Annotated in this window: 41 protein-coding genes, 6 tRNA genes, 2 pseudogenes and 1 riboswitch (1 of these 50 running past the window's edge); of the genes and pseudogenes, 18 read left to right on the forward strand and 31 right to left on the reverse strand. The window is 71.1% G+C overall.

Annotation, left to right across the window (positions count from 1 at the left end):
* Positions 1–428: 428 nt before the first annotated feature.
* On the reverse strand, positions 429–977 hold the full coding sequence (locus IG78_RS0128130) for a MarR family winged helix-turn-helix transcriptional regulator (RefSeq protein WP_030568097.1): 549 nt from the start codon (positions 975–977) through the stop codon (positions 429–431).
* A 125-nt stretch (positions 978–1102) separates the two neighbouring features.
* On the opposite strand from IG78_RS0128130, the gene IG78_RS0128135 reads away from it, so the two are divergent.
* The gene (locus tag IG78_RS0128135) at positions 1103–2365 is read left to right on the forward strand and encodes an MFS transporter (protein ID WP_030568099.1); all 1263 of its coding nucleotides are present in this window, start codon (positions 1103–1105) and stop codon (positions 2363–2365) included.
* 8 nt (positions 2366–2373) lie between these two features.
* Here IG78_RS0128135 and IG78_RS0128140 read toward each other — a convergent pair whose 3' ends face one another.
* Positions 2374–4029, reverse strand: coding sequence for an ATP-binding SpoIIE family protein phosphatase (locus tag IG78_RS0128140; protein ID WP_030568101.1), 1656 nt, complete (start codon positions 4027–4029; stop codon positions 2374–2376).
* A 296-nt stretch (positions 4030–4325) separates the two neighbouring features.
* On the reverse strand, positions 4326–5681 hold the full coding sequence (locus IG78_RS0128145; protein ID WP_030568103.1) for an NAD(P)/FAD-dependent oxidoreductase: 1356 nt from the start codon (positions 5679–5681) through the stop codon (positions 4326–4328).
* 373 nt (positions 5682–6054) lie between these two features.
* Here IG78_RS0128145 and IG78_RS0128150 point away from each other — a divergent pair, with 373 nt between their 5' ends.
* Positions 6055–6825, forward strand: a complete 771-nt coding sequence (locus tag IG78_RS0128150; protein WP_030568105.1) for a TetR/AcrR family transcriptional regulator — start codon at positions 6055–6057, stop codon at positions 6823–6825.
* A gap of 221 nt (positions 6826–7046) precedes the next feature.
* A complete protein-coding gene (locus IG78_RS0128155; RefSeq protein WP_030568106.1) occupies positions 7047–9140 on the forward strand; it encodes a sigma-70 family RNA polymerase sigma factor in 2094 nt (697 codons plus the stop codon).
* Here IG78_RS0128155 and IG78_RS42785 read toward each other — a convergent pair.
* The gene (locus IG78_RS42785) at positions 9127–12699 is read right to left on the reverse strand and encodes an AfsR/SARP family transcriptional regulator (RefSeq protein WP_037687596.1); all 3573 of its coding nucleotides are present in this window, start codon (positions 12697–12699) and stop codon (positions 9127–9129) included. The genes IG78_RS0128155 and IG78_RS42785 overlap by 14 nt on opposite strands.
* 515 nt (positions 12700–13214) lie before the next feature.
* Entirely contained in the window at positions 13215–15305 is a 2091-nt protein-coding gene (locus IG78_RS0128170) for an asparagine synthase-related protein (RefSeq protein ID WP_030568109.1), read from the reverse strand.
* 803 nt (positions 15306–16108) lie between these two features.
* Here IG78_RS0128170 and IG78_RS0128175 point away from each other — a divergent pair.
* The 4 genes from IG78_RS0128175 to IG78_RS0128190 all read left to right on the forward strand — a co-directional run bounded on the left by IG78_RS0128175 (position 16109) and on the right by IG78_RS0128190 (position 21483).
* Entirely contained in the window at positions 16109–17554 is a 1446-nt protein-coding gene (locus tag IG78_RS0128175) for an NsdA family TPR-like regulatory protein (RefSeq protein WP_030568111.1), read from the forward strand.
* A 121-nt stretch (positions 17555–17675) separates the two neighbouring features.
* The gene (lhgO, locus tag IG78_RS0128180) at positions 17676–18884 is read left to right on the forward strand and encodes an L-2-hydroxyglutarate oxidase (protein WP_030568113.1); all 1209 of its coding nucleotides are present in this window, start codon (positions 17676–17678) and stop codon (positions 18882–18884) included.
* Between the two features lie 209 nt (positions 18885–19093).
* The gene (gene trmB / locus IG78_RS0128185; protein WP_030568115.1) at positions 19094–19930 is read left to right on the forward strand and encodes a tRNA (guanosine(46)-N7)-methyltransferase TrmB; all 837 of its coding nucleotides are present in this window, start codon (positions 19094–19096) and stop codon (positions 19928–19930) included.
* A 59-nt stretch (positions 19931–19989) separates the two neighbouring features.
* A complete protein-coding gene (locus IG78_RS0128190; protein WP_030568117.1) occupies positions 19990–21483 on the forward strand; it encodes a PrsW family intramembrane metalloprotease in 1494 nt (497 codons plus the stop codon).
* Positions 21484–21499: 16 nt separating this feature from the next.
* On the opposite strand, the gene IG78_RS0128195 is transcribed toward IG78_RS0128190, so the two are convergent.
* From IG78_RS0128195 to IG78_RS0128240, 11 genes and pseudogenes are all read right to left on the reverse strand, one after another.
* Positions 21500–22444 (reverse strand): aldo/keto reductase, encoded by a 945-nt coding sequence (locus IG78_RS0128195; RefSeq protein ID WP_030568119.1) that lies wholly within the window; start codon positions 22442–22444, stop codon positions 21500–21502.
* Between the two features lie 88 nt (positions 22445–22532).
* A complete protein-coding gene (locus IG78_RS0128200) occupies positions 22533–23633 on the reverse strand; it encodes a M23 family metallopeptidase (RefSeq protein ID WP_030568121.1) in 1101 nt (366 codons plus the stop codon).
* 11 nt (positions 23634–23644) lie between these two features.
* Positions 23645–23780: riboswitch (cyclic di-AMP (ydaO/yuaA leader) on the reverse strand.
* A 230-nt stretch (positions 23781–24010) separates the two neighbouring features.
* The gene (locus IG78_RS0128205) at positions 24011–25231 is read right to left on the reverse strand and encodes a PP2C family protein-serine/threonine phosphatase (protein ID WP_404827781.1); all 1221 of its coding nucleotides are present in this window, start codon (positions 25229–25231) and stop codon (positions 24011–24013) included.
* Between the two features lie 421 nt (positions 25232–25652).
* Positions 25653–26921 carry an MFS transporter gene (locus IG78_RS0128210; RefSeq protein ID WP_030568124.1) on the reverse strand — a complete coding sequence of 423 codons (1269 nt, stop codon included), beginning with the start codon at positions 26919–26921 and terminating at the stop codon, positions 25653–25655.
* 23 nt (positions 26922–26944) lie between these two features.
* Positions 26945–28069, reverse strand: a complete 1125-nt coding sequence (locus tag IG78_RS0128215) for a PLP-dependent cysteine synthase family protein (protein ID WP_078965699.1) — start codon at positions 28067–28069, stop codon at positions 26945–26947.
* A 111-nt stretch (positions 28070–28180) separates the two neighbouring features.
* On the reverse strand, positions 28181–28540 hold the full coding sequence (locus tag IG78_RS49465; RefSeq protein ID WP_051853004.1) for a hypothetical protein: 360 nt from the start codon (positions 28538–28540) through the stop codon (positions 28181–28183).
* Between the two features lie 203 nt (positions 28541–28743).
* Positions 28744–28817 (reverse strand) — tRNA-Met (locus IG78_RS0128225).
* Between the two features lie 66 nt (positions 28818–28883).
* Positions 28884–29390: a hypothetical protein gene (locus IG78_RS0128230; RefSeq protein ID WP_037686714.1), complete on the reverse strand. Its 507-nt coding sequence runs from the start codon at positions 29388–29390 to the stop codon at positions 28884–28886.
* 278 nt (positions 29391–29668) lie between these two features.
* Positions 29669–30085, reverse strand: a complete 417-nt coding sequence (locus tag IG78_RS49470; protein WP_157855887.1) for a DUF5955 family protein — start codon at positions 30083–30085, stop codon at positions 29669–29671.
* A gap of 5 nt (positions 30086–30090) precedes the next feature.
* Positions 30091–31716, reverse strand: a complete 1626-nt coding sequence (locus IG78_RS0128235) for a hypothetical protein (RefSeq protein WP_157855888.1) — start codon at positions 31714–31716, stop codon at positions 30091–30093.
* Positions 31717–32187: 471 nt separating this feature from the next.
* Positions 32188–32472 (reverse strand): annotated as a pseudogene (locus IG78_RS0128240) (GNAT family N-acetyltransferase); the annotation flags it as partial.
* Between the two features lie 3 nt (positions 32473–32475).
* Here IG78_RS0128240 and IG78_RS52470 point away from each other — a divergent pair.
* Positions 32476–32904, forward strand: a pseudogene (locus tag IG78_RS52470) (transposase); the annotation flags it as partial.
* 1 nt (position 32905) lies between these two features.
* On the opposite strand, the gene IG78_RS0128250 reads toward IG78_RS52470, so the two are convergent.
* The gene (locus IG78_RS0128250) at positions 32906–33370 is read right to left on the reverse strand and encodes a GNAT family N-acetyltransferase (RefSeq protein ID WP_030568139.1); all 465 of its coding nucleotides are present in this window, start codon (positions 33368–33370) and stop codon (positions 32906–32908) included.
* Between the two features lie 800 nt (positions 33371–34170).
* Here IG78_RS0128250 and IG78_RS0128255 point away from each other — a divergent pair.
* A complete protein-coding gene (locus tag IG78_RS0128255) occupies positions 34171–34551 on the forward strand; it encodes a phytanoyl-CoA dioxygenase family protein (protein ID WP_051853005.1) in 381 nt (126 codons plus the stop codon).
* A 546-nt stretch (positions 34552–35097) separates the two neighbouring features.
* Here IG78_RS0128255 and IG78_RS0128265 read toward each other — a convergent pair.
* The 6 genes from IG78_RS0128265 to IG78_RS0128290 all read right to left on the reverse strand — a co-directional run bounded on the left by IG78_RS0128265 (position 35098) and on the right by IG78_RS0128290 (position 40546).
* A complete protein-coding gene (locus IG78_RS0128265) occupies positions 35098–35328 on the reverse strand; it encodes a hypothetical protein (protein WP_157855889.1) in 231 nt (76 codons plus the stop codon).
* Between the two features lie 178 nt (positions 35329–35506).
* Positions 35507–36472 (reverse strand): NsdA family TPR-like regulatory protein, encoded by a 966-nt coding sequence (locus tag IG78_RS0128270; RefSeq protein ID WP_157855890.1) that lies wholly within the window; start codon positions 36470–36472, stop codon positions 35507–35509.
* A gap of 57 nt (positions 36473–36529) precedes the next feature.
* Positions 36530–36602, reverse strand: a tRNA-Lys gene (locus tag IG78_RS0128275).
* Positions 36603–36784: 182 nt separating this feature from the next.
* A complete protein-coding gene (locus IG78_RS0128280; protein WP_030568147.1) occupies positions 36785–39184 on the reverse strand; it encodes a DEAD/DEAH box helicase in 2400 nt (799 codons plus the stop codon).
* Between the two features lie 245 nt (positions 39185–39429).
* Positions 39430–40008, reverse strand: coding sequence for a hypothetical protein (locus IG78_RS0128285; protein WP_030568149.1), 579 nt, complete (start codon positions 40006–40008; stop codon positions 39430–39432).
* A 187-nt stretch (positions 40009–40195) separates the two neighbouring features.
* Positions 40196–40546 (reverse strand): metallopeptidase family protein, encoded by a 351-nt coding sequence (locus IG78_RS0128290; RefSeq protein WP_058849882.1) that lies wholly within the window; start codon positions 40544–40546, stop codon positions 40196–40198.
* An 81-nt stretch (positions 40547–40627) separates the two neighbouring features.
* On the opposite strand from IG78_RS0128290, the gene IG78_RS0128295 reads away from it, so the two are divergent.
* From IG78_RS0128295 to IG78_RS0128310, 4 genes are all read left to right on the forward strand, one after another.
* Positions 40628–42187, forward strand: a complete 1560-nt coding sequence (locus IG78_RS0128295) for a metallophosphoesterase family protein (RefSeq protein WP_030568153.1) — start codon at positions 40628–40630, stop codon at positions 42185–42187.
* Between the two features lie 81 nt (positions 42188–42268).
* Positions 42269–42341, forward strand: a tRNA-Glu gene (locus IG78_RS0128300).
* Positions 42342–42379: 38 nt separating this feature from the next.
* Positions 42380–42454, forward strand: a tRNA-Asp gene (locus IG78_RS0128305).
* A 28-nt stretch (positions 42455–42482) separates the two neighbouring features.
* Positions 42483–42556: transfer RNA gene (locus IG78_RS0128310), tRNA-Phe, on the forward strand.
* A 404-nt stretch (positions 42557–42960) separates the two neighbouring features.
* On the opposite strand, the gene IG78_RS0128315 is transcribed toward IG78_RS0128310, so the two are convergent.
* From IG78_RS0128315 to IG78_RS49475, 3 genes are all read right to left on the reverse strand, one after another.
* Positions 42961–43794, reverse strand: coding sequence for a cytochrome c biogenesis CcdA family protein (locus IG78_RS0128315; protein ID WP_030568155.1), 834 nt, complete (start codon positions 43792–43794; stop codon positions 42961–42963).
* The gene (locus tag IG78_RS0128320; protein WP_030568157.1) at positions 43791–44624 is read right to left on the reverse strand and encodes a DsbA family protein; all 834 of its coding nucleotides are present in this window, start codon (positions 44622–44624) and stop codon (positions 43791–43793) included. The genes IG78_RS0128315 and IG78_RS0128320 overlap by 4 nt, the downstream gene beginning before the upstream one ends.
* A gap of 69 nt (positions 44625–44693) precedes the next feature.
* Entirely contained in the window at positions 44694–44984 is a 291-nt protein-coding gene (locus tag IG78_RS49475) for a hypothetical protein (RefSeq protein ID WP_157855891.1), read from the reverse strand.
* A gap of 251 nt (positions 44985–45235) precedes the next feature.
* Here IG78_RS49475 and hrpA point away from each other — a divergent pair, with 251 nt between their 5' ends.
* From hrpA to IG78_RS46420, 3 genes are all read left to right on the forward strand, one after another.
* Positions 45236–49189 carry an ATP-dependent RNA helicase HrpA gene (gene hrpA / locus IG78_RS0128325; RefSeq protein WP_030568159.1) on the forward strand — a complete coding sequence of 1318 codons (3954 nt, stop codon included), beginning with the start codon at positions 45236–45238 and terminating at the stop codon, positions 49187–49189.
* Positions 49190–49296: 107 nt separating this feature from the next.
* Positions 49297–49371 (forward strand) — tRNA-Asp (locus tag IG78_RS0128330).
* Between the two features lie 306 nt (positions 49372–49677).
* Entirely contained in the window at positions 49678–49875 is a 198-nt protein-coding gene (locus tag IG78_RS46420) for a DUF6274 family protein (RefSeq protein ID WP_078965701.1), read from the forward strand.
* A gap of 576 nt (positions 49876–50451) precedes the next feature.
* Here IG78_RS46420 and bldC read toward each other — a convergent pair.
* Both bldC and IG78_RS0128340 read right to left on the reverse strand, forming a co-directional pair.
* Positions 50452–50658 carry a developmental transcriptional regulator BldC gene (gene bldC, locus IG78_RS0128335; RefSeq protein ID WP_003949541.1) on the reverse strand — a complete coding sequence of 69 codons (207 nt, stop codon included), beginning with the start codon at positions 50656–50658 and terminating at the stop codon, positions 50452–50454.
* A 478-nt stretch (positions 50659–51136) separates the two neighbouring features.
* The gene (locus tag IG78_RS0128340; RefSeq protein WP_030568162.1) at positions 51137–52036 is read right to left on the reverse strand and encodes a DUF8083 family protein; all 900 of its coding nucleotides are present in this window, start codon (positions 52034–52036) and stop codon (positions 51137–51139) included.
* A 236-nt stretch (positions 52037–52272) separates the two neighbouring features.
* Between IG78_RS0128340 and IG78_RS0128345 the strand changes: the two genes are divergently transcribed.
* Positions 52273–53355: a Leu/Phe/Val dehydrogenase gene (locus IG78_RS0128345; RefSeq protein ID WP_030568164.1), complete on the forward strand. Its 1083-nt coding sequence runs from the start codon at positions 52273–52275 to the stop codon at positions 53353–53355.
* A gap of 311 nt (positions 53356–53666) precedes the next feature.
* Positions 53667–53918: a DUF3073 domain-containing protein gene (locus IG78_RS0128350; RefSeq protein ID WP_030568166.1), complete on the forward strand. Its 252-nt coding sequence runs from the start codon at positions 53667–53669 to the stop codon at positions 53916–53918.
* Between the two features lie 177 nt (positions 53919–54095).
* Here the strand turns inward: IG78_RS0128350 and purM are convergent, their stop codons facing one another.
* The 3 genes from purM to IG78_RS0128365 all read right to left on the reverse strand — a co-directional run.
* Positions 54096–55169: a phosphoribosylformylglycinamidine cyclo-ligase gene (gene purM, locus IG78_RS0128355; RefSeq protein ID WP_030568168.1), complete on the reverse strand. Its 1074-nt coding sequence runs from the start codon at positions 55167–55169 to the stop codon at positions 54096–54098.
* Positions 55170–55205: 36 nt separating this feature from the next.
* Positions 55206–56732 carry an amidophosphoribosyltransferase gene (purF, locus tag IG78_RS0128360; protein ID WP_030568170.1) on the reverse strand — a complete coding sequence of 509 codons (1527 nt, stop codon included), beginning with the start codon at positions 56730–56732 and terminating at the stop codon, positions 55206–55208.
* Positions 56733–56859: 127 nt separating this feature from the next.
* Positions 56860–57671, reverse strand: the 3' portion of a protein-coding gene (locus tag IG78_RS0128365; RefSeq protein ID WP_225882275.1) for an META domain-containing protein. 1 nt of this gene lie beyond the right edge of the window; only the last 812 of its 813 coding nucleotides appear in the window; its start codon straddles the right edge of the window (only 2 of its three bases are visible, at positions 57670–57671); its stop codon occupies positions 56860–56862.

Genomic DNA, 57671 nt, shown 5'->3' on the forward strand with positions numbered 1-57671 from the left:
TTCCCTTCGGTGTTTCTTTTGTTCTTGCGTTTCCGACTCTATCAGATCTTTCCGGCTTCCCGTTCCGATCCGATTTCCTCGGTGCTTTCCGGCCTTTCGACCTTCCGGCGGTGTCGACTCTATCAGATCCTTTCGGGCCTGATTCCCAGTCAACCGGGGTTGTCTTCGCGGCTGTTGGGCCGTTCCGACGTCCCAAACTTTAGCGGATTCTCCTGGCAGTTCCTAATCGGGCCGTTTACCGGTCGCGACAGGATCCGGGGAATGCATTCGGGCGCGCCGAAAGCAGTCCCAGAAGGAGATCGTGCAGGTGGTTTGAGTGGCCGCGTGAGCGGCGGAAGTCGCTGTCGCAGAACCGTTACGGCTCGGCGGCAACCCGAAGAACCTTACGGGTCGATCAGGTGACTGTCAACCTCGGGCCCCGGCGCCGTTCAGTCGAGGTCGCTGAGGCGTCCGCCCGCGTCCGGCTGGGCGTCCTCCACGCGGCGCAGGAGTCGGGTCAGCACCTCGCCGAGGACGCCGCGCTCCTCCGGGGAGAGGTCCTGGAGGAGGTCCTCCTCGAAGACCGTGGCGAGGCGCATCGCCTCCAGCCACTTCTCGCGGCCCTCCGCGGTCAGCTCGACGATGACGCGGACGCGGTTGGTCTCGTCGCGGTCGCGGGTGACCAGGCCCTCGCTGACCATGCGGTCGATGCGGTGGGTCATCGCGGCCGGCGTGAGGCCGAGGCGCTTGGCCAGTTCGCCGGGGCCCAGGCGGTAGGGGGCACCGGACAGGACCAGGGCCTTGAGGACCTCCCACTCCGCGTTGCTGATGTCCAGCGTCGCCGTCTGGCGGCCGTACGCGACGTTCATACGGCGGTTGAGCCGCCCGAGGGCCGAGACGATCTTCTCGACCTGGGGGTCGAGGTCCTGGAACTCCCGCTGATAAGCGGCGATCTGCTCTTCGAGTGTCGGCTCCGAGGGGCCGGGGGTGTCGCCCATGGCGGCAGTATGGCACGGGGCCGCTTGCCGTTGAAGTCCTTCGATGTGTATTGTTTAGATCCTAACTTTAGCTTCGAAGTCTTCACTCCTAAGGCAGGTGAAAAGTGACCACGGCGACGGGCGCGATGCGCCGGATCCACGTGGGCAACGCGCTGAGCGCGTTCGGTCTGGGCTTTACCGTCCCCTTCCTGTACGTGTACGTGGCGCAGGTACGGGACCTGGGCGCGGTGACAGCAGGTCTCGTGCTCGCCGCGTTCGCCGTGGCCGCGCTCATCGTGCTGCCGTTCTCCGGGCGGGCCATCGACCGGCGCGGGCCACTGCCCGTACTCGTGGCGGCGCTGCTCGCCGCCGCCGTGGGCGCGCTCAGTCTGGGCCTGGCCGACAGCGCGCCGCTGGTCCTGGCCTCGGCCGGAGCGCTCGGCGCCGGGCAGGCGGTGATGCAGCCCGCGCTCGCCACGATGATCGTGGAGTGCTCCACCCCCGACACCCGCTCGCGCGCCTTCGCCATGCAGTTCTTCCTGCAGAACCTGGGCCTCGGCGTCGGCGGCCTGATCGGCGGCCAGCTCGTCAAGCACGAGCGGCCGAGCGACTTCACCCTCCTGTTCGCCATCGAGACCGTCATCTTCCTGGTGCTCATCGGCGTCATGCTGACGACCCGCATCCCCCGCTCGCCGCGTATCACGGACGCCACGCCGCAGTCCGGTGCCAGCATGAGGGACGTATTCCGCAACCCCGTGATGCTGCAGCTCTGCGTCCTCGGGTTCGTACTGTTCTTCGCCTGCTACGGCCAGTTCGAGTCGGGTCTCTCGGCGTACGGCGTGGAGGCCGCGGGAATCTCCCCGTCGACGCTCGGCATCGCCCTGGCCGCCAACACCGGCGCCATCGTGATCGCCCAGTTCGCGGTCCTGCGGTTCGTCGAGCGCCGCAAGCGCTCGCAGGTGATCGCCGCCGTCGGCCTCATCTGGGCGGTGGCGTGGATCGCGGCCGGGTACGCGGGCATGGGCCAGGGCAGCCAGGCCATGGCGACCGCCGCGTTCATCTCCACGTACGCGCTCTTCGGGATCGGCGAGACGATGCTCGCGCCGACCGTGGCGCCGCTGGTCGCCGATCTGGCGCCGGAGTCGATGGTCGGCCGGTACAACTCGGCCTTCGCCCTGGTCAAACAGCTCGCCCTGGCGATCGGCCCGGCCGTGGGCGGGCCGATGGGTGCCACGCTGCACGCTCCGTACGTGGTGACGTTCCTGCTCTTCTCGCTGGGCATCACCGTGCTCGCGCTACGCCTCGGACGGCACCTCAGCCCGGCGCAGAACCACCCGTACCAGCAGCAGAGCCGCGTGGTGGCGCAGGGCTCACCGGACGCTCCGGAGACCGTCACCGCGCACTCCTAGGGGGTGGCCTACGCGCGCGGCAGCGCGAACTCGCACCAGACCGCCTTGCCGCCGCCGGGCATGCGCCGCGAGCCCCAGTTCGAGGCGATCGTGGCGACGATGGCGATGCCCCGGCCCGCCTCGTCCGCGGGCTCGGCGCGGCGGCGCCGCGGCAGGTGGTCGTCGCCGTCGGTGACCTCGATGATCAGTCGGCGGTCCGTGCGGCGCAGGCGCAGGCGCATCGGTGGCGTGCCGTGCTGGAGCGAGTTGGCGACGAGTTCGCTTGCCGCGAGGACGCCCAGATCGTGCAGCTCGGGCGGGAAGCGCCAACTGGCGAGGACGCCGGTGGCGAAGGCACGCGCGCGTGGGGCGGCCTCCACGCCGCCGAGCAGCTCCAGGGCGGCGTTGCGGAACAGCTCCGCGTGCACACCCGTACGGGCGGGCTGCTGGAGGACGAGGACCGCCACGTCGTCGTCGTGGTCGGCCGTCACGCCCAGGGCGCGGATGAGGCGGTCGCAGACCACCTGGGGCGTGCCGGTGGCCCCGGCAAGAGCGCGCTCCAGGGCGGCCACGCCCTCGTCGATGTCCTCGCTGCGGCGCTCGACCAGGCCGTCGGTGTAGAGCACGGCGGTGGAGCCGGGGCCGAGCGGCACCGAGCCGGAGGCGTGCAGCCAGCCGCCGGTGCCGAGCGGCGGGCCCGTGGGCTCCTCGGCGCGGTGGATCGTGCCGTTCTCGTCGCGGACGAGGATCGGCAGATGACCGGCCGACGCGTACGTGAGGCTGCCCTCGTTCGGGTCGTGCACCGCGTACACACACGTGGCGATCTGGTTGGCGTCGATCTCGGCCGCGAGGCCGTCCAGGAGCTGCAGGACCTCGTGCGGCGGCAGGTCGAGGCGGGCGTAGGCGCGCACGGCGGTGCGCAACTGGCCCATGACGGCGGCCGCGCGCACGCCGCGCCCCATGACGTCGCCGATGACCAGGGCGGTGCGGCCGCCGCCGAGGGTGATCACGTCGTACCAGTCGCCGCCGACCGCGGCGTCCGTGCCGCCCGGTTGGTATGTGGCGGCGATGCGCAGGTCGTCGGGCTGTTCCAACTCCTGGGGCAGGAGTGAACGTTGCAGGGTGACGGCGGTTTCCCGCTGGCTGCGTTCGCTGGCGCGCAGGCGTTCGGCGGCCTCGGCGTGGTCGGTGACGTCGGCGGCGAAGACCAGGACGCCGCCCGATCCTTCGCCCTCGGCGGCGCCGAGCGGCAGCGCGACCGGGGTGCACGTGAAGGTGTACGAGCGGCCGCCGGGGGCCTTGCGGGACTTGACCGTGCGCGGTCTCGCGCTGCGCAGGACCTGGTCGAGGAGCGGCAGCAGACCGACCGCCTCCAGCTCCGGCAGCGCCTCGCGCGCGGGCACGCCGAGGGGGCGGGCGCCGAACGCGGAGGCGTAGGCGTCGTTGGTGTACGCGACGCGGTGCTCGGGGCCGTGCACGAGCGCGACGAGGGCCGGGATGCGGTCGAGCACCTCGCGGGCCGGCAGTTCGTCGACGCCGGCGGCGGGCGTGTCCGTGAGGCGCTCGGCGCGGGCCGCGGGGACGGAGCTCTCGCCCCGCTGTGCCGGGGATCCGCCGGTCTCGGTGCGCGCCGCGGCGCGGCGCTGTGTTCCGGGGAGCCGGGCGCTCCAGCGCGTGAAGTTCACTGCGGTAGGCCTCGTGGTGTCGCTTCTGGATCGGGCGGGGGTGGGCCGGCCGGGGGTCCGGCCGGTGGCGCGGCTGCTGTCGACGCCGCCTCCCGGGAAGACACTGCATGGCACTGCATAGGACTGCGTGGCACTGCATGGCACTGCGTGGGACTGCACTGCGTGGGACTGCGTGGCGTGGAGCGGATCACCCTCTTGGGGTGTGCCCGCCCATCATGGTCACACGCACAGTCTGGCCGACGGGACTGACATCCGTCAGACGCCGGACCCGCTTGCGGAGTTCCTGTACGGAGTGTTCACGACTCCTTCGGCCGCTCGCCTCCGGCCGCGAGTTCGAACTCCGCACGTGGGTGTTCGAGCGACCCCAGGGAGACGATCTCCCGCTTGAAGAGGCCGGACAGGACCCATTCGGCGAGCACCCGGGACTTGCGGTTGACGGTCGGCACCCGGCTCAGGTGGTAGACGCGGTGCATGAACCACGCGGGATAGCCCTTGAGCTTGCGTCCGTAGACGTGCGCGACGCCCTTGTGCAGCCCGAGGGACGCCACGGAGCCGACGTATTTGTGCGCGTACTCCTGGAGGGGCTTTTTCCGCAGGGAAGCGGCGATGTTCTCGCCGAGGACCTTGGCCTGGCGCACGGCGTGCTGGGCGTTGGGCGCGCACTCCTTGCCGGGTTCGCCGGCGGTGACGTCGGGGACCGCGGCCGCGTCACCGGCTGCCCACGCGTGGGGTGCGCCGTCGACCGCGAGTTCGGCGGTGCACTTCAGGCGGCCCCGTTCGTTGAGGGGCAGATCGGTGGCGGCGAGCAGGGGGTGCGGTTTGACGCCTGCGGTCCACACGACCGTACGGGTGGGGAAGCGGGCGCCGTCGCTGAGCACGGCGACCCGGTCCTCGCAACTGTCGAGGCGCGTCTCCAGGCGTACGTCGATGTTGCGTTTGCGCAACTGGCTGACGGTGTACTTGCCCATCTCCTCGCCCACCTCGGGCAGGATCCGCCCGGAGGCCTCGACGAGGATCCACTTCATGTCCTCGGGCTTGACGTTGTGGTAGTACCGCGCTGCGTAGCGGGCCATGTTCTCCAGCTCGCCGAGCGCCTCCACGCCCGCGTAACCGCCGCCTACGAAGACGAAGGTCAGTGCGGCGTCGCGGACGGCGGGGTCGCGGGTGGAGGAGGCGATGTCCATCTGCTCGATGACGTGGTTGCGCAGGCCGATGGCCTCTTCGACGGTCTTGAAGCCGATGCCGTGGTCGGCGAGGCCGGGGACGGGCAGGGTGCGGGAGATGGAGCCGGGGGCGAGGACCAGTTCGTCGTACGCGATGTCGAGCGGGCCCGTGCCCTCCTCGGCGGTGGCGAGGGTCGTGAAGGACGCCGTGCGCTTGGCGTGGTCGATCGCCCGCACCTCGCCGACGATCACCCGGCAGGCGCCGAGGACGCGGCGCAGCGGTACGACGACATGGCGCGGTGAGATCGATCCTGCCGCCGCTTCGGGCAGGAACGGCTGGTACGTCATATACGGATCGGGTGAGATCACCACGATCTCCACCTCGCCGTGCTTCAGCTCCGGCTTCAGTTTCCGCTGGAGGCACAGCGCGGTGTACATCCCGACGTAGCCACCACCGACAACGAGAATGCGCACAGGTTCCGTCACCATCCCATGACGCACCCGCACTTCGTGTTTGTCCACAGGCTCGACAATTTGTATGACCGGAAGCGAGTGGTGCGACCGTGTTGCCCCGCCGCCGGAGCGAATGGAATGTGTGCAGGTCAGAGCGTGGTGCCGGGGTGGTTGTGCGGGGTGCAATCGGGTGGGAAACGGTGCGTACTCCGATCGGGGGGCGCTGTGTGCGGAACCCACCCCTTCTGAATTGACTCTGGCTCAACTATGTTCGTGTGACGTCGGGGTGTCGGGGGATGCGCTCGTCGGGTCCGGTTTGTCGGACTCGCGTAGAAGCTCGCTCTCGCACGCCGTTCAAGTATGGCGGGGAGAGTCTCCGGGGGGAGACGTCATTACCGGGGGAACGTATATGCACATTCAGGACACTCACTGGACTTCTGCCACAGCGTCGGCTACCGCCGTCGCCCACGGCGGAAACGGCCGCGAGCTCAGCGACGGACCGCGTTCGACACCGCTGCGCGTGGATGCGCAGCGCAATCTCGAACACGTGCTGCGGGCGGCCCGTGAGGTATTCGGAGAGCTGGGGTACGGCGCGCCGATGGAGGACGTGGCACGGCGCGCCCGGGTAGGAGTGGGCACGGTCTACCGCCGCTTCCCCAGCAAGGACGTACTGGTGCGACGGATAGCCGAGGAGGAGACCTCCCGGCTGACGGAACAGGCCCGGGCGGCACTGGGCCAGGAGGACGAGCCGTGGTCGGCGCTCTCGCGCTTCCTGCGGACGTCCGTGGCCTCGGGCGCGGGGCGGCTGCTTCCGCCGCAGGTGCTGCGCGTCGGAGTCGACGACGTGGCCGACAGCGGCGACATGCCCGGAGCCCGGGTGCCGCAGCAGCGGCAGGTGTCCTCGCTGTCGTCGTCGCCGGAGCTGCGCCTCGTGGAGCAGCGGACGGCGCCGGCGGTGGAGCACGACGACGCGGGCGCCTCGGCGCTGCTCGACGTCGTGGGACGCCTGGTGGAGCGGGCACGGGCCGCGGGTGAGCTGCGCGCGGACGTGACCGTGTCGGACGTGCTGCTCGTGATAGCCACGGCGGCACCCTCGCTGCCGGATGCGGCGCAGCAGGCGGCGGCTTCGTCGCGGCTGCTCGACATCCTGCTCGAGGGGCTCCGGTCCCGGCCCTCGTAGCGGAGGCCGGGCCCGCCGTAGCGGAGTATCACCTTCGGGTTGCTCAACTCCCGTTTATATGACGGGAGTTGAGCTTGCCCCGAATGGGTGAACAGTAGCCCCCGATTGCGGGAACTCACCCCGGACGGGTGGTTGCTCGTCGTCGCTATTCGACGGAGCGCGGCCCTGTGGCACTCTTGCCCGGTGTTCGGGTCCGAGTGTGCATGCGGAGGCTTTCCGCGATGAGTGTTGACGGGCGGGACGAGCCCACCCCCGGCGGGGGTGAGCCGGGCGGGTCCTCGCACCGGCAGGTGCCGAACCAGGGCGGTCCCGGCGGCGGCAGCGGCGCCATGGGCCCAGGAGCCGCGAGTTCGGGCCCCGCGGGTTCCGGTTCCGCAGGTTCCGGTTCCGCAGGTTCCGGTCCCGACCCCAGCGTGCCCAGTCAGCGGGAGCGCGGCCCCGAGGACGACGGTCCGGTTCCGGTGCCGGTTCCGCAGGGAGGTCCCCCGGCAGATCCGGCAGGCGGGTCCTCCACAGGTACGGAATCCGGCATTCCGGGTGCTCGGACCGGTTCCGGTGGCGCCCCGCCGCCCGACGCGGACCTGATCGGCCGGATGCGGGCGGGCGACGACTCGGCGTACGAGGAGCTGTACCGCAGGCATGCCGAAGCCGTCCGCCGCTACGCCCGCACCTGCTGCCGCGACGCCCACACCGCGGACGACCTCACGGCCGAGGTCTTCGCACGGATGCTGGCGGCCGTACGGTCCGGGTCCGGGCCCGAGCACGCGGTGCGCGCCTATCTGCTGACCACGGTGCGGCGCGTCGCGGCCAACTGGACGAAGTCGGCGAAGCGCGAGCAACTGGTCGACGACTTCGCTGTCTTCGCCGCGCAGGCCTCACGTGGCTCCGAGACGCTCGACGACGACACGCTGGACCTCGGCGCCGATGTGCGCGCCATGCACGAGGCCGAGCAGTCCCTCGCCATGCAGGCCTTCCGCAGCCTGCCCGAGCGCTGGCAGGCCGTGCTGTGGCACACGGAGGTCGAGGACGAGTCGCCGAGCGAGGTCGCCACGCTCTTCGGCCTGGACGCCAACGGCACCCGGGTGCTCGCGAGCCGCGCCCGCGAGGGCCTCAAGCAGGCCTACCTCCAGGCGCATGTGAGCACCACCCTCACCGAGAACGAGGAGTGCGCCCGCTACGCGGACCGCCTCGGCGCCTACGCCCGCGGCGGGCTGCGCACCCGGGCCGAGCGGGGGCTGCGCAAACATCTGGAGGAGTGCGCCGACTGCCGCCTGGCCGCGGGCCAGATCAAGGAAGTCGCGAACGGCATCCCCGCGGTCGTGCCGATCGCCGTCATCGGCTGGTTCGGCACCGCCGGGTACGCGAAGGTGGCCGCGCTCGTCGGCGGTGGCGCCACGAGCGCGGGTGCGGCGGGCGCCGCCGGGGCCGCGGCGGGCGGCGGCGGTTCGGCCGGGGGCGCGGCCGCGTCCGAGGGGCTCGGCGCGCCCGCCAAGGCCGCCATCGCCGCGGGAGTCGTCGTCGCGGCCGCGGTGGCCGTGGCTCTCGCGCTCGCCGGTGACCCGAAACCGAAGGAGAAGCCCGCGGCCAAACCGCCCGCAGTCGAACCCCGCCTGCCCGGCAATCCACAACCGCCGCCCCCCAGGGCCGAACCGAAGCCGAAGCCCCCCGCCCCGGAAGTGCAGCCCAGGCCCGCACCCGAGCCCGCCCAGCGGCCGAAGCCGAAACCCACCCCTGAGCCCACCCCAGAGCCGACCCCGAAGCCGACCCCGAAACCGAAGCCGCCGCCGGAGAAGCCCCGGCCGAAGCCGCCGCCCCCGCCGAAGCCGACGCCCACCCCGTCCGAGCCCCGGCCGAAGCCGCCGCCCCCGCGGCCGCCCGCGCCGGTCGTCTACCACTGGAACGAGTTGCGGTACGGGATCTTCGGCGACGGCACCAAGCCGGAGATGCGGCTCGGCGAGAGCAGTTGGGTATGGCAGCGCTGGGGCATGAACATCGGCGACAAGCACTACGGCCACGGCGTCACCGTGCACGGCAAGTCCTCGGTCACCATCGACCTCAATCGCACCTGCTCGTCCTACGACGCGTTCGTGGGCGTGGACGACATGACGATGGGGCTCGGCAGGGTGCGTTTCTCCGTGTACGCCGACGGGGTACGGCTGTGGAGCTCCCCGCTGGTCAAGGGCGGCGACCCGGCAGTGCCCGTACGGGTCGGACTGACCGGACGCAAGACGATCCGCCTGGTCGTCGAACCCCACACCGCGTTCGACACGGTGGCCCTTGCGGGCTGGGCCCAGTCACGGCTCAGTTGCGGGTAGGCCCTCCGGGGGCGGTCCGGCGGGCCGCGGTCGTCAGTTCGTCCAGGACCTGCTCCATGGTCAGCGCGCGGCCCGCGGCCGACTCCCGTTCGTAGGCGCTCTCGCCGAGCGCCGCGCCGATCTCCCGCACCGTGCGTTCGACGTCGGCCCGTTCCGGCATGGGGCGTGCGAGGTCGCCGAGCCAGTGGGTCGCGAAGGCGAGGAGCCGGGTCGCGCGCGCGTGGTCGCCGGAACGGGACATGAGCACGGCCGCCGCGTCCACCAGGGTGGCGACGACCGCTTCCGAGCAGCGGCCGCGCAGCGCCTGCGGCAGGACGTCGACAAGGACGGCGAGCCCGGCCCCGGGCCCGGACTCGGCGGCCGTGATCCGTGCCCGCACCGCGCCGAGGCCGGCGGCGAACTGCGGCGGCGGGGTCCCGCGCCCCGCCTCGTCGCGGGCCGCGTCGCACAGGGCTCGCGCCCGCTCCACATCGCCGTCGCGCAGCGCCATGTCGGCGCTCATCAGGCAGATGAAGGCGCGGGATTCCAGCACGCCGTACCGGTCGGCCGCCGCGGCGGCGGCCTCCAGGCCCTTCTCGGCGAGGTCACGGTCGCCCGCCCGGTAGGCGATCTCCGCGAGCCTGGCGATCAGGAAGGGGCCCTCGGCGTAGGCGCCCACCTCGTACGCGAGCCGCAGGGCCTCCTCGTACTGCAGTCGTGCCTCCTCGTGCAGGCTGCGTGCCATCGCCGCCTCACCGGCCGCGCCGCACACCTGCGCGCGCAGCCAGCGGTCACCCACCCGCCGGCTCAGCTCCCGCAGCTCCGCCAGGTCCCTGTCCACCTCGAAGAGGTTGCCCTGCTGGTCAACGGCGGTGTGCACCCGGAACATCAGGGTGATCGCGACCTCCCAGTCGCCGCCGAAGCGGCGGCAGTTGGCGGTGGCCCGGTCCAGATACGCCAGTACCTCGTTGGCCTCCTCAACGAAGTACAGCGTGAACGGCCACACCAGTCCCGGGAACCGGCCGCTCGCGGGCACCGGCCGGGTGAACACGTCGCGCACCCGCAGGATGTACACCTTGTCCGGTTCGCTGCCCAGCACCTCCGCGGGCCTCGACTCCATCGTCAGGAACACATGCAGCAGCCGCAGGCTCATGCGCGGCCAGAACCGCGGGGCGTCCTCGTCCGCGCGGTAGGCGTCCAGGTCAGCGTCGAGCCCGGCGGCTCCCGCGGCGAACGGTGACGTACTGGATGGGCCCGCCCCGCTCTCCCCGTCGCTCACGTCCCGCCCGGCCCCGGTCGCCTCCGGCGGCACCGTCAGGGCCAGCACCCGCTCGGCCCACTCCGACCCCTCGACGCGGTAGTTGCGCAGCCACCAGAACCAGCCCAGGGCCAGGGTGAGCGCGAGGGCGAGGTCCTCGTCGCGGGACTCCAGGGCGCGCTGCAGCACCGCGCGCAGATTGTCGAGCTCGGTCTCCAGGCGCTGGATCCACGGCAGTTGCTCGCCGGAACGCAGCAGCGGCTCGGCGGTCTCGGCGAGCGCGAGGAAGTACGCGGCGTGACGCCGCTCGGCCCCGGCGCGCAGGGCGGGGGCTTCGGCCGCGCGTTCCACCGCGTACTCGTGGATGGTCTCCAGGAGGCGGTAGCGCATGCCGGTGGCAGGCTGCGGGGGCGGCGCGTGGCCGGTGTCCATGACGGCGGGACGCGCGACGCCGGGGCCGGGCCCACCGGCGTCCGTGACACCGAAGTCTCCGGCTCCGAGGTCCCCGACACCGAGATCCCTGTCACCGAGGCCCGTGGCATCGCGGTACGAGGCATCGCGGTACGAGGGATCTGGGTACGCGGGGTCGTACGGCGTGGCGATGACCAGGGACTTGTCGACGAGGGCGCCGATGAGGTCCGCCGCGGGGCCGGAGCAGACGGCCTCGGCGGCCTCCAGGTCCCAGCCGCCCGCGAAGACGGACACCTCACGCAGCACCGTGCGCTCGGCGTCGTCGAGCAGGTCCCAGGACCAGTCGACGACGGCACGCAGGGTCTGCTGGCGCGGCAAAACCGTGCGGGCGCCGCTGGTGAGCAGGCGGAAGCGGTCGTCGAGGCGGTCGGCGATCTGCCGGGGCGTGAGCAGCCGCAGACGGGCGGCGGCCAGCTCGATGGCCAGTGGCAGGCCGTCGAGACGGCGGCAGATCTCGGCGACGGCCTCGGCCTGGCCGACCGGGTCGAAACCGGGGCGCACGGCCGCTGCCCGCTCGGCGAACAGGCGGTGCGCCGGGTCGGGCGGCAGCGGCTCGACGGGACGCACGCGCTCACCGGGCACGCCAAGGGGTTCGCGGCTGGTCGCGAGAACCGTGAGCCCCGGGCAGCGAGTGAGGAGGGTCTCCACCAACTCGGCGGCGGCACCGATGACATGCTCGCAGTTGTCAAGGATCAGGAGCAGGCTGCGCTGGGCGCAGTACTCGACGAGCTGGGCGACCGGGTCGCCCTGCGGGGCGGTCAGCTCACTGGTCCGCAGCACGACCTCGCGCAGGCCGAGCGCGCTGACGACCGCACCGGGCACCGCCTCCGGCCGGTCGAGCGGGGCGAGCTCGGCCAGCCATGCGCTCGGATGCCCGGCGGCGGCTTCCTCGGCGAGGCGGGTCTTGCCGGAACCGCCAGGTCCGGTGAGCGTGACGAGGCGGGCTCCGCACATGTCCGAACGGATGGCGGCGAGTTCGGGTTCCCGCCCGACGAAGGACGTCAGGCGGGGCCGGAGGTTGCCTTTGCGGTCGGTGGGGGGCTGGGGGGCGGGGGTGCCTGCCGTGTCGCCGGTGGCCGCCGTACCTGCCGCTGCCGTCGCTGCCGTCGCTGCCGTCGGTGCCGTCGGTGCTGTCGGTGCCGCCAGGAGCTCGGCGTGCAGGGCCCGCAGGTCCTTGCCCGGGTCGGTGCCGAGGCCCTCGGCGAGGGTGCGGCGGGCGTCCTCGTACGCGGCGAGCGCGTCGGCGCCGCGGCCCGCGTCGCGCAGGGCGCGGATGAGCTGGGCGCGCAGGGCCTCGTCGTACGGGTGGTCGGCGACGAGTTCCTTCAGCTCCGGCAGTACGTCGGTGCCGTGGCCGAGCAGCAGGTCCGCCGTGACCCGCGCGCGGGTGGCCTCCTGGCGCCGGGCCTCCGGGCGGGTGGCCGCCGTGCGGTCGGGCAGGTCGGCGAGGGCGGGGCCGTGCCACAGGGACAGTGCTTCGCGGAGGACGCGGGCGGCTGTCGCCGGGTCGTCGCGGTCCAGGGCGGCGATGCCCTCGCGGGTGAGGCGTTCGAAGCGGTGCAGGTCGACTTCGTCGGGAGTGGCGGTGAGGCGGTAGCCGCCGGGGGCGGAGGCGATGGCGTGGCTGCCGAGGGCTCGGCGGAGGCGGCCCACCAGGGCCTGGAGGGCGGCGGGGGCGTCTGTGGGGGGACTTTCCGCCCAGATGTCGTCGATGAGGGTGGGTACCGGGACGGTGCGGTTGGGGTGGAGGGCCAGCGCCGCGAGGAGCGCCCGCAGGCGGGGGCCTCCCACGGGCAGGGGTGCCCCTTCGTCGTCGTGCGCCTGCGTGGCGCCCAGGATCTGGTACCGCACGGGGCCATTCTGTCCTGCCCCCGCGGCCCCGGTACGGGTCGCACCCCTCCCCCCACCTCCCGAAGCCACCGGACGGCGGCGGGCACCGTAGGAAACGGGGTTACCCCTCCCCCCACATCGACGTCACCGTAGGCGTGGGCTGTGCCCACCCGTTCCGCCCCTGGCGGACCAGTTGCCCACAGGGAGGGAGCGGGGTTCGGGCCCTGGCCCGCCGGAGGGCCCTGGGCGGGCCCCGGGGGCGGGGGGCGGGCGCCGGGGCGGCGGTAGTGGCACCGGTGGCGGGCGGTGCACGCGTGGCGGGCGGTGCACGCATGGCGGGCGGTGCACGCATGGCTCGCGGTACACGCATGGCGCGCGGTACACGCATGGCTCGCGGTGCACGCGCGTGTGGGTGGGCGGTGGCGTCGCCGTCGGCGTGGAGGCTGCTGTTCCAGTAACGGGTGGGCGGGTGGGGGAAGACCGCCGCGCAGCGGCGAGCCGGAACACCCCGCCCAGCCCCGCGCAGCGGTCAGCGGTCAGCGGCCGGCCCCGAGCGCCCCCCGCTCCGGCACCACAGTCCCCGTAGGCACAGCCCGCTGCCGAGCGGGGGTCCCCGTCCAGCAGGTGCCCCTGCGGGCAAGGAGCCGCCGCAGCCAGATCTCCACGGCGACGAGGTCGGCGAGGCCGTCCAGGGGAACGGGCTCGCCCTCCGCCGCGGCCCGCAACGCCTTGCGGACGACACGGGCCTCGACCAGACCCGCCTGCGCGAGCAGCGGCGTGTCGAAGAGGCCGACGAGGCCTTCCACGGCGACCCGGAGCCCCGTACGGGCGGCCGCCGCGGCGGAGGCGTGCGAGGGGGCGCCCCAGTTGGGCGGGAGTTCGGTGACGCCGGCGCCTTCGAGGACCGTACGGAGAATGGCGGCCCGGGCACCGGGCTGCACCCGCAGGGACTCCGGCAGCGCCCGGCACGCGCGCACCACCTGGTTGTCGAGGAACGGCGCGTGCAGCCGCTGGAAACGGATCTCGGCGGCCTGCTCCAGGACACGCAGATCCGCCGCGTGCCGGAAGAGCGCCGCCCGCGCGCGGAACTCGCCGGGGCGCTGCCCGGGCCCGGGACCGGGCCGGATCGCCGTCTCCTGGAGACGAACCGATACTTCTGCGAGGGCCTCACCGGTGAGCCAGCGCGCGGCGGGACCGGGTCTGGCCCACGCGAGCGCGGCGAGCGAGGCCCCCACGGCCCCGCCGGGCTCGTCGAAGGAGCGGTGCAGGAGACGTTCGGCGAGCGCCTTGACGCCCGCGCGGTGCGTCGTACGGGCGAGCCTGCGCGCGGCCCCGTACACGCGCGCGGGCACCATGACGGAGCCCTCGGCCTTGGCGAGGGCCGTCATGGGCCGCACCAGATGCCGCCGTTTGCGGTCCATCAGGAGGTCGGCGAGGCGGGCCGGGTGGGCGTCGAGTACCTGCCGGGCGCCGTGGCCCGTGAAGTGGTCGGCGCTGCCCGCGGCGAGCCGCAGGCGGTGCCGCTGGGCGGTGACGATGACGCCGCTCGGCTCGTCGGTCAGGGGCCCGTCGAGGTCGGCGTACGGGAGCGCCTCCTCGCCCGCGGCGACGACGACGTGGTGCAGCCGCGGGTTGGCGGCGATGGCGCCCGCCCGCTCCAGCTCGGCCTCGCGGCCACCCGTCACCAGGTCGTTGAAGGTGACGGCGAGCAGCCGCTCCCCGGCCCCCGTGCCGTGCCCGAGGACCGTTCCCGGCATGCCCGGCAGACCGGCGGCAAGGAGGGCGAGGGTTCCCGACGCGGGCCCTCCGGAGAGGTCGGCTCCGATGCCGGGCACCGGCATGCCGCGGGCGGCCCGGCGCTCGGCGGGCCCCATGCCGGGCACGGGCCCGGGGTCGATGTCCGTTCCGGGTACGTGGCGTGGCGCGCGCAGCCGTGCGCGTACCGCGTCGACGAGGGCGTCCCTGACCCCGCCGAGGGCGTCCGTCTCGTTGGCGGCGGGCGCGGCGACGGCGAGCGAGGCGACGGGTTCGTAGCCGGCGATCTCCCGTGCGCCCGCGCGGAGGATGAGCGCATGCCCCGGCGGCACCCGGCGCACGTCCTGGTACGGGGTCGAGTCCTGCAGTGCCTCCGGGACGTCGGGGGCCGCGAGCAGCGCCGCCAGGTGCCCGATGTCCAGGTGGGCCTCGATGAGGTCGGCGAGGGGCAGCGCGGCCGTCGCGTACGCGGTGCCGTCCGCCCAGGGGGTGTGGAACACCGGCCGCGCGCCCGCCAGATCGCCGACGATCATCACGCGGCGGCCGACCTGGACGACGGCCGTGTAGCTGCCGGGCCAGGCCGTCAGGTGCCGCAGGGCGCCGCCGCGGGCCGCGAACAGGCTGACGCGCAGTTCCTCGTCGCTGGCCCCGCAGGTGCCGAGCACGGCGATGCGGGTCTGGTCGTCGGCCTTCACCATGCGCACCTCGTCGGGGCGCCAGTCGCCGACCGCCCACAGGGGGTCGGGGTCGCCCCACAGGAGCTGGGAGCCCACGGGTTGCAGCGTCTCGCCGTCGTCACCGGTGGCGCCCGCCGTGCCGAGGGCGGCTGAAGGCCTCGTGGTGGTACTGCTCCACCCCACCAACCACCGCATCGCCGCCTCCACAGGCTGTGGACGGCCGGTACGCGCAGGAACCGGCCCGCACCTGGTCCGCCCGAATACGGAAACCGGGTGCGGGGACCGTGAATGGCACCAGTGCGCCCGGGAACCGAGGGACCGGGTCCCATGCTGCCACGAAGGAGGCGCACAAGAGGGGCACGGGAGGAGCCCGGACGGCGCTCGCACCGGCGCGAACGCGCCCTGAGTGATCCCTTGTTGATGTGGCAACGGCATCAACAAGGCGACGTAGGACGGCTTGGGCACACTTTCGAGGGGTCGCTTTTCGGCCAATTCAGCCCATGGCCGAACACGCCCCGCCCCGCTGTGGCACCCACGTACAGCCCGGGAGGCGGCATACGCCTCCCGGACCGGTCCGCCGCCCGCGGGGATGGAGGCGGCGGTGTCCCCCAGCCCGCTGACTCCAGCGCAGCGGGCCGACCCACGCCTCACCATGGAATCGCTCCCCATCTGGCCGGAGAAGAGCGCACACACAGGCGCACGGCCACACGGCCGGAGCACACCGCGAAAGCGCCGTACTCCCGTACGGACAACAATCTCGCCATCCGGAACTGCGCCTCTTAACGCTTGGGATCCGCCGAACTACGCTGGGTGTGCTGCTGTTTTCGCGGAGGCATATTCCTGGGGGCTCGGCCAAGTGCTCTTGCGGCCGGGGAACGGGCCGTGGTGCACGACACGCCGCCGGTCCTTGCACCCAGTCGCTGTCCCCGGGAGAACACAGCACGAATGCCGCGCGGTCCAGCCACTGCCCGGCAGCCGTCTGTGTCGAGGGGTGGCGCATGTCCAGGGAGCAACGCGGGCCGAACGAAAAACTCGGCACCGTTCTCGCCCTCGCGGGAATCAGCAACGCGGGACTCGCCCGCCGGGTCAACGACCTCGGCGCCCAGCGCGGGTTGACGCTTCGTTACGACAAGACATCGGTGGCCCGGTGGGTGTCCAAGGGCATGGTGCCGCAGGGCGCCGCCCCGCACCTCATCGCCGCCGCCATCGGACAGAAGCTCGGCCGCCCCGTGCCGCTGCACGAGATCGGTCTCGCCGACGCGGACCCGGCGCCCGAAGTGGGCCTCGCCTTCCCGCGCGACGTCGGCGCCGCGGTGAAGTCGGCCACCGAGCTGTACCGCCTCGACCTGGCGGGCCGCCGCACCGGCGGCGGCATCTGGCAGTCCCTCGCGGGCTCCTTCGCGGTCAGCGCGTACGCCACGCCCGCGTCCCGCTGGCTCATAACCCCGGCCGACAGCTCCGTCGCGCGCGACGCCTCCCAGGACGGGCCACGCGACACGGCCCACCATGACGACGGCGGACCGCCGATGAAGGTCGGCCACAGCGACGTGCTCAAACTGCGGGAGGCCGCCGAGGACGCCCGCCGCTGGGACTCCAAGTACGGCGGCGGCGACTGGCGTTCGTCCATGGTCCCCGAGTGCCTGCGGGTGGAGGCGGCGCCGCTGCTCCTCGGCTCGTACTCCGACGAGGTCGGCCGCGCCCTCTTCGGGGCCAGCGCCGAGCTCACCCGGCTCGCCGGCTGGATGGCCTTCGACACCGGCCAGCAGGAGGCCGCCCAGCGGTACTACATCCAGGCCCTGCGGCTCGCCCGCGCGGCCGCCGACGTGCCCCTGGGGGGATACGTCCTCGCGTCCATGTCGCTCCAGGCGACCTACCGCGGCTTCGGCGACGAGGGCGTGGACCTCGCGCAGGCAGCGCTCGAACGCAACCGAGGGCTCGCCACCGCCCGCACCATGAGCTTCTTCCGCCTGGTCGAGGCACGCGCGCACGCGCGCGCCAACGACGCACCCGCCGCCGGCGCGGCCCTGCGGGCCGCGGAGGGCTGGCTGGAGCGGGCCAGGGAGGGCGACAACGACCCCTCGTGGCTCGGCTTCTACGGCTACGACCGCTTCGCCGCGGACGCCGCCGAGTGCTACCGCGACCTGAAGGCGCCACGGCAGGTGCGGCGCTTCACCGAGCAGGCCCTGTCCCGGCCCACCGAGGAGTTCGTGCGGTCGCACGGGCTGCGGCTCGTGGTGTCCGCGGTGGCCGAGCTGGAGTCCGGGAACCTCGACGCGGCGTGCGAGCAGGGCGTGCGCGCCGTGGAGGTCGCCGGGCGCATCTCCTCCGCGCGCACCACCGAGTACGTGAAGGACCTGCTGCACCGGCTCGAACCGTACGGGGACGAGCCACGGGTGGTGGAGCTGCGCGAGCGGGCACGGCCGCTGCTCGTCGCGCCCGCCTAGCCGCTGGGGGCAGCGGCCCACCGCGGGTGTGCCGCACGCCTCAGTGCCGCCCCTCCCCCGGCAGGTTTGCGGACGTTGTCAGTGGTGCAGGGCAGTATCGGGGGCGGGAGGTGCAAGGGTGATGGGTCGGGGTGCAGCCGTGACGTACGACTGTGACGTGCTCGTGATCGGCGGCGGGATCGTCGGGCTCGCGACGGCGTACGCCCTCACCCGTGCCCGCCCCGGCACCCGCGTCACCGTCCTGGAGAAGGAGGCGGGCCCCGCCCGCCACCAGACGGGGCGCAACAGCGGCGTCATCCACAGCGGGATCTACTACCGCCCCGGTTCCCTGAAGGCCCGGTACGCCGCGCGCGGCGCCGCCGAGATGATCAAGTTCTGCGCGGAGTACGGCATCGCGCACGAGGTCACCGGCAAGCTGATCGTCGCCACCGACCGCGCCGAGCTGCCCCGCCTGCACGCCCTGGTCCAGCGCGGCCGGGAGAACGGCATCCCGGTCCGCGAGCTCGGCCCCGCCCAGATAGCGGCGTACGAGCCGTGCGTGCGCGGCCTCGCCGCCATCCACGTGGGCACCACCGGCATCTGCGACTACGGGGCCGTCGCGGCCCAGCTCGCCCAGGCCTCCGGCGTCGAGGTGCGGTACGGCTCGGAGGCCGTGCGGATCGACCGCCGCGCGGACCTCGGGGTCGCCGTGCGCACCGCCGCGGGTGACGTCGTCAGGGGGCGGGTCCTGGTGAACTGCGCCGGGCTGCACTGCGACCGCGTCGCCCGTATGACCGGCGACGACCCCGGCATGCGGATCGTGCCCTTCCGCGGCGAGTACTTCACCCTCGCCAGGCCCGGGCTCGTCCGCGGCCTGGTCTATCCCGTCCCCGACCCCGCCTTCCCCTTCCTCGGCGTGCACCTCACCCGAGGCATCGACGGCGGGGTGCACGTGGGGCCGAACGCGGTGCCCGCGCTGGCCCGTGAGGGGTACGACTGGTCCGTCGTCCGGCCCCGTGAGCTTGCCGGGACGCTCGGCTGGCCCGGGGCCTGGCAGATCGCCCGGCGGCACTGGCGGTATGGCGCCGGGGAGCTGCGGCGCTCCCTCTCCAAGGGGGCGTTCGCCGAGGCCGTGCGGCGGCTGCTTCCCGCTGTGCGGGGGGAGGATCTGGTGCCCGCGGCGGCCGGGGTGCGGGCGCAGGCCGTCCTGCGGGACGGGACGCTCGTCGACGACTTCCTCTTCCGGGAGTCGGCACGCGCCGTGCACGTCCTGAACGCGCCCTCGCCCGCGGCCACCGCTTCGCTGCCCATCGGCAGGGAGGTTGCCCGGCGGGCGCTGGCCGCGCTGTAGGCCTTGCCGGGGGCTACCCGATCCCGCCCCTTCCCGATCCTGGGGCTCCGCCCCAGACCCCGTTATCGGCCTGCGGCCTCGTCCTCAAACGCCGGACGGGCTGTGATGAGCGTCCTGGTTACGGTGAAGGGGCGCCCGCGCGCGGAGCGCGCTGATGGATACAGCGGGGCGCGCCGCGAGGCCGCCGCCCCGACTAAAATCGACGCACTGTGTCTGAGAACTCCCGCCCGAAGGGCACCCCGCGCTTCCCCGAAGGACCCACCCCCGACCCCACGGGGTCCCAGTTCGAGCGGCGGATCCGCAGCTTCACCCCGCGCCGCAGCCGCGTCACCACCGCCCAGGGTGACGCCCTGCGCCGCCTGTGGCAGGCGTGGGGCCTGGACATCGACGGCAAGGAAGTCCTCGACCTCGCCGCACTCTTCCAGCGGCCGGAGGGCTCACGTCCGGTCGTCCTGGAGATCGGCTTCGGCATGGGCGAAGCCACCGCGCAGATGGCTGCGGCCGACCCGGACACCGACATCCTCGCGGTGGACGTGCACACCCCCGGCCAGGGCAACCTGCTCAACCTCGCGGAGCGCAACGGGCTGAGCAACGTCCGGGTCGCCAACGGCGACGCCGTCATCCTGCTGCGCGAAATGCTCGCCCCGGAGTCCCTGGACGGCGTCCGCGTGTACTTCCCTGACCCCTGGCCCAAGGCCCGGCACAACAAGCGCCGCCTGATCCAGCCGGAGTTCCTCTCCCTGCTCGCCCCCCGCCTGAAGCCAGGCGGACTGCTGCACTGCGCCACGGACTGGGAGCCGTACGCCGAGCACATGCTCCAGGTCCTGACCGCGCACCCGGACTTCGAGAACACCCGGGAGGACGGCGGGTTCGCGCCCCGGCCCGGCTTCCGGCCGCTCACCCGCTTCGAGGGCCAGGGCCTCAGGAAGGGCCATGTCGTCCACGACCTGCTGTTCCGCCGCGCGGCCACCCTCACGGAGCGCCCGGAACCGGACGTTCAGTCCCCTGCGGCCCCGCAGGACCCCAAGGCCCCGGCAGGCGACTGAGACCCAGGGTCCCCGAGGCACCGTCGCGGTCCGCCGCAACCCTCGTTACTGTCGAAGCCGTGGCCACCAGTCCCGCCTACCCGACATACCCGACGCAGCCCGCCGGGCCCGCCGGGTCCGCGGGGAACGCGGGGAACGCGGGGAACGCGGGGAACGCGGGGAACGCGGGGAACGCGGGGAACGCGGGGAACGCGGGAAAGACGAACCGGCATCCGCGCTGGTGGCAGCTCAGAGCGCTCCGGGTGGGCGGGCTCGTCACCCTGCTCGCGCTCTCCGGTCTGGTGATCCTCGCCCTGGTGCGCGAGCAGACCGGCACCGAGGGGTTCCTGGTCGGGCTCGGTCTCGCCACGCTGCCGGTGCCGCTGCTCATCGCCGCGTTCCGGTGGCTGGACCGGGTGGCTCCCGGGCCCCGGCGGAACCTGGTGTTCGCCTTCGCCTGGGGGGCCTGCGCGGCCGCCCTGATAGCGATCGTCGCGAACAGCTTCGCGACCCAGTGGATAGCCACCGCCACCGCCGACCCGACGAGCGCCGACACGCTCGGCGCGACCGTCATAGCCCCGATCGTCGAGGAGACCGCGAAGGCCGCGGCCGTGCTGCTCGTCTTCCTCTTCCGCAGATCCGACTTCACCGGTGTCGTCGACGGCTTCGTCATAGCGGGCGTCACCGCGACCGGCTTCGCGTTCACCGAGAACATCCTCTATCTCGGCAACGCCTTCGGCACCGACCAGCTCAGCGGCGAGAGCGGCCTCGCCTCGGTGACGGCGGCGACCTTCTTCGTCCGCGTCGTCATGTCGCCGTTCGCGCATCCGCTGTTCACCGTGCTCACCGGCATCGGCTTCGGCATCGCCGCCCTCAGCGGCGAGCGGCACACGACGCGCCGGGTGCTCCTGCCGCTCGCGGGACTGCTGCTCGCGATGGGCACGCACGCCTTCTGGAACGGCTCGGCGAGCTTCGGCGAGTACGGCTTCTTCGTCGTCTACGCGACCTTCATGCTGCCGGTGTTCGGGCTGCTCACCTGGCTCGCCGTCTGGCTGCGCCGGCGCGAGCTCGCCCTCGTGCGGGCAGAGCTGCCCGCCTATGTGGTGGCCGGCTGGCTCACCGCGGCCGAGCCGTTCGCGCTCGGCTCGATGCGCGCGCGGACCCTCGCCCGTGACTACGCCGCGCACCACCTGGGCAGACCCGCGGGCCGTGCCGTCGTCGACTACGAGACGTACGCGACCTCCCTCGCCCTGCTGCGGCACCGGGCCCACCGCGGCCGGGCCCGCGCCGACTTCGCCGTACGGGAGCGGGAGCTGCTTGACGCCCTGTGGGAGCGGCGCGAGGTGGCGCGTCCCGCGCTCGCGTACGCGGCCCGGGTGACGGCGCCCGTCGTGCTGCCGCTCCCGTACGCCGCGTACGGGCCCTTCCACACCGCGTACGGGATGCCTCGTACCGCGTACGGGATGCCTCGTACCGCGTACGGAACGCCGCACGCGCCGTACGGGCAACCCCACGTCGCGCACGGCCCCCCGGCGGGCCCCGCCTACCCCTCGTACAACCCCTACCGGACCTGAGGCACGGCGGCCGTGATCACGCCGACGCGGCGGTCAGACGGGCCACTTCTTCCTGCGTCAGCTCCAGGTCGGCCACCGCGAGCAGCGCGGGAAGCTGTTCCACGGAGCGGGCGGAGGCGAGCGGCGCGGCCACCGTCGGCTGGGCGGCGAGCCAGGCGAGGGCCACCGTGGCGTGCTCGGCGCCGCGGTCCGCGGCTATCTCGTCGAGGGCCGCGAGGACGCGCTGTCCGCGCTCGGTCTCCAGGTGCTGCGCCGCTCCCCCGGCCCGGGCGCTGTCGACCTGGGTGCCCGGGCGGTACTTGCCGGTCAGGAAGCCGGCGGCGAGCGCGTAGTAGGGCACGGCCGCGAGACCCGAGCGGGACGCGACCTCCTGGAGCGGGCCCTCGTAGGTGTCGCGCGAGACGAGGTTGTAGTGCGGCTGGAGCGCCACGTACCGCACGAGGCCCTCGCGGTCGGAGAAGTCGAGGGATTCCTGGAGGCGTTCGGCGGTGATGTTGGAGGCGGCGATCGCCCGTACCTTGCCGGACCGCACCAGTTCGTCGAGGGCGGTCAGGAACTCCTCGACAGGCACGGACGGATCGTCGTAGTGCGTGTAGTACAGGTCGATGTAGTCGGTGCCGAGGCGGCGCAGCGACTCCTCGGCGGCGGACTTGATGGTGCTCGCCGAGAGGCCCTTGTAGTCGGGGTGACCGCCGACCTTGGTGGCGATGAGGACGTCGGAGCGGTTGCCGCGCGCGGCGAGCCAGCGGCCGATGACGGTCTCGGACACGCCGCCGTCGTTGCCGGGCGCCCACGCCGAGTACACGTCGGCGGTGTCCACGAAGTTGCCGCCCGCCGCGGTGTAGGCGTCGAGGACCGCGAAGGACTGCTGCTCGTCGGCGGTCCAGCCGAAGACGTTGCCGCCGAGGGCGAGGGGGAAGACTTCGAGGTCGGAGGAGCCCAGTGGGCGAAGAGTGGTCATGGGGGGATCAACGCACACGCGGAGTCGGTAATTCCGGCGGCCCTGGCGTCGGGGGGGGGTGTCGCCAGGGCCGCCGGGGCCTCGGGTGTTACGGGTTGAGACCCTTGCCCTGGAGCCAGCCGAGCGGGTCGATGTTGGCGCCGCCGCTCGTGTGGACCTCCATGTGGAGGTGCGGGCCCGTGACGTTGCCGGTGGCGCCGACGCGGCCGATGACGTCGCCGGTGGTGACCTTCTGGCCGGCGCTGACGCTCAGCGAGGACTGGTGGCAGTACCAGATCTCGGTGCCGTCTTCGAGTTCGAGGATGGTGCGGTAGCCGTACGCCCCCGCCCATCCCGCCTCTTTGACGGTGCCGGAGTGCACGGCCTTGAGCGGGGTACCCGTAGGGGCAGCGAAGTCGAGACCGGTGTGCTGACCGGAGGACCACATGGAGCCGGAGTCACCGAAGTGCGAGGTGAGGGTGTACGAGGAGGTGGGCAGTGAATAGCTCTTGGCGAGCTTGGCGAGACGCTCCGCCTCGGCCTTCTTGCGCGCGGCCGCTGCCTTCTCGCGCTTCTCCTCGGCCGCCTTGGCCTTGGCCTCGGCCTGCGCCTTGGACTGCTGGGCCTTCGCCTGCTCGGCGGCCTTCCGCACGGCCGCGTCCTCGGCCGCCCTGCGCATGGCGTCGTCCGCCTGGCTCTGCTGACTCTCGGCCTGCTGCATGATGCGGGCCCGCAGTGCCTCACCGGCGCCGGTGGTGCCCTGCTCGGCGTCGGCGGCGCTCACGCCCGCGGAGCTGAGGGGTGCGGCGGCCGCGACGGTGGTGGGCGCCTCCGGCGCTTCGTCCGACATCAGGGCGCCCACGCCCGGCAGGGACCCCGCGTCGGGCAGCGAGTCCGTGACCGCCGACATGTCCGGCATGGCTATGGAGACGGGCGGCTTGCCGCCCTGCGCGGTGGCCATGCCGCCCGCGCCCACGGCCGCGATGACGCCGACGCCGAGGACGGTGGAGCTGCGCGCGAGGCCGCCGCCGCCCTTCTTGTGGACCCGGTGCCGGCCGCGCACGGGGCGGACGGACTCGGCGGTGGGGTTCCACTCCTCCCACGGCTCCTGGGGGGCGTACCCGCCGAATCCCGCAGGGCCTTGCGGGCCTTCGCCGGAGTCGTCGTTCGGTACGTAGAGCGCTTCGGGGGCAGGCCGGTTGGACGCCACTGGGGCGTACTCCTTTCCTTCCTTCTCGCCTACCGGGTTAGCTGACGGGTTCGGAGCAGGAAGGTCTCCTACGGGCACGGATCATGCCCGATTCACCCCAATGTGGTGGTTCCCCGGCTCCCTTGCGGGATTAGGCGTGTGCGCACGGAGCCGACTTGAGTGTCGACTGGGACGACCGCGCTGCGTTATCGAACGTTAATAGACAGCGGGTCGGTATTCCAAGCTGTTCCGACTGATCGTTAACGCTTACGCCACTAACACAAGGGACATCTGCGTTGTGAGTGGGGCGAGTTGAACGGCGCCCATGACGCACCGCAGCGAGGTGGACCTTGGGGGCTGGCTGATGCCGCGTCAGCTACTGTGCGGAGGGACGCCGTTCAGTCACCGGTTGTGACGGGTCGTCGTACGGCGAGCAGGGCCATGTCGTCCGTGGCGCCGTCCACGGTGTGTTCGCGGACGTCGTCCACGAGGGCGGCCAGGAGCGCGTCGGGGCCGCCGGGGCCGGGGAAGACGCGGCCGCCGAGCCGGACGGCGGGGTCGAAGAACTCCCCGTCCGCGTTCCTGGCCTCCGAGAGCCCGTCGGTGTAGAGCAGCAGTGTGGCCCCGGGCGGGAAGTCGACGTAGTCGGCGCGGTCCGGCCAGGTGCCGAGGTCGCCCATGCCGAGCGGCAGCGCGGGCTCGGCCGGGGTGAGCACGCATAGCCGCCCGTCACCGCGCAGGACCAGCGGCTCCGGGTGCCCCCGGTTGATGATCCGTACGATGCCCTCGCCGCCCCGCGGGATCTCCGCGAGTACGGCCGTGGTGAACCCCTCGAAGGCGTCGAGGCCGTCCCGCCGCATCCCCTCCCTGGCGAGTGCCCGCTCCAGGCGCTGTGCCACCGCCTCCAGGGTCGACTCCTGCTCGGCGGCCTCCCGGAAGGCCCCGATCACCACGGCGACGGCGGCCACGGCGCCCATGCCCTTGCCGCGTACGTCACCGACGATGACCCGTACGCCGTGCGGGGTGTCCTGCACCGCGTACAGGTCCCCGCCGATGAAGGCGTCGGCCTGCGCGGCCTCGTAGCGCGCGGCGATGTCGAGGCCGCCGATGCGCGGGTCGGGCTGGGGGAGCACCGCGCGCTGGGCGGTCTCGGCGATGGAGCGGGCGGAGGCGAGGCGGGCGTCGCCGCGGCGCACGACGCGGTTGATGACGACGGCCAGGATGCCGACGGTCAGCATGGTCAGGAACTCGGTGACCACCTCGACGGCGGCGCCGGCGCTGCCCCCGCGAAGGCGCAGGCCGAGCACGGCCGCGCAGGACACCGCGGCGACCGCCACGGTGGTGCGCAGCCGGAAGAACGGGGCGGTGATCAGCGGGGCGGCGGCGAACAGCGGGGACGCGGTGAACTCGGGGGGGGTGAGCGCGTCGAAGCAGATGCCGACGACGAGGAGCAGCGGGGGCAGCCCCCGGACGAGGGCACGCTCCCGCGGCAGATCCCGCGATCCCCCCGACCCACGCCCGGCCCCCGTGCCCCGCACACCACCGAGCCCACGCCCGCCACCCGCGCTCCGCCCACCGCCGGGCACACGCCCGGCACCCGAGCCCCGCTGGCCACGCACACCACCAGGCTCACGCCCACCACCCGAACCCCGCTCGTCACGCACACCACCAGGCTCACGCCCACCACCCGAACCCCGCTCGTCACGCACACCTCCCGGCCCGCCTCCGGCATCCGAACCCCGCTGGCCCCGCACACCACTCCACTCACCCCCGGCACCCGAACCCTGCCCGCCGCGCGCATCACTCGGCCCCCCACCACGCACAGCAATCACCACCGCTCCGCTCTCACCGCAACCCGCGCCGCCTCGGCCTACCCAGGCTTCCCGTAGCGGGGCCGGGAAGCGACCTGATGTGGGCCGAGTGGGTTAGGGGGCTACCGGCGGTGGAAGGCGCCCGGGGGCGCGGGCCGAGCGGGCGGGCTCGGCGCGCGCCCCGGGCGCGTACGGGGCGGGCACGGTCACCTCCGAGCGCCGGTAGGGGTCAGGCGGGGTCACCTCCGAGCGCCGGTACGGGTGCCGTGAGCCGACCCGACCGCCCGAGCGAGCGCAGCGCGAGCGCGCAGCCCGCGCCGAGTACGGCGAGCACCAGCCACGGCACCGCGGGCAGCCCCCGGCTCCGGCCCAGGTCGAGCAGGACGCCCATGGCGAGGTTCCCCACCGTGATCCCGATGCCGCACACCGTGTTGTAGAGGCCGTAGTGCGTGGCAACCCACCGCTCGCGGGCGAGCGAGACGACGGTGTCCATCTCGAACGGGTAGAGCACGGCGTTCGCGGCGGCAAGCCCCGCCGCGCACAGCAGCAGCGCGGTGACGCCCGCGTACCCGGGCCCGCCGAGCGCGGGCGGCAGGAACGCCACGCCCATCAGGCCGAGCCCGGCGACCAGGCACTGCTCCCGCGTCCACGTCCGCTTGCACCAGTCGGTGATCCGCAGTTGGCCGACGAGCGCGACGAGCCCGGACACGACGAACAGCGCGCTGGTCGCGACGGTCGTCGCGGTCCCCGCACCGAGCAGCCGCTCCACCTCCAGGGGCAACGCCAGGTACACCTGGAACGACAGGACGTACGACCCGGTCATGGCGAGCGAGAACAGCCAGAACGGCCGGTTGCCGAACACGACACGCCACTGCCCACCCCCGGCACCGGCACCGGCGTCGGAGGAGGCCGCCTCCCCCCGCCGCACCGGAAGCCGCAGCACCTGCACCACCGAGAGCACGGCGAAAAGCACCGCCGCCACCGCGCAGGTCAGCTTGAAGTCCACGCCGGTCAGGGCGAGCCCGACGAGTGGGCCGAGCAGGATACCGGTCTGGTAGAAGACGTTGAACAGCGCGAACGCCTCCACGCGCCGCTCCGGCGTGCCCGCCTCGGCGGCGACGTACGCCCGTACCGCAGGATTGAACAGCGCCCCCGCGAGCCCGGTCGCCGCCGAGGCCGCGATGAGCACCGGCAGCGTCTGCGCGAAGGCGAGGGCGGTGAAGCCCCCGGTGCGCAGGGCGCAGCCGGCCACGATCATCGGCTTGTACCCGAGCCGGTCGGCGAGCGCCCCGCCGACCAGGAACATCCCCTGCTGGGAGAGGTTGCGCACGCCGAGCACCAGGCCCACCGCCCAGGCGGCGAGGCCGAGGTCGCCGGAGAGATGAGCGGCGAGGTACGGCATCAACATGTAGAACCCGAGGTTGATGCTGAACTGATTGACGAAGAGCAACTGCACGGCGGGCTCGAAGGCACGCACACGAGCCCGGACCCCGCCCACGGAACCGACTCGGCTGCCGGGGCTCACTGGGCACCTGCCCCGGCCGGAACCCCGGCCTGCCCGCTCGCCGCCCCCGCTTCCCCGCAGGTCCCGGCCCGCGCGCGCCGCTCGGCCCGCCACCGGCTCCACTCCACGATCCCCTCGCCCGGCCCGGCGACTTCCCGCGGCTCGTCCGGGACGGAGCCCGCACCACCGAGCAGCCCCCGCTCATGGCAGTACTCATCGTTGAAAACGGTGTCGAAGTACCGCTGCGGCCCGTCGGGGAATACCGCGGCGACGCGCGTCCCGCGAGGCCGCGTACGTGCCAGCCAGCCCGCGACGAGCGCGACCGCACCGACACTCCAGCCCCCCGTGGCGAACTGCCGCCCGGCGAGCAGCCGGGCACTGCGCACGGCCTCGGCCGGGCCCACCCAGTGGACCTCGTCGAAGGCGGCGTGGTCGACGTTGCGCGGATGGATCGACGAGCCGAGCCCCCGCATGAGCCGGGGCCCCGCGGGCAGCCCGAAGATGGTCGAGGCGACGCTGTCCACGCCGACGAGTTCGAGCCCGGGCAGGGAGGCGGCACGCAGCGTGCGCGCGATCCCGGCGGAGTGCCCGCCGGTACCGACAGCGCACACCAGCACGTCGAACTGCCCGATCTGCCGCACGAGTTCGGCGGCAAGGCCTCGATAGGCTTCCGGATTGTCGGGATTGTGATATTGGTTCGGGCACCAGGCACCCGCGAACTCGGGCCGTTCGAGCAGCGCCTCGACCCGATCGACCCGGGCCTGCTGCCAGCCGCCGACGGCACCGGGTTCGCGTACGAGGTGGACGCGGGCGCCGTGCGCGACCAGCATCCGCTCCACGATGGGTTCGAGGCCGGGGTCGGTGACGATGTGCACGGGGTGGCCGTAGTGCACGCCGGCGAGGGCGAGCCCGAGCCCGAGGGTGCCGGACGTCGACTCGACGACGGGCGCGCCGGGCCGTAGTTCGCCGCGGGCGCGGGCGCGCTCGACCAGGTGCAGGGCGGCGCGGTCCTTGATGCCGCCGAAGTTGAAGCCTTCGAGCTTGGCCCAGTAGCCGCGGCCGCCGTCGGGGGCGGGTTCCTCGATCCAGAGCACGGGCGTGTTGCCCACGGCCGCCGCCGCGGGCTGAAGCTTTCCGATCATGGGGGGTGCGTCCTTCGGTGCTTCGGTACGTGGATGGGGGGGTGGCTCGGGGGTCCGCGCGGCCAGGGCGTTACGAGGTACGCGCCGGCGCCCGCGGGACCGCGGGGCCACTCAGTTCCGATCCACTCCGATGGCGACGAGGAGTCGCTGGCCGAAGGCGGGGCACGGGGGCCCGTCCCGGGACATGGCCATGGCTCCCGGGACCGGGGCGGGGGGCGCGAGGTCGTCGGCGCCACGCTCACCGCCCCTGCCGCCGCCCGCGCCTTCGGGCCGCTCCCGGTCGGCGGGCTGGGCGGCGAGGGCGGCGCCGTGCGCGGAACCGGCGTGCTCGCCGTGCGCGGGTCCGGGGCAGACGTGGTGGGCGGGGGCGGCGGCGGCCGGGCTCGTGGCGGCGAGCCCGTGCGGCCCGTGGCACACACCGGCGAACAGCGCGCAGATGGTCAGCAGCACCACTGACAGCACGTACCGCACCCGACTCATGGTGACCACAAAGCTACGCACGGCACACGAGTCAACGCAAAGCCCGCTGCGGACAACGGCGCGAAACGGCGCCACGGACAGCCGAAAGCCGCCGGAGCGGGCCACCGGAGCCAGCCACCGAAGCGGGCCACCGGAATAAGCCACACATGCCGAAGGCCCGGAATCGATGAACGATTCCGGGCCTTCGGTTTCAGTAGCGGGGACAGGATTTGAACCTGCGACCTCTGGGTTATGAGCCCAGCGAGCTACCGAGCTGCTCCACCCCGCGTCGGTGAACCCAACACTACGCCATACGGGACGCAGATAGCGAATCGGTTCCCTGTGGCCCCACACCTCACTCGGCCGTACGGCACCGGCGCCGGTAGTAGCCGTACGTCAGGGCGAGGATCAGCGGCCCCCACAGCGCCATCAGGCCGCTGACCACGGCAGCCAGCAGTTGCCACCACACGCTGGTGTACGCGACGTCGGAGAAGCCCGCGAGATGGAACGTACAGAGCACCCACTGGACAAGCAGCGCGGTGAAGAGCAGCCCCATGAGGGCGGCGGGCACGATCACCGCGAACGGGGGTATGCGCCTGCCACCCAGCACCGGCACCCACCGCGGCACCACCTCGCCCCACGGCCGCACAAGACCGCGGCAGAGCAGCGCGAACACCTCGGACAGCAGGCTGAGCGTGACGACGTAGGACACGTTGGCCCACCGGGACCACGACATCGTGGCGGCGTCCGCCCCCATCAGAAAGTCGAACCCGATGGGCAGCCGCCACAGGCACACCGGCAGGGCGAGCAACGGCAGAACCCGGGCGATACGTTCCGCCCACTCCGGGCCTGTTGAACCCACCGTGGCCGTCGGAACCGTAGCCGTAGCCGGAGCTGTCGAAGTCGGGCCCGTGGAAGTCGAAGTCGAAGTCGTAACCGTCGAAGTCGTAACCGTCGAAGTCGGAGTCGTCGCGCTGATCGCCATGCGTCCACTCTGGACGGCCGTGGGCACACGGAAATCACGCGCACGCAGGAACCGACTCCCCCCTGCGGCGGAGGCGCCACGCCCTGAAGTAGCCCTGGTGCGCGGTAGCGGGGGCGGAGGGTCAACGCAAGGCGAGCAGCATCACGTCGTGAAGCTCAGCGCCCTCCCAGGGCAGGGAACCAATCACCGACAGCCTGACGCAGTTCGGCGAGCAGGGTTGCGAGCCCTGTCACCCCGGCCAGTGCACCCGCCAGGGCGTGCACTGCTCCCCACAACCGCCCAGGCTCTGGTTCGAGATCGGACGCCTCGTCAACCGCATCGGTGATCGCTTGATCAGCGGTCTGTCGGCTGTATCCGTCGAGTTGGGTGTCCTGCAGTTGATCACGCATCTGCCCCAGCAGGCTCACCACTCGCTCCGCTTCAGCGGACACTGTCTCGGCAGCCACTGGCGCCTGGTTGTGCTGCGTGGCCCGAGCTTGGCGCCCGGCGGCGACCGGGCCAGAGACCCTGGCTCCGCCGGAAATCTGCACTCCCTGATTGCCCCGCTGTCCGTCGCTGGGCAGTTCTGGCATGGGCGTCACCGCGGTTGCCTCCTAGCGCCTGACCTTGCCTGGTTCAAGGGGGAGCGCGACTGTTGGGCCCTCGCCCTGCTTCCGGCGGCGATCGGGCCGGAGACCGTTCCGCCGCTAATTTGGATGCCGTTGTTGATCTGGATATCTTGCCGGGTTTCATATTCGCCCAGCGTGTACCCGCCGGCGCGCAGACAGTTGAGCAACGCCGTATGTACGCGCCGCTCGACCATCGCGGTCAGTCGCGCGACATCCATTTCTTGGAATGGATGTGAGAAAACTTTGGAGGCCGCCGCTTCTCGTACTGAGAAACGAGGGCCGTGGTCGACAGGGCGGCCCTGATCACGCATCATGCTCTGCCACTTCTCGTTACGGCGCACCTGCCAGGCAGTTCCCATCATCCGCCATGGCTCCGATATGGATTGACCGAGCGTGCGGTTCATGTTGGTGAAGGCATACCAGGCAGCGACCAGCTTTTCCTCCAGGCGGTCCGGCGGCACGAGAGTGTCGACAACATGGAATCGGCTGTCAATGGGCAGCAGCACGAACCCTACACTCTCCACCTGAAGCTGTTCACCTTTGACGAACACGCGAAAGAACAGGCTAATTACCACCTCTTCCTCCCAGCAGCCAATACGCACTGCCACAAAGTGGCGCAACCGTTCGTTTGCGGCTAGGTCCACCTCGTTCGACCAGCCTGTGATGCTGTCATCTTGGCCTGCTCCGGAGAAGCGTTGCCAACCACTTGAATGGGCAGTCCTCGAATCCCAACGGAGTCCAGGCTTGAATATGAAGTCCTTCACTTCGATCTCATTTAGGCGGTCACCCGGGTAGTCCGGGCCTGCACCTAACGCGCGAAGTTCCGCCTTCACCGCAGCGTGCAGCTCGGGAACACTGAGAGGCTTCACCTCCTGCCCTTCAGTAAGTGATTCCGAGGGAACCAACTCGATCGCGAAGGACCAGTCGGAGATCAGCACTCCCGCACCCACAAAGGGACCGAAAGCTGCGTAGACAATGTCTCGCCGATCATCCAGCAACCCGAGGTCCTTGCAGCGATCAGCCCCCGCCTGGGATAGGTTTGTCTCGTGGTTTTGCCGTGTAGTCAGAGCACGCAGAGTCCATAGCCGCTGCACATAGCCGGTGAGAGCGAGTGTCCCGAGCACCAGCAGGGCCGCCCCGAGCACCTCCCCTGTGAGGGCACTGCCGAACAAGACAGCCAGGCCGACTCCGATCAGAAGGACGACCGCTGCAACCGTCTGAAGCGGGACAAGGGCGGACCGGCTGCTGCGCTGGCCACCACCCCAACCGAGCCGACTGCTCGGGCTGAGCAACTGCACAAAGGTGCTGATGACGAATGCGACCAGCATGCCACTGGGCGAAAGGACGCCAGCCACAACGATTGCTGGTACGACGAACCAGGCTTGGAGTGCGATTGTTTGTCGTACGGCGAAGCATTCTCGCAGCACCTGACTAAGGTCGAAACCGAATGAAGGCGGCGGCACACGGTGCCGGTGTACTGCGAGTTCCTTGATCGTGCGCGAGCGAAATATCTGATCAAGATGGGCAGCCGCACGCAGGTACGCGGTGGCGTTCCCACTCTGCGGGCCTGCCTCCACATCGATCAGTTGCCTCACACCATCGGGAGTCAACCGTGGTGGCGTTGGCAGAGGTGGCACCGGCGGTACTGATGGGGGCTTCGGAATATCTCGCCCCCACTCATTGGATGGCCCTTGATATCCGGACCCTTGCCCAGCGTACGGATTTCCCATGCCAGTCCCCCTGGTGCATCCATCCCGTTCTCCACGCCCCTGCTGCCAGCAGCATGGCAGGAGATTCTCCGGATAGAACCGGGGGCATCGATGGCCGACAGGGCGTAAAGGCGCCATTACCCGGCGCACAGCCATAACGCGCACGCCCCCCAAATGGGGTGCCAGTAGACAGAAGTTCCGGGTGAACAGGAAGTTCCAAACAGACGGGTAATGAGATCGCCGTCCTCGCCGAGGCAGGACTTGTGTACGCGGTACCGGGGCGCGGCACGTACGTGGCTGTGCAGGCACCGGAGGGTCCCGCCAAAGGCGAGGTATGACGCTCCAGCGGGCAAGGGGTCAACGCAAGGCGAGCAGCATCACGTCGTGAAGGTCAGCGCCCTCCCAGGGGCGTGCCTCGCCGACCTTTCGGTATCCCCATGCTCGGTAGGAGGCCACCGCTGCCTTGCTCTCCGAATGGACATTCAGCAGCACCCGTTCCGCCTCGACACCGTCGAGCAGAGCGCCATGCAGCCGCCGGGCGATACCGAGCCCCCGCCAGTCCACACATACGGCAAGCTCCATGAGCCCGAAGGTCCGGCGCCCGTCCTCGCGCCGCATGTCGTCGTCCACAGGCGTGGTGAGTGCGGAGTGCGGCACCTTTTCGCTGCACTGGACCTGGCAAAGGACAAGCTCTACGGCCACATCAAGCCGGTCAAGAGGCGGACACAGTTCCTGGAGTTCTGCCGCTACTTACGCACCCTCTACCCGTGAGAGGTCCGGATCGCGATCGTCAGTGACAACTTCTCCCCGCACCTGAGCACGAAGAAGTGCCAGCGTGTCGGCACCTGGGCTACGGCGAATAACGTCGAGATGGCCTACACCCCGACCAACTCCTCCTGGCTGAACCGCATCGAGGCCCAGCTCACGGCCCTGCGCTACTTCACCCTCGACGGCACCGACCGCGCCGACCACAAGGAACAGGGCAGCATGATCCGCCGCTACATCATCTGACGGAACCGCCACGCTGACGACCAGCACCTGCGAGCCGTGGTCGCCCGGGCCAACATCGCATGAATCAGGTGACGGCCCGGCGATAGACCTGCCGGGAACCGCCTTCCGGTCCCGGACCGGCAGCCTCGGCAGGGGCGAAGCCCAGACGCTCGTAGAAGACACGCGCGCCGCTGACGACAGCACCGGGGTGTTCGGCCCCGAAAGTGACCACCTCAATGGTGCCCGGGCCCTGCACCCACCTGCGCATCGCGTCCGACATCAGTGCACGACCGACGCCCATCCCCCGTGCCTGCTCCGAGACGACAAGCCAGTGGACGTGGTAGGTCGACGCCTCCGCCCCGAACAGCATCCCGCCGAGGAGTTCCGGCCCCGAGGAAACAGCGACGAGCGCCCTGGACCGACGCACGTGCTTGCGCACAGCGTCATGGAAACCGACGTCCTCGACCATCGGGCCGAACCAGTGCTCAACCTGGGCCGCCAGGCCAAGGAAGCCGGGAAAGTCTTCATCTTCCGCGAGTCTGACGATCATCCAGGCAGTCTGGCATGAACGCGGCGAACGTTGTCTGATACGGCACTAGCTTCACGCGATACGAGGCACTGTTGCGGGCCAGGTCGCCACCGATCCCGCGCACGGCAGCCCGCAGGAACGGCACGGCTCGCTTCGGTTGCTCCACACGTACGTACATGTCGGCCGTGGCGTAATCGACCTCGAAGGGGCCGACGAACTGCGTAAGAGGCGGCACCGAGGGCTCCCGTGATCTCCCCCTCGATGCGGTGCGCCTTCTTCATCGCCGGGACGCTGCCCGCCGTGTGGTCCGTCTGATAGAGGGCGTCCAGTCGAACACGCAGTCGACCGATGTCAGCCGTGCCGATGCGCGGCCCCACCCGGGCTGGAACGAGTGCCGCCGCAGCGAGGGCGCCCGTGTCGGCAACGAACGTTCTCCGCTTCACATCTCCAGAGTCGCCGATCGGTGCCGCAACCGACGAACGATGGGCAGGGACTACGAATCCCATCTCCGCGAGGGGCACACCGAAGACGGCTTCCAGTACGACCTGTTGGCTCGGATGCGGAAGCGGGGGTGGCGTCTCACATTCCCACCTGCGTAGTTGCCGGACGCTCAGGGAGGCGTCGAGGCCCAGGCGCGCGGCCTCCCGCAGGAACATCTCTACGAACGATGCCTGCGTGTGCCCCTCGGCCCGCCGCAATCGGGCTAGGCCGCTCGTGACCTCGCCTTTCATGCGCTACCCCTCGCGACCGCGCGTCGTCTGCCCACGGTAGTGACTTGGCCCACGGGTCGCAGGTGAAAACGTCCGCCTACCAATCCGCGCGTGCAGCTCGACCCCGAACTCTCCGTCTCCGCGTGGCTGGCCGTGACCGACGCGACCACCGTCAACGGCTGCTTGCAAGTGGTCCCCGGCTCGCATGCCGCCGGATACCTCGACTACGGCCGCGAGGAGAGTGACGCACGGCGCGGCAAGGCGCTCGGCGTACAGGGGATGCCCAACGGCCCGCACGAGCGGGGCGTATGGCTGCCGCTCGACGCCGGACAAGCCTGCCTGATGGACGTCCGACTGGTCCACCGCTCGGACAGCAACATGACCATCGGCGCCCGCGTCGGCCTGAACATCCGCTACGTCGCTCCCGGCGCGATCCGCCCGAGCGGCCCCCACAGCCCCAGCCTGTACCCGCTCACCGGGGCGGACTGGTGACCCAAAAGGCACCACCGAGTTCGAGAGGAGCACCAACCGTGACCATCCTCGACACCGTCGCCCCACCGATCACCCGCATCCGCGTCCTCACCGGAGAGGACGCCGACCCGGCTCGCCGGGGCAGTAAGAAGGTCATCGCGTTCAGCGACTGCCGCTACTACTGCCCTGCCGCCGCCACTGTCGAGCGGTGCATCGAGCACCTGCGAGCCAGCAACCGACGGCGCGGCAGGCCCGCCCGGATCACAGGGCGAGCCCGGGCCCGCAGGCCCGGCGGGCGAGCAAGGTCCGCGCGGCGAGCAGGGCCCCGCGGGCGAGCCCGGCCGGGACGGGCAGACCTGCCCCGACGGGTACACCCTCCAAGCCCCGGCCAGCGATCCTCATGCGCTCGTGTGCCGCCGCGACGGCGCTCCCGACCCTGGGGCAAGCGAGCCTCCGCCGCAATCTGCGGCACTCGATCCGGCACGACGCCAGTACTGACGACGACCCCGCCCTCCTTCGGGAGGACGGGGCCGCTTCGTCATGTCCGGGGTCAGGTCACGCGCGGCTTCATTCTGTGAAGACGGTGTGCACGCCCAGGCAGGTCGGGGCCCCGCACATGACCTGAACGCCCAGGCCCTGGACGGCGCTGATCGTCGCGCCCTCTTCGCTACCGCAGGTCCGGCACGCCAGGTCCCCCATGCGTCGCAGCACGGCGGCCATGTTCGCGCTGTTGTTGGTCTGCGCGGCACGGCGCAGTTGTGCGATGTCCGCCATGGTCGTGGTTCGTCGATTGGTCATCCGGAACCTTCCGTGATCACTTCGTCCACGCCGCGCCGCACTTGCACATGCAGAGGAATGTGCCGTCTTCCTGCGGGTACACCTCGATGTCGCCGCCGCCGCACACTGGGCATTGCATGACGCCACGGTATGGCCCGAGCACCGGCCGGCGCAGGCGGCTGGCAGAAAATGGCTAGGTCTAGCTAGCCGCTATGTCGCCAGCCGTACCGGCCAGCCAGGCCGGGCCGTTCCGGTCGATGGCGCGCAGCACCTTCCGCAGCCGCTTCCTGTTGCGGGACGACGCCACGTTGCGCAGGATCGGGCCCAGGCGTGTCAGCGGTTCCTCGACCTCCTGCCAGGCGCCGAGCCGTACAAGGGCATCGAGCTCGGCAGTGGCGTAGTACAGAGCGCCCCGCCCGGTGGGATTGATCGCGTCGACCAGGGTGCGGGTCCGCTCGAAGCGTGGCACCGCGCGGACAGGCTCCGCCAGGAGAAGCGCCACTTCCGCCTCGTGACCGGTCACCTCCAGGTCGTTGACCCACCATGACCACTCGGGGTCGCGAGGGTGCAGAGAGTCTTCCGGTCTGCTGCGCGCCCTGCTGAGTGCCTGCTGCGCTCGTGCGCGATCACCGACAGCGGCCAGGGCGCGGCTTCGCCGCAACTCTGTGAGCAGCGCTACGCGCGGCGGCACTCCACGGCCGGTGATCTCATCGCACAGTGTCAGTGCCTCGCCCGCACGCCCGCTCTCCACGGCCTCCATGGCTAACAGGTCCATGGCAAACCACTGCATGGGCCGGTCCCCGGCAGCGCGGGCGAAGTGCAGGGACTCCACCCATACAGCGCGGGCTGCTTCGGGGCGTGCTGCATCGAACAGCAACCATCCTGCGATCTCCGCGAGTTCGGCAACGATGCTCAGTTGTGCCTTGTCCTCGCCAGTGATCTTCGCGCGCTCTGAGCGCCACACCTGGTTCGCCGCGTCCGCTACGTGGTCGCCGCCGTGAGCGTTGTCGTGGGCAAGGAGCCAACCCGCTCGCTCCTGCACGACGGCGTGCGGGCGGCTGTCCTGCGGCTCATCCGCCTCACCCCTCGCCTCCGAGGCCGCCCGCTCCAAGTCCCCGACCGGCACGTCCAGCACAGAGGCGAGAGCGGAGCTACCGATCTTCAAGGGTCCTGAACACGGCGCAGGCCCAGGTCGCGTATTCGCTGACCTGGGCCTGAGTCGTAGACCGTGTGGGACTCGAACCCACAACCAATGGATTAAAAGTCCACTGCTCTGCCAATTGAGCTAACGGTCCTCGCCGACGGGACGTCGGCGCACCCATGAGCATAGCCGGACGGGCCTCGGCTTCCGATCGGGTATCGCCGACTGGGTGTCCACGCGTTCTCCGCGGGCGCTGCGGGAGGTACGGGGAAGGCCCGTACGACGCGTGCGTCGTACGGGCCTTCCCTCGCTGCTGCTCGCTACCGCGGGCCCGCGTCAGCCGTTGCGCTTCCAGCGCGGCTTGTCGTCGCGGCGGCCGAAGGAGCCGGTGCCGGTGCCGGTGCCGGAGCCGCGGTTGTAGGACGGGCGGTCGTGGCCGCCGGCGCGGTGGCCGCCGGCGGGGCGGTCGTCGCGGCGGTCACGGTTGAACGGGCGGTCGCTGCCCCGGTGACCGGACGGGCGGTCGTCACGGCGGAAGCCACCGCGGTCGTCACGGCGCTCGAACGGGCGGCCGCCACGCTCGTCACGACGCTCGCCGCCGCGGAAACCACCACGGTCGCCGCCACGGTCACCGCGGTCGTCGCGGCGGTCGCGGTTGAAGCCGGAGCCGCCACGGTCGTCACGGCGCTCGAAGGGGCGGCCGCCACGGTCGTCGCGGCGGAACCCGCCACGGTCGCCGCCACGCTCGCCACCGCGGTCGTCACGGCGGTCGTCACGGCGGAAGCCGCCACGGTCGCCGCCACGGTCACCGCGGTCGTCACGGTTGAAGCCGCCACGGTCGTCACGACGGTCGTCGCGACGGAAGCCGCCGCGGTCGTCACGGCGCTCGAAGGAACGGCCACCGCGGTCGTCGCGGCGGTCGTCACGGCGGAAGCCGCCACGGTCACCACCGCGGTCACCGCCGCGGTCGTCACGGTTGGAGGGACGGCGCTCGTAGTTGCCGCGCTCGTCACGGGCCGGACGGCGCTGCTCGTACGACGAACGGTCCTCGCGGGCCGCCGGGCGCTCGGTGCGCTCCGGCGCCGACTGCTCGGGCACCGAGGCCACGGCGGGCTCGGCCACGGCCCCGGCGGGGGCCTCGGCAGCGGCGGCAGCGGCCTCGGCGACTGCGACCGCCGGGTCCTCGCCGCGCTCGCGGGCGGCACGGGCGGTCAGCCGGTCGGCCTCCTCGCGCAGCTCGGCGGCGCGGCGCTGGGCGCGCTCAAGCTCCTTGGTGAGGTCGCGGACCTCACGCTCGGCCTGGGTCGCGGCGTTGCCCGCGGAGTCGGCCTGCACCTCGGTCATGGAGCGGGCGCCGGTGATCTCGGCGACCTCCGGGTCGAAGGTGCCGCCGCCGTTGATGATGTGGCGCGTGGCGTCGACGCCCGCGTCCTCCATCAGGCGGAAGATCTGGCGGCGCTGGTGCGGCAGGGAGAGGGAGACCACGGTGCCGCTGCGGCCGGCGCGGGCCGTACGACCCGAGCGGTGCAGATAGTCCTTGTGGTCGCCGGCCGGGTCCACGTTCAGGACCAGGTCGATGCCGTCGACGTGGATGCCGCGGGCGGCGACGTCGGTGGCGACGAGGGCGTTGACGTAGCCCTTCTTGAAGTCCTCCAGGACACGCGTACGAGCGCCCTGCGTCATGCCGCCGTGCAGCGCGTCGGCCTTCACACCGGAGTCGCAGAGCTGCTCGGCGATGCGGTCGGCGCCCAACTGGGTGCGGACGAAGATGATCGTGCGGCCCTTGCGCGCGGCGATGGCGGCCGTGACGGGCGCCTTGTCGCGGGGCTTCACGATGAGGATGTGGTGCGTCATGGTCGTGACGTTGCCCTGGGCGCTGTCGACCTCGTGCGTCACCGGGTTGGTCAGGTAGCGCTTGACCAGCGTGGAGATCTCGTTCTCCATCGTGGCCGAGAACAGCATGCGCTGGCCGCCGGACGGGACCTGGTCGAGCAGCTCGGTGACCTCGGGCAGGAAGCCCAGGTCGGACATCTGGTCGGCCTCGTCGAGCACCGCGATCTGGGTGTTCTCAAGGGAGCAGGCGCCGCGGCTGATGATGTCGCGCAGACGGCCCGGGGTGGCGACGAGGATGTCGACGCCGCGCTCGAGGGCGTAGATCTGGTTGCCCATGGACGTACCGCCGCAGACGACCTTCATCTTCAGGCCGAGCACGTCGCCGTAGGGCTGGAGGGCGTCCGCGACCTGCATCGCGAGCTCGCGGGTCGGGGTGAGGATGACGCCGCGGGGCTTCTTCTTCTCGGTGCGGCCGCCCTCGGCGAGGGTCGCCAGCATCGGCAGGCCGAAGGAGAGGGTCTTGCCGGAGCCGGTGCGGCCACGGCCGAGGATGTCCTTGCCGGCCAGGGCGTCCGGGATGGTCGCGGCCTGGATCGGGAAGGGGGAGGTCACGCCGTTCTGCGCGAGCTTGCGGACGATGCCCTCGGGCAGACCGAGGTCGCCGAAGGTGAGACCGGCCTCGGCGTCGCCCTCGGTGGCGTCGGCGGCGGCCACGGCCTCGTCGGCGGGGGCCTCGGAGACGTCGGCAGCCACGGCCTGGACCTCTACGGCCTCGACGGACGCTACGGCCTCCACGGCCGACACGGTCTCGACGGCCGCTACGGCCTCGACGGACTCGGTGATCTGGTTCTCGTCCTGGACCTGGACCTGGACAGCCTGAACGTCAAAACTGGAAATGGACATGCGAAATGCGAAACCTTCCGGAGTCTCGGCACGCGCCCACAACTCCGTGATTTCGCAATGGACCGCCTCTATGCGGTCAGCCACGGCAAGGGAGAGTACGCGCCACGCGGCGCTCTCTTTGGCGGCGCCGGGCAAATGGGATCAAACGATCTACCACCATACGCACCCCCCACCCCATATGGCAAACGCCCACCATATCGGGGCTTCACACCCCCCACCAGCCTTCCGCGAACCCCCGCATCCCGCTAGGCGGGACCGGCCTGCGGCGAGGGCTCCCCCCGCCCCGCCGGCTCCCCCACCCCGCCGTGCGCGGACGAGGAGGGCTCGGGCGATGTGGGCGCCTGCGTGGGGGTGGGAGTGGGGGACGAGGGCTCGGGCGGGGGCGTGCTGCGGGTCGGGGCGGGGCCCGGGCGGGTGCGGGAGGGGGTGGGGCGGCCGCCGCCGCTGGTGGGGGTCACGCTCGAACCGCCGCGGTTCCCGCCGCGCGAGGGCTCGCCGTCCACAACGGCGCCTTTACCGTGCCCGGCGGTGGCCTTCTTGCCGTCGCCGCCACCGCCACGGTCCCCCCGCCCCTTCTTCCCGTCCTTGCCACCCTTGCCGCCCTTGCCGTCGCCGTCCTTGCGGTCGCCATCGGCCCCGGGCCCGCGCGCTCCTCCGGGTGACACGGACCCCCCGTCGGGGACGGCGTCGCCGCTTCGCTCACCGGCGGACCGTGCGGGGGCGGGGGTGCCGCTCCCGTCGTCGCCGATGCTCATACAGCCCGTGGTCGCCGCGACGGCCACCGCGGCCGCGGCCCACCTGACGGTTACGTACAACTGGCGCACGGCCGAGCACCTCCGAAGGCGCTGGGGAAAGGGACGCCCTGCCCAACTCCCGCGCCCCGCGGGAGGACACGGACGCGTACGGCTCCGCCGTGGAGCCGTGACCCGGCCCCGGCCACCGCGTCACCGGAACCCGGGACCGTGGGTGTGCCCACACGGGAGGCGGGCGGCAGCCGGAAACCGAACGGGCTCAGCCGTAGCCCAGGGCATGGAGGCGGTCGTCATCGATCCCGAAATGATGGGCGACCTCGTGGACGACGGTGATCTCGGTCTCGGCGACGACGTCCTCGCGGGACTCGCACATCCGCAGGGTGGGCCCCCGGTAGATGGTGATGCGGTCGGGCAGGACACCCGCGTACCACTCGCCGCGATCGGTCAGCGGAGTCCCCTCGTAAAGACCAAGGAGCTCGGGGTCGTCGCTGGGCGGTTCGTCCTCGACGAACACCGCCACGTTGTCCATGAGCCGCGTCAGCTCAGGGGGGATCCGGTCGAGCGCCTCGGCCACCAGTTCCTCGAACTCCTCGCGCGTCATCTCCAGCACCCGCCCATTGTCGGCCACACCCGGCGACTACCACCTCCCCGGAAGGGCATGGTGACCGCCGGGTACGGGCATACGGGCCCAATGGGGCGCGAAGTGCCGGTCGTTCTACGCAAACTGAGCAGCCTGCGCGGGGCGCCGACAGCTCTGGTACGCCGCTACCGCGCAGGTCGCCCACCGCCGACGGCGGACCTCACCCGCACCCCGCACCCGTTCGGCCGTGCGCTCGGCCTGGTGGCGGTGGTGGTGCTCGGGGCCTGGCTGGGCCTTCTGGTGGTGGGCAGTGTCCGCACCTCGGTGGGGCCGATGGACACCCGGATGCAGTTGCGCCCGTCCCTGACCGGCGGAACGAAGATCGACGTCTCCCCCCTCGGCGCCCTCGAACTGAACTCGCACGTGGCGCCGATCCGCCTGGACGTGGAGGTGGACCGCCTCGACCCGGTGCGGTCGGAGGCGCTTGTGGACCACCCGGAGCGGATCTCGGGGATGCAGGAGGAGGTGGCGGGGGACGTCGCGCACGGGACGCTCGACCTGGCGGTACGGTCCTGCGCCGCCGTGGTCGCGGGCGCGACGGCACTGGGCCTCGCGGTGTACCGCAGGCCGCGCAGGGCGCTGGCGGCGGGCGGCCTCGCGCTGACGCTCCTGGCGGCGTCGGGAGGGGTGGCGTACGCGACGTGGAACCCGAAGTCGGTCCTGGAGCCGAAGTTCTCCGGGCTGCTCAGCAGCGCCCCCTCCGTCGTCGGCAACGCCCGCAACATCGTGAGCGAGTTCGACGTCTACCAGCGGGAGTTGGCGCGCCTGGTGACGAACGTGACCAAGCTGTACGACGTCACGTCGACGCTGCCCGCGTACGAACCGGACCCGTCGACGATCCGCGTGCTGCACGTGTCGGACATCCACCTCAACCCGGCGAGCTGGAAGATCATCTCTTCCCTGGTGGAGCAGTACGAGATCGACGTCATCGTGGACTCCGGGGACACGATGGACCACGGGACGGCGGCGGAGAACGCGTTCCTGGACCCGATCGAGGACCTCGGGGCGCCATACGTATGGGTACGGGGCAACCACGACTCCCTCGCCACCCAGAAGTACCTCAAGAAGCTCAAGAACACCCACGTCCTGGACGGCGGGAAGGCGGTGGACGTCGCGGGCCTGCGGTTCGCGGGCATCGGGGACCCCCAGTTCACGCCGGACCGCTCGGAGAAGCAGGAGGGCGACGCGGTGGAGGAGATGGCGGGCATCAACCTCGCCACGTCCCTGTTCGAGGAGGCGGCGAAGAGCAGGCCGGTGGACGTGGCGGTGGCGCACAACCCGACGGCCGCGAGGAAGACGGACGGGGCGGTGCCGCTGGTGCTCGCGGGGCATGTGCACCACCAGGAGATGGAGGTCATGGAGAGGGGCACACGGCTGCGGATCGAGGGCTCCACGGGCGGCAGCGGCCTGCGGGCGGTCGAGGGGGAGCACCCCGACCCGGTCGAGACGTCCGTCCTCTACCTGGACCGCGCGACCAAGCGCCTCCAGGCCTGGGACGAGATCAAACTGGGCGGCCTGGGCCTCACGAAGGCCGAGGTCAGCCGCCACCTCCCCAAGGAGAACCAGCCCGGCGCCGACCCCTCGACACCCCCGCCGGCGCCACCGTCGTAAACCGTTTTGGCGATCCCTCCCCCCATCCCATATGCTTCTCACGTCCCCGACGCGCTGCAAAGCGCCCACGGCGGGCCCTTAGCCCTCATCGTCTAGTGGCCCAGGACGCCGCCCTTTCAAGGCGGTAGCACGGGTTCGAATCCCGTTGGGGGCACGCAACACCTGTGCGAGACTAGTGCTCGCACAAAGCTTGGTCCTGTGGAGCAGTTTGGAGTGCTCGCCACCCTGTCAAGGTGGAGGCCGCGGGTTCAAATCCCGTCAGGACCGCTTGCGATTTCCGCTCGCGGGGTCGCGTGGCTGGGTAGCTCAGTTGGTACGAGCGATCGCCTGAAAAGCGATAGGTCGCCGGTTCGATCCCGGCCCCAGCCACCTTTCCCCGAAGGCCCCGTCCACCTGGACGGGGCCTTCGGCGTACCCCCCCCCGGGGTCGGCCTGGGCTACGCCCCACCCCCTAAAGAACGGGCACCCGGCAGGTGGGCTGTGCCCACCCGTTCCGCCCCTGGCGGACCAGTTGCCCACAGCGAGGGCGGACCAGTTGCCCACAGCGAGGGCGGGGTAGTTGGCCGCGGCGGGAGCCACAGACGAGCCGGGAGTCGCCATCGAACCGGAGGGGTCGTGGCGGTATGACCGAGCGCAGCGTGCCAAGCAACACACTTACGGTGCGGGGAAGCCAGGGAGTGTCCACTACGCGAGCACGGCCATACCGCCACGACCCCGCCACCCCCACAACCGGAAAGGCGAAAACGACCGTCGCCGCAGACGAGGCCCAGATCTCAGGCGTCCGACTCGGACTCGACGGAACGCCGCCGAACAAGCACCACCAACCCCACCACCACCACGACCCCCACCAGCAGCACCCAGTCAGGCACCGCGTCCCCGAACCGCGAAGCCCACTCCTGCACGGCGAACGAGTCGTCCACATCCAGCAGCCCCGGCAGCGCGGCAGCCCCGTCGTACGCCAGGAACAACCCCCCGAGCAGCACGAAGAACAGCCCCGAGAGCACCGACGTCGTATGCAGCTCGAACCGCCCGACCCGGAACACCCGCCCCCGAAGCCACCCCCGCCGCCCCAGCTCGAACCGCTCCCACAACACGGCAAGCACGAACAGCGGCACAGCCATCCCGAGGGCGTACACGGCAAGGAGCGCGCCCCCGTACACGGGAGAGCCACTCACGGCCGCCACGGTCAGCACGCTCCCGAGGATCGGCCCGGCACAGAACCCGGCAAGCCCGTACACCGCCCCGAGCGCGTACACGGACAGAGCCGTGGTCGGCCGGATCCGCCCGGACAGCTCAACCATGCGCCGCGAGGCGAATCCAAGCCCCACCACCTGCGCGACACCCAGCGCGATGATCAGCCACCCGGCCCAGAAGACCAACTGCTCCCGGTGCCCGAAGAAGAACCGCCCGGCCACGGACCCGGCGGCCCCCAGGGGCACCAGCGTCGTGGCGAGCCCGGCGTAGAAGATCCCGGTACGGGCGAGCAGCCGCGAAGTGGAATCGATCGAGTAGGCGAAGAAGGCGGGCAGCAACAGAGCGCTGCACGGACTGACCAACGCGAGCAACCCCGCCAGAAAGGCAGCGAAGTACCCCACATCGGAGGTCACTTGCCGCTCCCCTCACCGGAGGAGGGGGAGGAAGGGGAGTCGGGAGAGGAAGGAGAGGCGGCAGCCGCAGCCTCGATGGCCCGCTCGAACACGGCGTCAGGCTGCGCCCCGGCAATAGGCTGCCCGTTGACGAGGAAGGACGGCGTGGAGGCGGCGCCGAGCTTGTACCCCTCTTCCTGGTCCTTCTTCACGGCGTCCCGAGCAGCCCCACTGTCCGCGTCCTCGGCGAACCGCTCCACGTCCTTGACCCCGGCCGCACGGGCGAGCTCCTTCAGGCGCCCCTCCCCGAAACCCTTGTCCTTGGCGCCGTCCGCGTACGCGGCTTCGTGGAACTGCCAGAACCGCCCCTGCCGCCCGGCGGCCCAGGCGCCACGGGCGGCCCGCTCGGAGTCCTCACCGAAGATGGGGAAGTTCCGCCACTCGATGCGCAGGGTCCCGTCCTCCACGTATTTTTTCACCAGGTCGGGCTCGGTGTCGCGGGCGAACTTCCCGCAGAAGCCGCACTTGAAGTCGGCGTACTCGATCATGACGACGGGGGCATCGGCCTTGCCCTGGGCGAGCGGGTCCTCGGCGTCGCGCCGGGCGAGGGCTTCGAGCTCGGGGTAGGCACCCTTGCGGGGGGCGGCGGAGGAACCCCCGGAGGACCCGGAGGACCCGGAAGACGCAGCCGAGTCCCCCTTCTCGGCGGTGGCGACGGACGGCTCTTCCGGCTTGGTGGCGGTGTACGAGGCGAACCCGAGCAGACCGGCGGCGAGGGCCACGCCGACGACGACGGCGATGTTCTTCTTCTTACGGGCGGAAGGCGACGTTTTGCGGGCGGAAGACGACATGGGGCTGCACTTCTCCTGTTACTGCATGTATGCGTGACAAATGGGACTTCCAGGACATATGGCGATGTCCTACACGCGCAGAACGGAGAGATCTATCGGCGAGGGCGGCACAAGGCCGGGCGGGGCCCGCCCAGGCATGAGGCACAGCACGGCCTGGTCGGCGCCCCAGGCGGAAGAAGTGGCGGCACGGTTGTCGTAGAGGGCGGGAAGCAACTCGTAGGAGGAGGGGAACCGCGGCGGAGCGGCGGGCCGCTGCCCGTCGTCCTTCGGGCTTCGCCCGCAGCCGGGCACATCGCGCTGATCCCCGGCCCCGGCACGGATCGTGTCACCGCCCCCAGCCCGCACATCAGCAGAGCTCAAAGCCGAAACGGAACGCAGAGCCCCGGCGGAGCCCAGACCCCCGGCACCCGGACCGGAAGCCCCAGCGGAACCCGGAGCCCCGACAGAACCGCACAACACCCCCACCCCGAGCACAACGACCAGCACCCCCACCAGGGAGCACCACGCAAGCCGCGCTCGGGACCACATGCCCGGAATCGTACGTGCTCTCCCGTGCCCCACGGGAAATCAGTTGGCCGTTCCCGAGCCGCGGGTGAGATCCTGGACTGCGTATGTCTACGCAGCCCGCCCTCACCCTCGACGCCCTCGCCCCCCGCCTGACGGAGCTCTCGCTGCGCGACGAGCACCGCATCGGCCGGCGGCTCGAAGGCGCGCGCCGCATCCGCAAGCCCGAGGCCCGTGCCGCCGTCCTCGCGGAGGTCGCGCAGGACGTGGAGAAGGCGGCGGCCAGGATGGCGGGCCGTGCCTCGGGCGTGCCCGCGATCACGTACCCCGAGCAGCTCCCGGTCAGCCAGAAGAAGGACGACATCCTTCAGGCGATCCGCGACCATCAGGTCGTGATCGTCGCGGGCGAGACCGGTTCGGGCAAGACCACGCAGATCCCCAAGATCTGCCTTGAGCTCGGCCGCGGCGTACGCGGCCTGATCGGCCACACGCAGCCGCGCCGCCTCGCGGCCCGCACGGTGGCGGAGCGGGTGGCGGAGGAGCTGAGAACGCCGCTGGGCGAGGCGGTCGGCTGGAAGGTCCGCTTCACCGACCAGGTGAATCAGGACAGCACGTACGTGAAGCTGATGACGGACGGCATCCTGCTGGCCGAGATCCAGACGGACCGCGAGCTGCGCGCGTACGACACGATCATCATCGACGAGGCCCATGAGCGCAGTCTCAACATCGACTTCCTGCTCGGCTACCTCGCCCAGTTGCTGCCGAAGCGCCCGGACCTGAAGGTCGTGATCACCTCCGCGACCATCGACCCGGAGCGTTTCTCGCGCCACTTCGGGGACGCCCCGATCGTGGAGGTGAGCGGACGGACGTACCCGGTGGAGGTCCGCTACCGCCCGCTCCTGGAGGAGGAGGGCGACGACCCGGACCGCGACCAGATCACGGCGATCACGGACGCGGTGGAGGAGCTCCAGGCGGAGGGCAAGGGCGACATCCTGGTCTTCCTGTCCGGCGAACGCGAGATCAGGGACACGGCGGACGCGCTGAACAAGAAGAACTACAAGTTCACGGAAGTCCTCCCCCTCTACGCCCGCCTGTCCCACGCCGAGCAGCACCGCGTGTTCCAGCGGCCCGGCGCGGGAACAGCCCGAAGAATCGTCCTTGCGACGAACGTCGCCGAGACGTCCCTGACGGTTCCTGGCATCAAGTACGTGATCGACCCGGGTACGGCCCGCATCTCGCGCTACAGCCACCGCACGAAGGTGCAGCGCCTGCCGATCGAGCCGGTCTCGCAGGCCAGCGCCAACCAGCGCAAGGGCCGCTGCGGCCGCACGTCGGACGGCATCTGCGTCCGGCTGTACTCCGAGGAGGACTTCGAGGCCCGCCCGGAGTTCACGGACGCGGAGATCCTCCGTACGAATCTGGCGTCCGTCATCCTCCAGATGACCGCGGCCGGCCTCGGCGACATCGAGAAGTTCCCGTTCATCGACCCGCCGGACCACCGCAACATCCGGGACGGCGTGCAGCTCCTTCAAGAGCTCGGTGCGCTCGACCCCACCCAGAAGGACCCGAAGAAGCGGCTGACGCAGCAGGGCCGCAAGCTCGCCCAGCTCCCCGTGGACCCCCGGCTCGCCCGGATGGTCCTGGAGGCCGACAAGAACGGCTGTGTGCGCGAGGTCATGGTGATCGCCGCGGCGCTGTCCATCCAGGACCCGCGGGAGCGCCCGGCCGACAAGCAGACACAGGCCGACCAGCAGCACGCCCGCTTCAAGGACGAGACGTCCGACTTCCTGGCGTATCTGAACCTGTGGCGGTACGTGCGCGAGCAGCAGAAGGAGCTCGGCTCGTCCGCGTTCCGCCGCATGTGCAAACGCGAGTATCTGAACTTCCTGCGCATCCGCGAGTGGCAGGACATCTACTCCCAGTTGCGTACGGTGGCCAAGCAGATGGGCATCCATCTGAACGACGAGGACGCCGCCGACCAGCGCGTGCACGTCTCGCTCCTCGCGGGCCTGCTGTCCCACGTGGGCATGAAGGACGTGAAGGAGGGCGCGAAGAACGACTACTTGGGCGCCCGTAGCGCGAAATTCGCGATCTTCCCGGGCTCCGCCCTCTTCAAGAAGCCCCCGCGCTTCATCATGTCGGCCGAGCTGGTGGAGACGTCCCGGCTGTGGGCCCGCGTCAACGCGAAGATCGAACCGGAGTGGATCGAGCCGCTCGCGCAGCACCTGCTCAAGCGCACCTACAGCGAGCCGCACTGGGAGAAGGACCAGGCGGCCGTGATGGCGTACGAGAAGGTCACGCTGTACGGCGTCCCGATCGTCACCGACCGCAAGGTGAACTACGGCCGCATCGACCCTGAGACGAGCCGCGACCTTTTCATCCGCAACGCACTCGTCGAGGGCGACTGGCGTACGCACCACAAGTTCTTCGCCGCCAACCGCAAGCTGCTCACCGAGGTCGAGGAGCTGGAGCACCGCGCGCGGCGCCGCGACATCCTCGTCGACGACGAGACGCTGTTCGACTTCTACGACCAGCGGGTGCCCGCACATGTGGTGTCGGGGGCGCACTTCGACTCCTGGTGGAAGAAGAAGATCCACGAGGAACCGGAGCTGCTCGACTTCGAGCGGTCGATGCTCATCAACGAGCGCGCCGGTGATGTGTCGAAGAACGACTATCCGGACACCTGGCGGCAGGGGCCGCTGAAGTTCCGGGTCACGTACCAGTTCGAGCCGGGCGCGGACGCGGACGGCGTGACCGTGCACGTACCGCTCCAGGTGCTCAACCAGGTCGCGCCCGACGGCTTCGACTGGCAGATCCCGGGCCTGCGCGAGGACGTCGTGACGGAGCTGATCCGCTCCCTGCCGAAGCCGATCCGCCGCCACTACGTCCCGGCGCCCAACTACGCCAGGGAGTTCCTGCAGCGGGCCACGCCCTTGCAGGAGCCCCTGCACGTCACGCTGGCGCGTGAGCTGCAGAGGATGGTCGGGGTGCCGGTGCACGGCGACGACTTCGACCTGACCCGCGTACCGGACCATCTGAAGATCACCTTCCGGATCACCGACGAGCGGCGCCGCAAGCTGGCCGAGGACAAGGACCTGGAGGTCCTGAAGCTCCGCTTGCAGCCGAAGGCCCGCAAGGCCCTGTCACAGGCGGCGGCCGCGACGGCCGAGCGCTCGGGCGGAGAGTCCGTGGAGCGCGCCGGCCTCACGGACTGGACGATCGGCACGCTCTCGCGCGTCTTCGAGGCCCGCCGGGCGGGACAGCCGGTGAAGGCCTATCCGGCCCTGGTCGACGACGGTGACACCGTCTCCGTACGCCTCTTCGACACCGAGGCGGAGCAGGCGCGAGCGATGTGGCGCGGCACCCGCCGCCTCATCCTGCGCAACATTCCGGTGAACCCGGGCAAGTTCGCCCAGGACAAGCTCACCAACCAGCAGAAGCTCGCCCTGTCGGCGAACCCGCACGGCTCCATGCAGGCGCTCTTCGACGACTGCGCGCGGGCGGCGGCGGACAAGCTCATGGGGGACTTCGGCGGGCCCGCGTGGGACGAGGAGTCGTACCGCAAGCTGTACGAGAAGGTGCGCGCCGAGATCGTCGACGCGACCGTGCACACGGTCACGCAGGTCCAGCAGGTCCTCGCCGCCTGGCAGGCCTGTGAGCGGCGCCTGAAGTCCACGAAGAGCCAGGCGCTGCTTCCCAACCTCGCGGACGTGCGCGGGCAGCTCGACGCCCTCGTCAAGCCCGGCTTCGTCACGGAGACGGGTGTGCGCCGGATGCCCGACCTGATGCGCTACATGGTCGCCGCCGACCGTCGGCTCCAGCAGATGCCGACGAACGTCCAGCGCGACACCACGCGCATGGAGAAGGTCCGCGAGATGCAGGACGAGTACGCCTGGCTGCTCGAACAACTGCCGCAGGGGCGGCCGGTGCCGCGGGAGGTCCTGGACATCCGTTGGATGATCGAGGAGTTGCGGGTCAGCTACTTCGCGCACGCGCTCGGCACGGCGTACCCCGTCTCCGACAAGCGCATCGTGAAGGCGATCGACGCCGCCGCACCGTAGCCACGGAGCCGTGACCGTCCACTCACACAGAGCGAGTTCGACCAGGGACCCGAGCTGCTGTACAGTCTTTTTCGCAGCCCAGAGAGGCAATCGGAGCTGCGAAACCTGGTCCTGTGGAGCAGTTTGGAGTGCTCGCCACCCTGTCAAGGTGGAGGCCGCGGGTTCAAATCCCGTCAGGACCGCAGTAATGAAGTGGGCCGTACCCTCCGGGGTACGGCCCACTTCGGCGTCCAGCCCGAGCACGCCACACAGCCCGGCCCCTCGCCACCCTGCCAAGGTGGAGGCCGCGCCCGCGGCGCAGCCGCAATCGACACAGCAAATCCCGTCAGGACCGCAAGAACCAAGCGAGCCACACCCTCCGGGGCGCGGCCCACTTCGGCGTTTGCCTGCGATGCGCGCCCCGCGAGGGAACGGCAGGCTTGACGGCGTCACATTCCGCCGGTACCCCGGAGAGGGGAGCGAGCCGCGCGCTCCCGAGGAGGTGGCGCATGTCCGCAACCGCCCGGCACGAGACCCGTGCCCTGCTGCGCGCTCATCTCGCAGCGGCCACCCGCTATCGCCATCTGACCCGGCACTGTCCCATCTGCCACCGACTCCTGCGCCTCGCCATGGAGCCCTCCAGTGAGGCCACAGAGGCTCCTGAGGCGGATGTGGCATGTGAGGACGAAAGACCCCCCAAGGCATGACCAAAGGCGCCACGCGGACCGCCTGCCGGGTGGGAAGCTGAGCGGGTGAGCGGGCGGCCCCACCGGGCGCCGACGCCCCGCGCCGACCCGCGCCGGCCGGCACCGAACGCACCGCCGACCCCAATAGCGCACCGGCAGCGGGGCCAACAAGCTGCGGCCCGTGTGACGGTAGTCACCGAACGAGTTTCAAGAACCCCGGAACTTACCCCCGCCCTACACCACGTCAATCAAATATGTGCCATTGCACCTGCCGCCGCGCCGCCTTGACGACGCGCCGACAGGGCCGCCCAGGGATCAACAGGACGGCCCACAGAGGCCCCCAACAGCGCGCACAGGCGTCCACGGGGACTCCTGCCCAGGGGGTGCGGGCACAAAAAAAGATCGCGCTGGACCCGGCGGAGTCCAGCGCGATCGACGACTCACCCAAGCGGTTCGGGCGTGGGGCCCGTTGGGGCGGGTCCCGTGTCGCGTAGAGCCATATGTCGGACGTTACGGCCAGGTTGGGGGACCCGGCAGCGGTGGAACCTGTCGTCCCATGTGTACTGCTTACTACTGCTTACTGCACAAACGCCCTGCTCAGGCCTCGCTGCGCTGCTGCGGGATGCCCGCAAGCAGAGCGCGGACCTCAGCCTCGCGGTAACGACGGTGCCCGCCGAGCGTACGAATCGACGTGAGCTTGCCAGCCTTGGCCCAGCGCGTGACCGTCTTCGGGTCGACGCGGAACATCGTGGCAACCTCAGCCGGGGTCAGCAGCGGCTCGGCATCAGGGGTGCGAGCGGTCATGAGCGGCCTCCTCGGGAGAACCGAACCTTCTCGGTTCATTCCTCTAAATTCTGCACCTTGACCCGCGTTGCCCGAAATGGCGGACGCGGGTCGAGTCGGTTATAGGACGAACGGCTTGTCCTCGGCACTACAACTACACCATCCGTCCAGCCACGTCGGCCAAACCGATGGAATTGCCCTCCCAGGTGTCCATCCGCGACGGAAGCCGATGGACCATGCCATAGCGGACAGTCACGTCACAGTGACGATCAGTCACAGAGCGATCAGGAGTCAACAGACCCCCCATAGCGCGCAATGCCAAGTATTCCGCCCTTAGTTGGACGGAAGGAACCCTGTCCGGACTCCTTGTCCTATTTTGGCATGAGGAGGGGCGATCAGCGCAAGAGCGAGTTAAGTGCGGTCCATCACCCTTGAGGCAAAGGCCCGGATCGGGACCTACGTCCCGTTGCCGGGACACGGCCGTCCGGAGCCGGGCTCATCAGTTCGAGAACTGTCGCTCCCGGACCGCCCGCCAGCGCTCCACGAGCCTCGCATACGCCTCGCCGGCCCCCACCCCGTCGCCGGCCCGCAGCGCCTCGATCCCGGCGGCCACATCCCCCGCCGAGTGGTCGTCGGCCAGCATGTCGTCCGGCAGCGCGTGCACCAGACCGCCGTAGTCGAGCTCCACGAGGGAGCGCGGGTGGAACTCCTCCAGCCAGCGCCCCACGTCCACGAGGCCGTCGATGAGCGCCCCCTCGTCCATGGCGTCGCGCAGCGCCTTCAGGCCGCGCGCCACCCGGCGCCGCGCCTGCACCATCGGCGTGCGGTACCGCAGCACCGGCGCCCCGCTCCCGGGGGGCTCGGCGGCGTGCGCGGGCTCCGCGGCGTCCGCGTCCCCGGTGGCGGCCTTGGGGAAGGGCTCGTAACAGCGCTCCTCGTCCGTGACGAGCACGAACCACGGCATCGGCACATGCCAGGTCGCCGAGCGGATCCAGGGGCGTGCGTCGGGGTTCTCCGCCAGCCACTGCTCGTAGTCCGCGGCGGCCTGCCGGCGCACCACCGGCGGCAGGACCGCGTCGAGGACCGGCGTCGGCAGTTGCCCGCCGAGGTCGCCAAGGGCCTGCCAGCCCCGCAGCCGGGTGCGCCAGGGGCAGACGCACACCACCCCGTCGAGCTCCACCACGAACGCGTCGCTGCTCTCGTGCACCGGCACGGGAACGGGCGGCGTGGGCACCAAGTCGGCCAGTGAGCGGCGGAGTTCGTCCTGGTACGAGGGGCGGTCCGGGCGCCGGGCGTAGCGCGCCCAGTGGCTGCGTTCGGGCTCGGGGAAGGCAGCGAGTGGCTCATACACACGCAAGTACGACGCGTACGGGACGATCACCGAGGACACCTTGGGCACGGCTCCTCACCTCCCCCGCGGACCAACTGGAAAACACTGCAAATCGTGCCATGGCCGAACAGCGCCGCACTCCGTCCCGCAGCCCGCGCGCGTGAGGGCGGTGGCGGCCGGACAGAGTGATGCCGACCGCCGTGCGGCGGACGGGTCCCCTCAGGCTCTACTCTCTTGGCACACGGCGCCCGCCACCCGCACGGGCCACCCGTCCAACCGCCGCTATGTAACCGGGAGTCACCACCGTGACCGATGTAACCGACGGCGTCCTGCACACCTTGTTCCACTCGGATCAAGGGGGTCATGAGCAGGTCGTGCTGTGCCAGGACCGCGCCAGCGGACTCAAGGCCGTCATCGCCATCCACTCCACCGCCCTGGGCCCCGCCCTCGGCGGCACGCGCTTCTACCCCTACGCCACCGAGGAAGCGGCCGTCGCCGACGCGCTCAACCTCGCGCGCGGGATGTCGTACAAGAACGCCATGGCCGGACTCGACCACGGCGGTGGCAAGGCGGTCATCATCGGTGACCCCGACAAGATCAAGAGCGAAGAGCTGCTGCTCGCCTACGGCCGCTTCGTGGCCTCACTCGGCGGCCGGTACGTGACGGCCTGCGACGTCGGCACCTATGTCGCGGACATGGACGTGATCGCGCGCGAGTCCCGCTGGACCACCGGGCGCTCCCCGGAGCACGGCGGCGCCGGGGACTCCTCGGTGCTCACCGCCTTCGGTGTCTTCCAGGGCATGCGGGCCTCCGCCCAGCACCTGTGGGGCGAGGCGTCGCTGCGCGGCCGCAAGGTCGGGGTCGCGGGCGTCGGCAAGGTCGGCCACATCCTCGTGGAGCACCTGCTCAAGGACGGCGCCGAGGTCGTGATCACCGACGTCCGCGAGGACTCGCTGCTGCGCATCACCAGCAAGCACCCCGAGGTCACCGCGGTCGCCGACACCGAGACGCTGATCCGCACCGAGGGACTCGACGTGTACGCCCCGTGTGCGCTCGGCGGCGCGCTCAACGACGACACCGTGCCGGTGCTCACCGCCAAGGTGGTCTGCGGCGCCGCCAACAACCAGCTCGCGCACCCAGGCGTCGAGAAGGACCTCGCGGACCGCGGGATCCTCTACGCGCCCGACTACGTGGTGAACGCGGGCGGTGTCATCCAGGTCGCCGACGAGCTGCACGGCTTCGACTTCGACCGGTGCAAGGCGAAGGCCTCGAAGATCTTCGACACCACGCTCGCCATATTCGCACGTGCGAAGCAGGATGGGATTCCGCCCGCCGCGGCGGCCGACAGGATCGCCGAGCAGCGGATCGCGGAGGCCCGCGGCCGCTGACCCGTCCGGCGCCCGGAGCACGCCCGGCGCCCCTCGGTTCCAGGCCCGCCGACGCCCTCGGGAGACAAGACTCACCCCCGTCGGCGGGTCGCCTGCCAAGAAGAGGTTAAAATCGCTGCTGACCAGCGAGGGAAGGGCACCTTGCCGGTCGTGCGCCCAGGCGCGTCCTGCGGGCGACGTACCGTACGGCCGCAGGAGCAGGTACCGTGGGAGCCCTACGGACCGGTCTCTCCATGGAGAGTCCGTTCTAGATCATGAACGCGTGTCAAGACTCTGGGGCCATGAAGCCCCGATACCGAGGGGGTCGAGCCATGGGGCGCGGCCGGGCCAAGGCCAAGCAGACAAAGGTCGCCCGCCAGCTGAAGTACAACAGCGGCGGGACTGACCTGTCGCGTCTGGCCAATGAGCTGGGCGCTTCGACTTCGCAACAGCCGCCGAATGGCGAGCCGTTCGAAGACGAGGACGAGGAAGACGACCCGTACGCGCAGTACGCGGATCTGTACAACGACGTCGAGGACGAGGACGAAGAGTCCGGCCCCTCGTCGCAGCGCCGCGGCGCTTGACCTCGCGGTTCTCGTACGTCACAGACATTCGCAGCTCGCGCATTCACCTGTAGCGACTGCACTTCACCCGGTCCGGGGTGGCAACACCGCCGGACCGGGTTTTGTGCTGTCCACGGCTGTGTACGTGAGCGGGTACGCGGGGTGCGGTGCGTGCCGCACCCCTGCGGTCCGCGGTGGCTACTTCGCGTAGTCACCCGTGAGCTCGGCGCCCGTCGCGTGGTCGCCGCGCTCGGTGATCTCGCCCGCGATCCAGGCGTCCACGCCGCGGTCGGCCAGGGTCGTCAGGGCCACGTCGGCCGACTCCTGCGGGACGACGGCGATCATGCCGACGCCCATGTTCAGGGTCTTCTCCAGCTCCAGGCGCTCGACCCGGCCCGCCGTGCCGACGACGTCGAAGACCGCGCCGGGCGCCCAGGTGGAGCGGTCCACGGTGGCGTGCAGGGCGTCCGGGATCACCCGGGCGAGGTTCGCCGCGAGACCGCCGCCGGTGATGTGGCTGAAGGCGTGCACCCGCGCCGTGCGCGTCAGCGCCAGACAGTCCAGGGAGTAGATCTTCGTGGGCTCCAGGAGTTCCTCGCCGAGGGTGCGGCCGAACTCGGGGACCTCGCGGTCCAGGGACCAGCCCGCGCGGTCGAAGACCACATGCCGGACCAGTGAGTACCCGTTGGAGTGAAGACCCGACGACGCCATGGCGATCACCGCGTCACCCTTACGGATGCGATCGGAGCCGAGCACCTGGTCCGCCTCCACGACGCCCGTGCCCGCACCCGCGACATCGAAGTCGTCGGGACCGAGCAGACCGGGGTGCTCCGCGGTCTCGCCGCCGACGAGCGCGCAGCCCGCGAGGACGCAGCCCTCCGCGATGCCCTTCACGATGGCGGCCACGCGCTCCGGGTGGACCTTGCCGACGCAGATGTAGTCCGTCATGAACAGCGGTTCGGCGCCGCACACCACGATGTCGTCCATGACCATGGCGACCAGGTCGTGGCCGATCGTGTCGTACACACCGAGCTGCCTCGCGAGGTCGACCTTCGTGCCGACGCCGTCCGTGGCGGAGGCGAGCAGCGGGCGGTCGAAGCGCTTGAGGGCGGAGGCGTCGAAGAGGCCGGCGAAGCCGCCGAGGCCGCCGAGGCCCGCGACCTCCGGGCGCTGGGTCTTCTTGACCCACTCCTTCATCAGCTCGACGGCGCGGTCGCCCGCCTCGATGTCGACGCCCGCGCTTGCGTAGCTGGCACCAGTGGTCTCAGACATGACGATGAGAACTTTCGTGTCGTACTGCGTGGGGTCTTACGGGCGGCGGATCGCGTCCGCCGCGGCGGTGGCCGCCGGGCCCGCTGCCAGCTCGGTCTCCAGGAGCTGCTTGCCGAGGAGCTCCGGGTCCGGCAGGTCCATCGGGTACTCGCCGTCGAAGCAGGCACGGCACAGGTTCGGCTTGTCGATGGTGGTGGCTTCGATCATGCCGTCGATGGAGATGTACGAGAGCGAGTCGGCGCCGAGCGACGTGCCGATCTCTTCGATGCTCATGCCGTTGGCGATGAGCTCGGCGCGGGTGGCGAAGTCGATGCCGAAGAAGCACGGCCACTTCACGGGCGGCGAGGAGATCCGGATGTGGACCTCGGCGGCGCCCGCCTCGCGGAGCATCTTGACCAGGGCGCGCTGGGTGTTGCCGCGGACGATCGAGTCGTCGACGACCACCAGGCGCTTGCCCCTGATGACTTCCTTCAGGGGGTTCAGCTTCAGCCGGATGCCGAGCTGGCGAATGGTCTGCGAGGGCTGGATGAAGGTCCGGCCGACATAGGCGTTCTTGACCAGGCCCGCGCCGAAGGGGATGCCGGACGCCTCCGCGTACCCGATCGCGGCGGGGGTGCCTGACTCCGGGGTCGCTATGACGAGGTCGGCGTCGACCGGGGCCTCGGCCGCGAGCTTGCGGCCCATCTCGACCCGCGAGAGGTAGACGTTGCGGCCCGCGATGTCGGTGTCGGGGCGCGCCAGGTACACGTACTCGAAGACACAGCCCTTGGGCTTCGCTTCTGCGAATCGGGAGGTGCGCAGGCCGTTCTCGTCGATGGCGACGAACTCGCCGGGCTCGATCTCGCGCACATAGCTGGCGCCGCAGATGTCGAGGGCCGCGCTCTCGGAGGCGACCACCCAGCCGCGCTCCAGGCGGCCGAGCACCAGCGGGCGGATGCCCTGCGGGTCGCGGCCCGCGTACAGCGTGTGCTCGTCCATGAAGACCAGGCTGAAGGCGCCCTGGACCTGGGGAAGCACCACGCCCGCGGCTTCCTCGACGGTCAGCGGCTTGCCGTCGGCGTCGGTCTGCGCGGCGAGCAGGGCCGTGAGCAGGTCCGTGTCGTTGGTGGCCGCCACGCGCGTGGTGCGGCCCTCCTGCTTGGGCAGCTCGGCGACCATCTCGGCGAGCTGCGCCGTGTTGACGAGGTTGCCGTTGTGGCCGAGGGCGATGGAGCCGTGGGCCGTCGCGCGGAAGGTGGGCTGGGCGTTCTCCCAGACGGAGGCTCCAGTGGTGGAGTAGCGGGCGTGACCGACCGCGATGTGTCCCTGGAGAGAACCGAGCGAGGTCTCGTCGAAGACCTGGGACACCAGGCCCATGTCCTTGAAGACGAGGATCTGGGAGCCGTTGCTGACCGCGATTCCCGCGGATTCCTGGCCCCGATGCTGGAGGGCGTAGAGCCCGAAGTACGTGAGCTTTGCGACCTCTTCGCCCGGAGCCCAGACACCGAAGACGCCACAAGCGTCCTGGGGGCCTTTCTCGCCGGGGAACAGATCGTGATTGAGTCGACCGTCACCACGTGGCACGACACCGAGTGTAGGCGAGATCGACCACTGGTCCGAATTGGGGATACGGGGTCGGTACGGAGGGTGAGCGTGCCGCCGGCGGCGTCAGCCGTGCGGCACGCCTGTGAACTGCGACGACAGCCTTCCCCTAGCCGGTTGCTTGCGCCTTCACCACCGTCTCGCCGGTCGTCAGCGTCAGCGTGCGGTGGTCCACCGCGTACTCGACCTTGCCCTCGAACAGCTTCAGGAGCGTGCGCTCGGTCGGCATCACGTCGCCGGGGCACATCTTCCGGGTCACCCTCGGCATGCCAAGCGCGATCTTGCCGTCCCGGGCGTCGGCGTCCGCGGTGACCGCGTTGCAGCCCAGGTTGCCCCGGACCGTGCCGTCCTTGCCGAAGGTCAGCTTGACCTTGTCGTTCAGGGCCTTCGGCAGGGAGGTCGCCGCGCCCTTGTCCCCGACCGAGGTCACGGTCCACTCGGTGCCCTTCAGCGGGGCACCGGACTCCGCGCTCAGCGCGATGCGGTCGCCTTCCGCCGTCGTCAGCGTCAGGCGTTCGTCGTCCACCTTCGCCTTGAGCTTGCCGTCCATGGCGCGGGCCAGGCGCTTCTCGAAGTCCAGGGCATCGCACGCCATCTCGGTGTGCGGGCCCGGCTCGAAGTGGACGGTGTCGCCTTCCACCGAAGCCTTGGCGCCGTATCCGTTGCAGCCGAAGTTGCCGCCGGTACCGCCCTTGCCGCCGAACTTCACGTAGGCGCCGCTGGGTGCCTGGTGTTTCCTGCCGTCGACCGTGAGGCTGTCCACGTTCCAGCGCACGCCGGTCAGGGGTGCGTCCGTGCCGCCCTTGCCGGGGGTTTCCTTGCCGGAGCCCGCTTTGTCGGAACCGCCGTCGCCGGAGCCGGACTCCGAGCCGCAGGCAGCGAGCAGCCCGGCTGCGGCGATGGCGGTGAGGGTCTGGGTCA

Origin of the sequence: Streptomyces aureocirculatus (genome assembly GCF_000720475.1) — a bacterium.
Lineage (GTDB): Bacteria > Actinomycetota > Actinomycetes > Streptomycetales > Streptomycetaceae > Streptomyces > Streptomyces aureocirculatus.

What these genes read in the sequence shown, in the direction of transcription:
- IG78_RS0128130 (WP_030568097.1), bottom strand. Translation starts at nt 977, where the DNA reads ATGGGCGACACCCCCGGCCCCTCGGAGCCGACACTCGAAGAGCAGATC.
- IG78_RS0128135 (WP_030568099.1), top strand. Translation starts at nt 1,103, where the DNA reads ATGCGCCGGATCCACGTGGGCAACGCGCTGAGCGCGTTCGGTCTGGGC.
- IG78_RS0128145 (WP_030568103.1), bottom strand. Translation starts at nt 5,681, where the DNA reads ATGGTGACGGAACCTGTGCGCATTCTCGTTGTCGGTGGTGGCTACGTC.
- IG78_RS0128150 (WP_030568105.1), top strand. Translation starts at nt 6,055, where the DNA reads ATGCACATTCAGGACACTCACTGGACTTCTGCCACAGCGTCGGCTACC.
- IG78_RS0128155 (WP_030568106.1), top strand. Translation starts at nt 7,047, where the DNA reads ATGAGTGTTGACGGGCGGGACGAGCCCACCCCCGGCGGGGGTGAGCCG.
- IG78_RS0128170 (WP_030568109.1), bottom strand. Translation starts at nt 15,305, where the DNA reads ATGCGGTGGTTGGTGGGGTGGAGCAGTACCACCACGAGGCCTTCAGCC.
- IG78_RS0128175 (WP_030568111.1), top strand. Translation starts at nt 16,109, where the DNA reads ATGTCCAGGGAGCAACGCGGGCCGAACGAAAAACTCGGCACCGTTCTC.
- lhgO (WP_030568113.1), top strand. Translation starts at nt 17,676, where the DNA reads ATGGGTCGGGGTGCAGCCGTGACGTACGACTGTGACGTGCTCGTGATC.
- IG78_RS0128195 (WP_030568119.1), bottom strand. Translation starts at nt 22,444, where the DNA reads ATGACCACTCTTCGCCCACTGGGCTCCTCCGACCTCGAAGTCTTCCCC.
- IG78_RS0128215 (WP_078965699.1), bottom strand. Translation starts at nt 28,069, where the DNA reads ATGATCGGAAAGCTTCAGCCCGCGGCGGCGGCCGTGGGCAACACGCCC.
- IG78_RS49470 (WP_157855887.1), bottom strand. Translation starts at nt 30,085, where the DNA reads ATGCCAGAACTGCCCAGCGACGGACAGCGGGGCAATCAGGGAGTGCAG.
- IG78_RS0128250 (WP_030568139.1), bottom strand. Translation starts at nt 33,370, where the DNA reads ATGATCGTCAGACTCGCGGAAGATGAAGACTTTCCCGGCTTCCTTGGC.
- IG78_RS0128265 (WP_157855889.1), bottom strand. Translation starts at nt 35,328, where the DNA reads ATGACCAATCGACGAACCACGACCATGGCGGACATCGCACAACTGCGC.
- IG78_RS0128280 (WP_030568147.1), bottom strand. Translation starts at nt 39,184, where the DNA reads ATGTCCATTTCCAGTTTTGACGTTCAGGCTGTCCAGGTCCAGGTCCAG.
- IG78_RS0128295 (WP_030568153.1), top strand. Translation starts at nt 40,628, where the DNA reads ATGGGGCGCGAAGTGCCGGTCGTTCTACGCAAACTGAGCAGCCTGCGC.
- IG78_RS0128320 (WP_030568157.1), bottom strand. Translation starts at nt 44,624, where the DNA reads ATGTCGTCTTCCGCCCGCAAAACGTCGCCTTCCGCCCGTAAGAAGAAG.
- hrpA (WP_030568159.1), top strand. Translation starts at nt 45,236, where the DNA reads ATGTCTACGCAGCCCGCCCTCACCCTCGACGCCCTCGCCCCCCGCCTG.
- IG78_RS46420 (WP_078965701.1), top strand. Translation starts at nt 49,678, where the DNA reads ATGTCCGCAACCGCCCGGCACGAGACCCGTGCCCTGCTGCGCGCTCAT.
- bldC (WP_003949541.1), bottom strand. Translation starts at nt 50,658, where the DNA reads ATGACCGCTCGCACCCCTGATGCCGAGCCGCTGCTGACCCCGGCTGAG.
- IG78_RS0128350 (WP_030568166.1), top strand. Translation starts at nt 53,667, where the DNA reads ATGGGGCGCGGCCGGGCCAAGGCCAAGCAGACAAAGGTCGCCCGCCAG.
- purM (WP_030568168.1), bottom strand. Translation starts at nt 55,169, where the DNA reads ATGTCTGAGACCACTGGTGCCAGCTACGCAAGCGCGGGCGTCGACATC.